We start from the raw sequence: 57,542 nt of genomic DNA, 5'->3' as shown, positions 1-57,542 counted from the left end.
GACTCCAGCAGGGGCCGCAGCGCCTCCCCGCTCACGGACGGCGCGAGCGAGTACAGGTCGAGGCCGGCCAGCGGCACGTACCGCTCCTCCAGCCTGAGCGCGGCCCACACCTCCTGCCAGAAGGCGACGGCGGCGTCCGTGTCGGCGAAGCGTTCCGGTTCCGACTCGGCCAGCGCCGCCGGGCCCAGCCTGAGCAGCTCCCGCACCAGCGCGGGCAGCTCTCCCGCCGTGGCCCCGGCCGTCCCCGCCAGCTCCGCGGCGACGGTCCCGTCGAGGTAGGCGCGGGTCTGCACCTGGTAGGTCCGGCCGCCGAGCTGGGCGACCTCGTCGGTCGGCAGGTTGTCGTAGACGTTGGAGACGTAGACGAGGAAGGCCTTGTAGGTGAGGAGGCCGAGCGCGTCGCACGGCCTCGTGGCGTCGAGCGCGGACAGGCCGACCCGCGCCCGGTGCTCCCCTACGGCCTCGCGGGCCAGGTCGAGCACGTGCTGCGAGTAGTCGCACATCGTGTAGCGCAGGCGCCGGTAGTAGCCCCGCCCGTGCGCGCCGTCCAGCGCGAGGAACTCGTCCAGGAAGACCTTCGCCTGGCCGCCGTTGCCCACCCCGAGTTCGACGACGTGGAGCTCGTCCGGCAGCGAGTCGCTGTCGGACAGCGCGTCCCAGACCCGGAACAGGTCGCCGATCAGGTGGCGTGCGGCGTCGCGGTTGCGCGCGTCGCTCTCCCCGCCGGGCAGCGCCTGCTCGTAGCCCCGGCCGGTGGCCTTCTCCCAGAGGTCGAGGTCCTTCCAGTAGCGGGCGTTGAAGTCCCAGACGCAGCTGCGGCTGCCCGGGCCCCAGTCCTCCAGCGGGACGCGGCCGCCCGCGCGCTGCCGCCGCAACGCCGCGGCGACCTCCTCGGGGGACGTGACCGCGCTGCGGCGCACGTCGACGGCGATCTCCACGGTGTCGTCGCGGACGCCGAGCGGCACGACGGCGGGGCCGGGCCCGTGGCTGGGCAGGATCGGCCGTACGTCGACCACCTCGCGGAAGTTCGCCTTGTACTGGATCCAGTCGCACACGAGCCGGACCTTGCCGAGGTCGGTGGAGACCTCGCGCAACGCCCCGACGACGGGGGCGAGCGAGGTCGTGAGGTCCAGCGGGGTGGGGTCGTTGAGCTTGGAATGGGGCCGGAAGTCAACGAGCATGACCGGAGTCCTCCCTGAGGTCGTGGCGGGGGTGGTCGGAGGGCGCTGTCGCGGCCGGCGGTCTCGGGCCGACGCCGGCCCGCCGCAGAATGTCGGGAACGCCGTGTTCGTAGCCGAGCGCCATGAGATGGACGCCCGCGACGCCGGGAGTCTCGGCGAGCCGTTGGACGGCCTCGACGCACAGCCGGACCCCCTCCTCCGCGACCCGGTCGGCGGGCACGCCCCGCAGCCTCCGCTCGACGTCGCCGGGGATGTGGACGCCGGGGACGGCTGTGCGCAGATGGTCCAGCGCGCGCAACGACCGGATGGGTCCGACTCCCGCGATCACCTTGCAACGCTCCAGCACGCCGAGCTCGCGGACGCCGCCCAGCCAGCGTTCGAAGACGTCGAAGTCGTAGACGTACTGGGTCTGGACGAACTCCGCGCCCGCGGCGGCCTTCTTGGCCAGACGGCGGGCCCGGAACCCCAGCGGCGGCGCGAACGGGTTCTCGACGGTGCCGATCAGCCAGTCGGGCCGGGCCGACAGCGCGGCGCCGGACATGAGCTCCCCGTCGTCGCGCAGGGTGCGCGCGGTCTCGACGAGCTGCACGCCGTCGAGGTCGAAGACCGGCTTGGCCCCCGGGTGGTCGCCGAAGCGGGGGTGGTCGCCGGTCAGCAGCAGCACGTTCGGGATCCCGAGCGCGCCCGCGGCCAGGAGGTCCGACTGCAGGGCGAGGCGGTTGCGGTCGCGGCAGGTGAGCTGCATGACCGGCTCGACGCCCGCGCGCCGGGCGAGCAGGCTGCCCGCGATGCTGGACATCCGGACGTTGGCGCCCTGGTTGTCGGTGACGTTCGCGGCGTCGACCCAGCCCCGCAGGAACTCCGCCTTGCGGACGAGCGCCTCGGGGTCGGCCCCCCTGGGGGGTCCTATCTCGGCGGTGACCGCGAACCTGCCGGCGGCGAGCGCGGCCCGCAGGCCGCCCTCCCCCGGTGCGGCGTCGCCGCTCATCGCGGCCTCAGCCCCAGCTCGCGGCGGTGCGGCGGGCGGGCGCCGATCGGCACCGCCAGCTCGTCGTCACGGCCCTGCCAGTAGTTCACCCATGAGCTGCGGCCCTGTTCCCTGTGGTCGACAGGGCGCTGCAGCAGGTCGAGGTCGGCGGCGTGCCCCGCGTTCCCCGCCCGCTCGATCGCGGTGACCCAGACGCAGGTCATGGCGGGATGGACCTCGCAGCGGCCGGTGGCCGACACACCGCCGCAGGGGCCGTTGCGCAGCTGTTTGGGGCAGGTCATCGGGCAGGCGTAGCCGGTGGTGGGCAATGCGCACTGGCCGCACATCCGGCATCCGTACAGGTGCTCCTTCACCGCCCGCTCCGTCCGGGTGAACCAGCGGTAGGCCCGCGGCCGTCCTTCGATCCAGGCCGCGACCCTCCGGTACGCCGGGTTGGCGGCGAGGACACGGTGGAGCCCGTAGCTGAGCCGGGCGCCGACGCGGGGGACCACGGGACGAGGCCGGTCCTGTTCTTCGAGGCCCACGATCAACTCCTTGCGCGGCGGGGATGAGATCGAGGCTGCCAGACCCGCCTTCGCGTGTCGTAGGCCCGCGCACCAACAGTGGGGAGCCGCAAGTTGTGACGGCCCACAACGGCCGCCTGTGCCGGAGCGGGCGGCCGGTACACCTTTTGGCGCTGCCCGAAACCCCCCTATAGCGGGAATTCCGCCGGGTTATCCTCACCACGACGTCCGGTAGTGCCGTGCCGGGCGCCGGGACGACACGGCCGGGGCCGGGCCTCCGGTATCCCTCGGCATTCGGGAGCGACATGAGGTTCCAGGTGCTCGGCGAGGTGGGGATCGTCGCCGACGGGCAGGTGGTCTCGCTGCCGTCACGACGCCAGGTGCAGTTGCTGGCCCTGCTCATCCGCGCCCACGGCCGCCCGGTGCCGGCCGAGACGCTCGCCGACGCCCTGTGGGGCGGGCGGCCGGGCCCGCAGTCCGGCAAGAACCTGCAGGTGATCGTGCACCGGCTGCGCAGGACGCTGGACGATCCCGGACGGATCCAGCACGGCCGCTCGGATTATGCCCTGATCGCGCGGCCCTCGGAGGTGGACTCCTGGGAGTTCGCCGACCTGGTCGGGCGGGCCGGGCGGGCGCTGCGCCGGCAGGACCCCGAGGAGGCCGCCGTGCTGCTGGAGCGGGCGCTCGCGCTGTGGCGTGGCCGCGCCTTCACCGGCCTGGACGACCTGGCCCCGCTGGCCGAGGAGGCCGAACGGCTGGAGCAGCAGCGCCGATGGGCGCTGACCGAGCGCATCGACGCCGACATGGCCCTGGGCAGGCACGCCCGGGTCGTCCACGAACTGGTCGCGATGGTGGACGAGAACCCGCTGGCGGAGCCGACCGTGGCCCGGCTGATGGCGGCGCTGCATCACACGGGGCAGCGCACGGACGCGCTGGAGCTCTACCGGCGGACCCGTGCCGCCCTGGTCGGGGAGCTGGGGCTCGAACCCGGGCCGCAGCTGCGTGCGCTCCATGAGGCGATCCTGCGCGGAGACGGGGAGATCAGCCCGGCCGTCCCCGGCCGGCAGACGGCGCACGCGCCGCACGCGCCGCCGGGGGCCGCGCCGTGTCTGCTCCCGCCGCAGCTCGGCGACCTGACCGGGCGTGACGAGGAGCTGCGCCTGCTCACCGGCATCCTGCGCGAACGCTCGCCCGCAGGACCGGTGAAGTGCGCGATCTCCGGCATGCCGGGCACCGGCAAGACCGCCCTTGCCGTGCAGACCGCGTACGAGGCCAGAGAGCACTTCCCGGACGGCCAGCTGTACGTGAACCTGCACGGCGGGAGCGCACGACCGGTCGATCCGTCGCAGGCGCTCGCCCGCTTCCTGCGCGCCCTCGGCGTGCCGCCGTCCGCGATCCCCGACGGCCTCGACGAGCGGGCGGAGGCGTTCCGCGTCCGCCTGTCCGGCCTCCGGGTCCTGGTGGTGCTGGACGACGCGGCCGACGAGGCGCAGGTGGAACCGCTCCTCCCGGCCTCGGGCGCGTGCGCGGTGCTCGTGACGAGCCGCACCGCGCTGACCGCGCTGCCGGGCGCCCGCAGGGTCGCGCTCGGCGTCCTGCGTGGCGACGCCGCAGTCGAACTGCTCAACGTCGTCAGCGGCCGGGCCGGTGACGACGTCGACCCCGCCGCCGTCGAACGGCTGGCCACGCTGTGCGGGCGGCTCCCGCTGGCGCTCAGGATCGCCGGAGCACGCCTGGCCGCGCGTCCGCACTGGAGCGTCGAACGACTGGTCGCCCGGCTCGCCGACGAGCGCGACCGCCTCGACGAGCTCACCCACGGGCCGCTGTCGGTCCGGGCCAGCCTCGCCCTCGGCTACTCGGGACTGACCGGCCAGGGCCGTGTCCTCCTCCGCCGCCTCGGGCTGCTGGACACCCAGGACTTCGCCGGCTGGGTGGCCGCGGCGCTCCTGGACGCCGACCCGCGCCACGCCGAGGACGTGCTGGAAGGGCTGGTGGAGGCGCGGCTCGCCGAGTACGCGGGGCCGGACTCCATCGGCGAGCCCCGCTACCGCCTCCACGACCTGGTGCGGCTGTACGCCAGGGAGCTCGGCGCCGCCGAGGACCCGCCGGAGGTCGCCGGCTCGGCGCTGTCCCGGGTCGTCGGGTGCTACCTCGCGCTCGCCGAGCGGGCGCACCGGCTGCAGTACGGCGGCGACTACACGGTGCTGCACGGAAACGGCACGCGGTGGGACTGCGGTCCAGCGGCGGTCCGGCGGCTGCTCGCCGACCCGGCCGGCTGGCTGCGCAGCGAGCGCGCCGGGCTGGTGGCGGCGGTGCGGCACGCGGCCCGCCTCGGGCTGAGCGAGACATGCTGGGACCTGGCGATGACGGCGGTCACCCTGTTCGAGGCGCAGGGCCTGTTCGACGACTGGCGGAGCACCTCCGAGATCGCGCTGGCCGCGGCCAGGGAGGCGGGCGACACGCGGGGCGAGGCGGCGATGCGTTACTCCCTGGGAACGCTCGCGGTGTTCCGGCAGCGCTACGCCGACGCCCGCCCGCACGTCGACGCCGCGCTGCGGCTCTTCGAGCAGATGGGCGACCGGCACGGCCAGGCCCTGACGATCCGCAACGCCGCGCTGATCGAGCGGGTGGAGGGGCGGGGAGAGGACGCGCTCGCCAGCTACGAGCGGGCGCTGTCGATGCTGCGCGAGGTCGGCGACCGGCACGCCGAGGCACATGTGCTCGGCAGCATCGCGCAGATCCACATCGAGCACGACCGGACCGGGGAGGCGGGCCCGCTCCTGGAGACCGCGCTGGCCGTCTACCGCGAGCTGGGCGACCTGCGGGGAACCGCCCAGATCCTCAACCGGATGGGCGCCCTGCTGCTGCGGGAGGAACGGGCGGCCGCGGCCGAGGCGACCTACCGGCAGGTGAGAGCGGCCTCCCGGGCCGCCGGGGACCGCATCGGCGAGGCCCACGCGCTGCTCGGCGGCGGAGAGGCCCGGCTGCTGGCGAGGGACCTCGACGGCGCGGGCGAACTGCTGGAGGCGGCGCTCCGGCTCGCCACCGAGCTCGGCGAGCCGTTCGTGGCCGCCCGCGCGCGGCTGACCACCGGGCGGATCGCCGCCCTGCGGGGCGACCGGCGCCTCGCGGTGTCGCTGCTGGGCGAGGCGGCCGCGGCGTTCGAGGAGATCGGGCTGGTGCTCTGGCACGAACGGGCGACGCACGCGCTGCGCGCCCTCGACGGCACCGAGGACCCCGCGCAGGCGGGTTGAGCCCTCCGGCGCGGGGCCCGGCACGCCCGCATGGACGGGCGCGCCGGGCCGGGCGTGATCAGCGGCCGCCGGGCTCGCCTTGATCCATCCAGTGGCTGTCGCAGCCGTACGCCCCAATCGTGCAGGGGTTCTCGTCCGCCGCGGCCGGGGCCGCGAAGCCGCCGAACAGCGCCGCCGTCGCGACGGCCGCCAGCACCGCCTTGCGTATCCTGTTCGTGTCTCTCCTCGGTTGGACCACACGATCAACGACTGAACGATCAACGACTGCGCGATCAACGACCGCGATCAACACTGCCACGCCCACCAGGCGTCGCAGACGGTGTCCCGCAACTGGCCGGGCAGCGGGTCACCCGGCCCCTTGACTCCGGCCCGGCCCTTGGAGATGTCCCAGGTCACCACGTTGTACTCCGCGGCGGGCTCGATCTCGCCCTCGGCGATGCCGATGCCCTTGGCGTCCTGGAGGCCGATCCAGTTGCCTTGCTCGTCGACCTTGGGGCCGACGCTGTAGCAGGGGCCGATCGGGATGACGAACGCGCCGCACACCGAGGCGCCGACCGGGCCCTGTTCGTCGGGCGACGCCGACGCCCACTGCACGGCCCCGCCGAACCCCGCCGCTCCGGGGCCGGCGCTGAGCTGAAGCACCCCGCGCTGGTAACTGAGGGACACGCAGAGGCCCGCGCAGTATCCGACCTGGATCTTCAGATGTTCGTGTACGGCTCGTCCGAACGCGCGCTGCCTCTCCAGGCACCTGTCCGGGTCGGGGAAGCTCGAACAGCTGAACGGTTTGCCGAGGCCGCTCCGGTTCAGCGCGGGCCGGACGTCGCAGCCGGCGAACAGCAGACGGCAGGCACGCGCTGTCTGCTTCCGCACCACCCGCTGGGCCCGCTCCCTGGCCTCCTGGGCCTTCCTCCGTGCCTCCTCGGCCTTCCTGCGCGCCTCCGCCGCGCGCCTGCGCGCCTCCTCGGCCAGTTGCCGCGCCCGCTCGCGGGCCCGCTCGGCCAGCCTTCGCTGGTAGTCGACGAAGCGGTGCCACGCGTCCCGGACAGCCTTCATGGTCCCCATGACCGCCCTGGTGATCGCGGTCACCGCCCTGATCAGGAGACCGCAGAGGATGCAGCCCCAGTCATTGCCGTCCGGGTCGCTCTCGGTGACCGGGTTGTTGCCGGCGTACGTGTACCCGTTGAGCTTCTGCGGCTCGTTGGAGTCGAAGACCGGGTCCACCGACAGGAACCGGCCTTCGCTCGGCAGGTACTCGCGGGCGCCGAGGTGGACGAGTCCGGTGGAGGGGTCGGCGGTGCCGCCGACGAATGCCCTCTGTGATGGCCAGGAACCGGGCTTTTCACCCCGGGGGTTGCCGAACGGGTCGAACCTCCGCCGGGTGACCTCCAGGGAGGCGGCGTCGATCGCCAGCTCGGCCGTGCCGTGATGGTCGGAGACGAGCCAGGTGAGCCGCTGGTCGTTGCCCCTGACCGCGACCGTCCGGTCTCCGTGGGTGTAGTAGCGCGTGGCGCTCGGAGCGGTGGAGCCCGCGTCGACCCGCACCTCCATCACGCCGAGGTAGAGCACCGTCCCCGAAGGGTCGCGCCGGATGAGCCGGTTGCCCTCGGCGTCGTACAGGAACGAGGTGGTCCTGCCCGCCTCTGTCACCTTCGTGAGGTGGCCCTCGGCGTCCCACTCCAGCGCCTGTTCGGCGGAGCCGACCCGGCGCGTGGTGGTGTTGCCGGTTTTGTCGTAGGAGTAGGCGTCGATCCGGTTGACGCCCGGCCCGGTCGTGCTCACCTGCTTCGGGGCGTGTGCCTGAGGCTGCCCGGTGGCGGGATAGGTGAAGGTGCTGACGGTGTCGCCGGTGGCTCCGTTCACGGCGTGCCGGGTCTCGGTCTGCCGGGCGCCCGTCAGGTCGTAGGTGTAGGAGTTCCAGTACGGCGTGGCGCCGCCGACCCCGCTCGGTGTGACGCCGCCGTTCGCGTCCGGGGTGGTGGCGCACGCTCCGGTGGTGGTCCAGGCGTGCGACACCCGCCGCAGCTGGTCGTACCGGAAGCACTGGATGTCGGAGGCGGCGTTGGCCGCCGGAGGCGTGTCGGCGATCCGGGTGAGGTTGCCCGACTCGTCGTAGGTGTAGTTCAGGTCGCCCTGCCGCACCTTCGAGTCGGTCTGCCGGTCGGTGATCCGGCGCGACAGCCGCCGGGTGCCCTCCTCGTAGGTGTAGTCGTTCAGGACCTGGCGGCCGTCCTCACCCCAGCGTTCCTGCAGCGCCTCGCCGCCCTTGCTGTAGAGCGTGTCGTTGACGTACGTCCCGAGGCCGCTGCGGGTCTGCAGCGGCATCGCCTGGTCGGTGTAGGTGGTGCGCACCGTCTCGGCGGGCAGGTTGCCGGCCACCGGATACGTGACCGACTGGACCGTGCCGTCGGGGTTGTAGCGGGTCTTGAAGGTGTACGTCCCCGCGAGCCCGCCCTCCGACGCCGGGATGACGTAGCTGTTCGAGATCGCCCGGTAGGCGGAGTCGTAGGCGTCGACCCGCGTGACGTAGGCGTTCGTCCCGCTCCAGCGGGTCGCGGAGACGGGCATGCCCTTGACGGAGGTGCCGTCGGGGAGCGTGTCGTACGTCCACGAGGCGATCGTCGGGGCCTGCGCCGTCTTCCCGGCGTGGACGGCGGTGCGCCGGCCCAGCACGTCGTACTCGAACGCCAGCGTGCGGTTCTCGGCGTCGGTGCTGGTCGCCATCCGGTCCAGGTCGTCGTAGGTGTAGGTGGTCGTGCCCCGGTCGGGGTCCTCGGTCCTGGTCACCCGGCCGCGCAGGTCGCGGGTGGTCCGCCACACGTTGCCCGCGGGATCGGTGACCGTGTCCTGCTCCCCGCCGCGGCTGTACCCGTACCTGGTGGTGTCGTACGCGCCGACCGGCGACGGGCCCTTGTACTGGCGCAGTTCGACCGTCCGGCCCCGGGCGTCGGCGATCACGGTCGTCGGGGTCGAACCCTCCGGGGGATCGACGTCCGTCCGTTCACCGTTGTAGGTGGTCGTGGTCCGCCACTTCTCGTCGCCCATCACCTTGAGGATCTCGGCGGTGGTGCGGCCCAGCCCGTCGTAGGCGTAGACCGTCTGCGCCGGGACCGCGCTGTCGGCCACGCCGAGGATCTGCGGACCGGGGGCGTCGGCGTTGGCGTACACGTCGTTGACCTTGGCGACCTGCCCGAGGGTGTTGTAGACGGTGTCACTGAGCAGGCGCCCGCCGCCGTGCGCCGGCTGCTGGTTCTGCCGCGAGCGCAGCAGGCCGTCGTAGATCTCGTAGGAGACGTCGTAGCCGCCGTCGTTGTTCAGGGTCTTCGTGGCCACGGCCACCGGAGCGCTCTGCTCGATCGTGTAGGTGAACTCCTGGCTCGGGCTCTGCCCGGTGGGCCGGTCCGGCAGCCACACCTTGGCCAGCCGCCCCAGCGGGTCGTAGGCCAGCTCCGTGTGCCGGCCGTTCGCGTCGTCCTGGGCGGCGGTCACGCTCCACTCGGGACGCAGGACGGTGGTCTCGGTGTGGCCGAGCGGGTTGGTGACGACCGTCCTGACCGGCACCGCGTCGGCGACCGGGGTGTACGACGTGGTGGTCTTGGCGTCGGCCGCGTCGTAGCTCTCGGTCTTCCGCCCGTACGCGTCGTACACGGCACGCGCCGCCTGCTGGTAGACCGGCTGGCCGTTCGCGTAGCCACGCAGGTCCTCGGTCCTGGTCACGTCGCCCTTGGTGGGCGCGGCGCCGTAGGCCCCGCCGTCGTAGTACGTCCGGACGTCTTCGAGGACGTCGTCCGGCCGTTTGGGGGTGGTGCCGCAGGCGACCGCGACCTTCTCGCTCCTGACCACCGCGTTGAGGATCCACGCGCCGGTGTTGCGGGCGTAGGTGTTGCGCAGGCACTGGTCGTCGCTGGTGGTCCCGGTGTCGCCCAGGTCGTCGACCGAGGTCAGCGAGCCGTACGTGTCGAAGGAGTTGCGGGTCTCGGTCCGGCGGACCGCGCCGGTGCTGAGCTTGCTGCGGCCGCGCACCTTGGCCACCGAGAGACGGTAGGCCTGGTCGGCGCCCTCCGACGCGTTCGGCCCCTGCAGCCAGGGGTCGTTGACGCTCGCGGCCACCTCGGCGCCGTCCGGCCCGTCGAGTTGCCGGGTCTCGCGCTCGAAGCCCTGCAACCTCCAGTGGTCGGTGACCTTGACGCCCTCGGAGTCGGTCACCTGGACGCTCCGGGTGCCGGTCGGCTGCTTGTCGCCGTCCAGGCCGCGGAAGAAGAGGTGCTCGACGGCCGTCTTGCGGTCGGGCGCCTCTCCCTTGACGACCTGCACCTTCTCGTAGCCGCGCCACGCGGACCAGGTGCGGCGGGAGGCCGGGGCGAGCTCCAGGTCGTCGTACGCCCACGCCGGGTCGCCCTTGTAGACGTAGTCGGTGCGGACCATCGGCGAGCCGCCGGTGAGGTCGACCTCCTGCGTCTGCACGGTGACGTACTTGTGGAACCAGTCGATGCCGGGGGCGGACGCGCCCTCCGGGGCCCAGAACACCGGGTAGCAGCGCCTGCCGTTGGCGTGCGGCTGGGGCAGCGCGGCGCGGGTGCACTGGGGATCGGAGTAGACGACCGTGAGCCGGCCGCCGGTCTCGTTGTTCACGCTGCGGATGCGCCACTTCATCATCGGCGCGACGCCTTCGAGCGCGTCGACCCGGTTGGGCATCTCCACGCCGTCGAAGTCGACCGGCGGCGTGCTGAGGGTGCCGCCCACCTTGCCGGTGTGCTGGATCCGCGCCAGCCAGAGCGCGGCGCTCATGTTGTCACCGGGCTTGGGGAAGGACTGGGTCAGCGTCCAGGTGTCGACGTCGGTCAGCGCGCCGTCCTTGAGCACCTGGGTGGTGACCGAGGTCAGCCGTTTGCGGCTGAAGAACACCGGCGCGTGGTTGGCGCAGTCGGCGCCGGAGGCGCACAGCAGGTCGGCCGGCACGTCGGGCCAGTAGGCGGCGTTGGCCTTGGTCAGCTTGGCGGGCGCGCAGTCGAACGTGGAGGTGCGGACGCACCGCTCGTCCACCGAGAACAGCACCTTCCCGACCGGGAGCTTGGAGTACACCTGCCCCGCGCGCTGGCCGTACTCGATGCGGTTCAGGTAGCCGCCCGCCGTGTACGGCGTCTCGTCGGCGGCCTTCATGTTGCGCCCGTAGTAGTTGGTCTCCTTCGTGTAGAAGTAGCTCATCGTGTTGCCGTGGGTGTCGATGACGTGGTCGAGGTTCCAGCGGTAGGCCTGCTGGCACCACGAGTCGGCGTAGGTCGTCTTGCGGCAGGGCTCGCCCGAGTCGTCGCCGTACACGGGCACGGTCCAGGTGGACCCCGTCTCCTGCTTGCCGGAGGCCCAGCCGGGCAACCGGTTCAGCCCGAAGAAGAACTGGGTGCCGTCGGACTGCGTGATCTTCCAGTGCTCGCCCTTGGCGCCGTCTCCGTCGCCGTCGTCCCCGTTGACGGCGCCGGTGAGCTTCTCCACCCGGGACCCGTCGTCGTTCTTCAGCCGCCATGCGCCGGTGGCCGCGTCGTGGACGAGCTCGTTGGCCCCGCCGCCGAGCACCACGACGGCGTTGTCGCCGCCCCAGCACAGCTCGCCGTTCTTGGGGGTGACGCCGTCGTCCACGCAGGACTTGTACTTGCGCTCGATGAAGCCGCCGGGGCTGAGGTCGAAGCCCTCGCCCACCCAGCTCGGCTGGTTGTTCGTCGACGCGGTGCGCCCGTCGACGCCGCCGGACGAGTAGGCCAGGGCGAGCTCCGGCGCAGGGCCGCCCAGCGACGGCGGCACCCGCATCGGGTAGGACCAGGAGAAGTCGCCCGACTGCGGGCTCACCTCCCAGTCCGCGCTGGGTGAGAGGGGGGTGGCGGTGTAGTCGCCGGTACCGCCCGAAGGGGCGGCCGCCAGCGCGTAGAGCCCGCTGCCCGCGCTCCCCTCCGCCGTCGCGCCTGCCGCCGCCGCTGGGGAGGTGGCGGGCGCGGCGCCGACCTCGGCGGTGAGCAGTCCCCGCGCGACGTCGTTCGTCCCAGGAACCGGCCGGGGCGCGGGACAGTCGCCGGTCCCGGCGGGAACAGAGGCCGGGGTGGCGGTAGCGGCGCAGCCGGGCAGTTCCACCAGGCGCAGCCGGGCCGCCCAGTCGCCGCCGTAGGCGCCGCGGAACCCCGAATAGTCCAGCTCGAGTGTGACCGGCGCGGCCTGCTCTGCGCCGTCGGCGCGGGTCACCCGCAGCCACACCCCGGTGTCACCGGGCAGGGACGAGACGGCCGGGTTCAGCAGGTCCACCCGGACCTTCCCCGGCGCCGCCGCGGACGGCTGAGCGGGGGACGGCTGAGCGGGGGATGACTGAGCCGAGGACGGCTGAGCGGGGGATGACTGAGCCGAGGACGGCTGAGCGGAGGACGTCTGGGTGGCCGCACTCGCCCGCGCGGCCTCGGCGACGCCCGTTCCCGGGCCGATCCGCACCGGCAGGCCGGACAGCCCGACGAGGGCCGGCCGCGCGTCCGGAGCCCCCGCGTCCCGGACGGCGGCGGGATCCTGTGCGGCCGGATTCTGTGCGGCCGGCTTTCCGGCGAGCGCGGAGAGGTCGGCCGTCGCGCTGCCCGGCTTCGGCCACACCACCTTCGGCGGGGCCTTCAGCGCGCTGAGCTCGGCGGGGTCGGCCTCCTTGCCCTTCACAGGAACCCGCGTCCCCTCGACCAGATGGTCCTGCTGCGGGTCGGGGGGATCCCAGCGGTCGCCGGCGGCCGCCACCGGCTGGGCGTACAGGAAGCAGGCCGCGAGGGCGGCGATGACGCCGACGGCGGTCAGCCGCCGGAAGCGGTGAGATCGTGACTGGGGGAAATCCATGCTGGTTACCTCCGGCTGCCGGCGAAGGGCGCGGACACGCCCTTCGCCGGCCAAGGGGGAAGGACTTACTGCAGGGAGAGCTCGTAGATCTCGTCGTCGGAGAGCACACCGGTGTAGGCGCGCACGTCGTCGATCTCACCGACCCACTTGTTCCAGCCGTTGATCGCCTGTCCGATGGTCAGCGCGTCCTTCGTCTGCCAGGGCGTGGTGAACGACGTGGTGCCTTCGAGGTTGCCGTCGACGTACAGCCTGAGCTGGTTGTTCGCCCGGTCGTAGACGCCCGCGAGGTGCGTCCACACCCCGGTCTCGGCGGGGTCGATCGAGAAGGGGCCTGTGTAGACGGCGGAGGTGGAGTCGGCCGTCGGCATGTTGAACCGCCAGCGGTCCTGCGCCTTGTCGTACTGCAGGTAGAAGCCGCTGCGGTTGACGCCGTCCATGCTCACCGCGGTGCGGTAGTCGGCCTTGTCGGTCAGCCGCACATAGGCGGCGACGGTGAAGGAGCCGTCGGTGCGCAGCACCGGTCCCGCGCCGGATCGCAGCGGCGCCTTGGTGCGGATCAGGCACCCGGCCGCGCCGAAGCCGGCCGCGCCGCCCACCCATCCGCCGGTCCAGGTGCAGGCGCCGGTGGCGTCCGCGTCCCTGACCAGGTCGCTCGGCTTGCCCGAGGAGTCGCGGGCGACCGGCCCCGAGGTCTCGTCGAGCTTCCAATGGCCCTCCAGGCTCACGGGACGGTTGGCGAGGTCGCCGACCTCCTTGTCGTAGACCACCCGGTCCCAGACCCGCACGTCGTCGACGTCGCCGGCCCACTGTTCCGACCCGCCCAGGGCCCGGCCGATCACGAACCTGCCCGCGGCGTTCCACGGGGTGGGCTGCACGGCCGTCGTGCTCTGCGGCCTGCCGTCGACGAAGAGAAGTAGCCGCCCGGTCGCCGCGTCGAAGGACGCCGCGAGGTGCGTCCACCGTCCGGTCACCGGCGCCGCGTCGGACTTGGCGTGGTAGTACGTCGGCGAGCCGACGCTGTCCGCGGAGCCCATCGCCATCGCCCACCGGTCGCTGCCGACGTGGTATTGCAGCGAGAAGCCCGCGCGGTTGACGCCGTCCTGGCTGAGCACGGTGCGGTAGGTGCCCTTGTCGGTGAGCCGCACCCAGGCCGCCACGCTGAAGTTCTGGTCGGTGCGGATGATCCCGTCCGGTTTCGACGCGGTGACCGTGCCCCCGGCACCGTCGAGCCGTACGGCGCCGGAGACGCGGCCGGGGGTGCGGGTGGCGCCGGTGCTCAGCGTGGCCTGATAGCCGTTGCCGGAGGAGTCGCCGGCCACGGTGCCGGAGGTCTCGTCGAGCGTCCAGATCGCCACCGGCGAGGTCGCCCGCCGCACGCTGAACTCGTACCGCTTGTACGGGCCGATGTTGCCCGCCTTGTCGCGGATCCACACGTACAGCACGTTGAGCAGGTCGCGGGGCGGGGTCACCTTGATCGTCGCGGTGCCGTCCGCCGCCGCGTTCACCGCCGTCGCCGTCCCCGGGTCGTCGCTGTTCAACGCGTAGAGGTAACCCCAGGCGTCCGTCACCGTCCCGGGGCTGAGCCGGAAGACGCCCATCCGGCCGACGCCGCCGGCGGGGACCGGATCGCCTCCTGCGGGTGTCTCGGGATAGTCCGTGGAGGCCACGCCGGGCGCCGCGGACGGCCGGGTCCGGTCGACGATCACGTCGCACCATCCCCCCCAGCCGCTGGTGCCGCTGGTGGCGACGCCGTCCTGTGCCCGCACCCGCCAGCTGATCCTGGCGCCGTCGGTGACCGAGAGCGGCGCGGTGACGGGCGTGCCTGAGGCGACGTAGGACGTGTAGTGCTCACCCACCTTCGCCCCGCCGATCACGTACCACTCGAAGTGGGCGCGCACGGTCTGGCCCTTCGCGCCGTCGGCGTCGGTCACCGTCGCCCGCAGCGTCGGTGTGAGCGTCGTGACGTGCGGCGCGGCCGTCCCGGTCGCGCAGGGCACGTACGCGCTGGCGCCGACCTGGGTGGAGAGCTGGTCGGGGACATTGGGGGTGGTGTTGTAGGTGATCTCGATGGAGGGGTTGTTGCGGAACTTCTTCCAGCCGTACTTGTCGCTCTCGCTCGCCGCGCGCAGGCCGAGGGTGAGGTTCGCCCAGTTATTCGACGCCGCCTCCGTCACGGCCGACGTGGCGTCGAAGTCGACGCCTCCGGCGCCGCAACTCGAGCTGTAGCCCTTCGCGACGCTGGCGGATGCGATCTTGCGCTTCCAGGCGGGCTGGGCGTTCCAGGTGGTGCCGGTGCCGATCGAGCCGGTCAGCCAGAGTTGCACCTCGCGGGCCGAGCACGACCACGAGTACGTCTCGTAGGCGCGGAAGGTGGCCTTGACGATGTGCTTGCCGTTCACCGCCGAGGTGTTCATCCGGAAGAACGACCGGTAGGTGTCGGTCGTGGGCCCGGACGGCACGTACGGGTCGTTGTAGTAGCCGACCTTGGCCACGTCGCTGGTGCCGTAGTACTTCGTCGAGGCGAAGTGCTTGGAGACGTAGGCGAAGGCGAGCCGCCCCGCGCCGTACATCGGCGGGTCGACGTAGACGGGGTAGGTCAGGCCGGGCGTCCGCAGGAAGTCCTGGTCGGGGGTGAGCACCAGCGTGCCGCCGTCGAGCCGGGCGGCGACCGTGCCGATCGCGTCCCCGGTCAGCGGGCCGGTGACACGGCCCTTCGCGTCCTCCTCGGCGCCTGAGGAGTCCCACATCTGCGGGGCGTTGCCGTGCAGGACGACCTTGCCGCCCGGGTCGCGCACGGTGACGTTGCCGGTCGCGTCCATGCCGAGCGTTCCCCCGCTGACCTGGATCCCGATCGGGATCTCGGCCAGCCGCGGGTCGCGCGCCGCCTCCGGGGTCTTCACGACCAGCACCTGCGAGAAACCGTCGAGACCCGCCGTCAGCTTGAGGTCGACTCCCGGGAACACCTCCTCGTACGTGGCGGTCTCGTACAGCGGGGAGGGCTTCGGCAGCGGCGCGGGCCAGGTGTAGGTGAGCGTGACGCCGTCCTTGACGATCCGGACCAGCGGCCCGTCGCCGCCGCCGGAGAACGTCATGTCGACAGGGGCGGCGTAGGGCCCGAGCGTGCCGTCCCCCCGCCACATCAGGCCCAGGTCGACCCCGGCCCAGGTGTCCCCCTTCTTCACCCAGCGCGGCCACAGGCTCACGACCATGCGCTGGTTGCCGTCGGGATCGGCGAACACCTGGGTGGTCTCCGTGCGCTCCGACGCGATCTCGACCGGCTCCCCGGTCGCCTTCGCCTGCCGGATCTCGTCGTTCCCCGTGGTGAGGCCGCCCGTGGTGAGGCTGCCCGTGGTGAGGCTCCCCGTGGTTTGGCCGCCGGCGAGAGCGGCCCGGGCGGGAGCGGAGACCGGGCCTGCCGCGGCGGGGAGGGTGAGAGCAGGAAGGAACGTGACGAGCAGGGCGGGAACGGCCAGCAGGGCGGCGAGCCGTCTGCGGCGTCGTCGCCTGCCACCGTCGTGTCTGAGTCCTGAGGGGACGGTCACCTTCACCTCACGGGCGACTTGGAAGCCGCCCGCGGGCGGCATCAATGCTGATCAAGGTCGTCGATGCTGATCAAGGTCAAGGTAGGGAAAACCGCTTTCACCGTGGTTTCACGTGATATCGGGGCATGTCGCGGCACTGTCCGCCCAGGTGGCGGCCGGGCGAGCCCCCGTCACATACGTCCCAGTACCAAACACTCACTTGCCCAGATCACGGACTTCTCCTACTATTCCTACAGAGTTACTAGGAAACATGCCGATATGGCGTGGAAAGGGGCGGAGCATGCCCGCGACGGCCGAGTCCGTGGACACGATCTGGTTCACCCGCTGTCCGGTGCCGACGGCCGGCGGGCTCGCCTACGCGCTCGGCCGGCTGGCCACCCGGTACGCGGACCTGGGCGTCGAGGTCGGCATCCTCCAGGACGCGCCACTGGAGATCGCCCGGCACCACTACGACCACGACCTCGTCGGCCTGATCCGCGAAGGGGGCAACGTGCCCGCCATCGCGGCGCGGGCCGAGGGCGCGAGGACCCGCCTGGTCGGGCTCACCTGGATCGACGAGGGGCAGTCCATCGTGGTCCGCCCGGACTCGGCGATCAGCTCGCCGGCCGACCTGCGCGGCGCGCGGATCGCCGTCCCCGGCTGGGCCGCGACGAGGGACACCAGCCACGCCCGCGCCATGGCGCTCCACGGCTTCAAGGGCGCGCTCGGGCTCGCCGGCCTGACGCTCGACGACGTGGAGTTCGCCGAGGTGCCGATCGACCCGGTCATCCCCCCTGGCCGCGTCCGCGAGGAACGCGCCGCGCCGCGGTTCCGCGAGCTGGACGAGCTGGCCGCCGGACGCGTCGACGCGGTCTACGTCAAGGGAGCCGCGGCGCTGGAGGCCGCGCGCGCCCGCGGCGCGGTGGTCGGCGTCGACCTCGACGCCGTGCCCTGGCGGCGGGCCAGGGTCAACAACGGAACCCCGCGGCCCATCACGGTGCACGAGGACCTGCTGCGATCGCGCCCCGAGCTGGTGGTCGAGTTCCTGGTCGAGACGCTGCGCGCGGCCGACTGGGCGGCCGGCGACCCGGACGGCCTGCGCGAGGTGCTGGCGGCCGAGACCGGGTCGGGCGCGGAGGGCGTGCTCCTGGCCTACCGGGAGGGCTTCCACCGCACTCTCCACCCCACGCTGGACGACGAGCGGGTGGACCTGCTGCGCGTCCAGAAGGCGTTCCTGCTGCGCCACGGCTTCCTGAGCGCCGACTTCGACCTCGACTCCTGGATCGACCCCCAGCCCATGCGTCTCGCGTACGAGCGGCTGTCATCAGAAAGGCCATGACGTGACCAGCACTTCCCCCTCCGGTGACCACGGCTCCCCGGCCGGGCCCACCGGTGGCGCACGCCTCCGCCGCCCGCTGCTCCCCGCGGCGGCCGCCGCCGTCGCCGTGCTGCTGACCGCCTGCGGCACGTCGGCGGCGTCCTCGGAGACCGGGGCCGACGGGCAGCCCGTGGACACCGTCCGCGTGGGCGTCATCGCGGGCTCGCCCCCCGGGGTCTACTCCGCGATCGAGAACGGGTTCTTCGACAAGGAGCGCATCAAGGTCGAGCTGGTGACGCTCGGCGGCGGCCCCGCGCTCGTCGCGGCCACCGAGGGCGGCTCCATCGACATCGCGTGGGCCGACATGTTCGCCTGGGCGTCCGCGATCGAGCAGGGCTTCAAACTGACGATCATCAACCCCGCCAACGCGTTGAAGCCCGGGAAGCCGGTCAACGTCATCGTGACGAAGCCGGGCAGCGGCATCACCTCGGCGAAGGACCTCGCGGGCAAGAAGCTCGGGGTGCCGGCGCAGGCGCTCACCACCGTGCAGATCAAGAAGTGGCTCGCGGACCAGGGCCTCGACCCGAACGGCCCGAAGTACACCACCGTGCAGGACCGCACCACCTCGGGCGGCCTGGTCGCCCAGGGCACCATCGACGCCGCGGCCACCAGCGGCGCGTACGTCACCGCGTGGGAGGCGCAGTACGGCCTCACGGTGGCCGGCACCTTCGACTCCGGCGTGCCCGAGGGCGCCGCGACGTCCGGCTACGGCGCGCTGCGCTCCTACGCCGAGGCCCACCCCGACCTCGTCAAGCGCTTCGTGCGGGCCGTACGGAAGGGCGTGGCGGCGTTCCAGTCGGCCACCCCGCGCGACCAGAACGCCCTGCTGGTCAAGCACGGCGGGGCGGACGTCGCCACGCTGGAGGACAAGTATCCCGGCGCGCTGGACAAGGCGTCCGCGGCGACCAGCGGAGAGCTCGCCGGCCCGTTCGACGTCGCCGCCCAGAACAAGTGGATCGAGACGGGCGCGCGGTTCGGCGCGCTGAAGAAGCCCTTCGACCTCACGCCCCACCTGTGGCCCACCGCCACGGACGCCAACCCCTGACCATCCCCACCAACGCCGGGAGCCTCGATGGCGACATCAGCCGCACTCTCGGCCGTACGCGGCCCGACCGGAAGCACCGGGAGCCTGCTGACGGCCGACGACGTCGCGAAGACGTACCGCACCCGCCGGCGGGAGGTGACCGCCCTGCGCGGGCTGTCCCTGGACATCGCCGCCGGGGAGTTCGTCGCCCTCGTCGGGCGGTCGGGATGCGGGAAGTCCACGCTGCTCCGGCTGCTCAGCGGTCTGCTCCCGGCCACGGCGGGAGAGATCCGGGTGGCCGGGCAGCCGATCGACGGGCCGCCCCGGCAGGCGCGCTGCGTCTTCCAGGACTACGCCCAGTCGCTGCTGCCGTGGAAGACGGTCGCGGGCAACGTCCGGTTCGGGCTGCGGCACGCGTACGAGCCGGCCGAGGGCGGTCACGACGAACTGGTGGCCCACTACCTCGGCCTGGTGGGCCTCGCCCACGCGGCCGACCGGTACCCGTGGGAGCTCTCCGGCGGCATGCAGCAGCGGGCGGCCATCGCCCGCGCGCTCGCCGCGCGGCCCCAGTTGCTGTTCATGGACGAGGCGTTCAGCGGCGTGGACGCCCTGAGCCGCGCCAAGCTGCAGGACGTCCTCCTGCACGCCTGGGCGGAGGAGGGCCTGACCGTGGTGTTCGTGACCCACGACATCGACGAGGCGGTCTACCTCGCCGACCGGGTCGTGGTGCTGCACCCGGAAGGACGCGGCGTGCTGGCGGACGTACGGACGGACCTGCCCCGCCCGCGCGGCCAGGTGACCACGCGGGAGCTGCCGGAGTTCCTGCACCACCGGCGCGAACTGCTGCAGCTGGTCCTGGACTGAGAGGACTCCGGCCGATGACCACAAACCCCACAGTGACGAGGGCCGCCGCCGTACCACTCCCGGCGGCCCCCGACGCCGCCACGCCGGCGAGACCGAAGCGCCGCCCCTGGTTCCTGCGCGCGCTGCGCAGCAGGCTCTTCGGCTGGCTCGTGTTCGCCGCGGCCCTGATCGCCTGGCAGCGCTACGCCACGGCGAACCCGTCGCCCAGATACGCCACCGTCACCGACGTCGCCGCCCAGTGGTGGAGCCAGATACTCGGCGGGCCGCTGCTGACGGCGACCCTGCAGACGCTGCGCACGATGCTGATCGGCTATGGCGTCGCCGCCGTGCTGGCCGTGGTGATCGGGGTGCTCATGGCCCGCGTGCGGTTCGTCTACGTGCTGCTGGAACCACCGCTGGAGCTGCTGCGGCCGATGCCGATCTCGGCGGTGATCCCCCTGCTGATCCTCTACCTGGGCATCGACGACGCGATGAAGATCAGCGTGGTCGCCCTGGCGGCGTTCTTCCACATCCTGCTCAACGCCTACTCGGGCGCGGGCTCCACGCACCGCACCATGATGGACACCGCGCGCACGTTCGGGCTGACCTGGCGGCAGACGATGGCCGAGATCGTGATCCCGGCCGCCGCGCCCGCCATCTTCGTGGGGCTCCGCTCGGCGCTCGCCGCCTCACTGGTGATCTCGGTCGTCGTCGGCATGATCGCCGGCAACGACGGCCTCGGACACCTCCTGATGATCCAGCAGCAGAGCTTCCAGGTGACCGACCTGATCGTCGGCGCGGCCACCATCGCGATGCTCGGCTACGCGCTCAACTCCGCGTTCCTGTTCGTCGAGCGCCGGGTCCTGCACTGGCACTTCGGCGCGACCCGCACCCACGACTGACTCCCCGCCCGACCCGCGACACGAAGGAAGACCCGATGACCTCGACCCTGACCGGCCCCGTACGCGAGGGCGAGTGGCTGAAGGCCGGTGAGCTCGCGCTGACCCCGGCCGACGCGGCCGTGCGCGCCGAGCTCGTCCGGGCGGTGCGCGTGCTGCACCAGCTGGGCGCGCTGCGCAACCCGTACTCGGCGAACGCGAGCGTCCGGCTGCCCGACTCCCCCGGCCACCTGCTGATCAACGCGAAGGGGCTGCCCGCCGACATCGGCGAGCAGGACTTCGGGGTGATCACGCTGGACGGCGACCTGGTCGCGGGCAGGCTCGGCCCCGGCGTACGGCAGGTGCTCCAGATGCACACCCTCGCCTACACCCGTCCGGGGGTGAACGCCGTCATCCACACGCACTCGACGTACGCCACCGCGTTCGCCCTGGCCCACCGGCCGATTCCGCCGCACTACGAGCCGCTCGTCAACCGCGGGCAGACCGTCGACATCCCCTGCGCGCCGTACCGCACCCGCAACACCGGCGAGCTCGGCGCGTCCATCGCCGGGCTGCTCGCCGAGCACCCCGCCACCAAGGCCGTCCTGCTCGCCAACCACGGGCTGCTCGCCTTCGACGACGGCCCGATGAGCACCGCCCGCCTCGTCGCCACCATCGAGGAGGCGGCCACCCTGGAGATCCACGCCGCGGCCCTGGGCGGATCGAAGCCGATCGTCCCATGAGCGCCGACACGAGCATGACCACGAGCACGAGCACGAGCACGACCGACGGAGCGCAGCGATGACCGAGACCGACCTGCTCCCGCCGCTCCCCGAGCGCCGGCTGGAGATCCTCTGGTACCTGGTCGCCGGCGACGGCAGATACCCGTGGGATCCCAAGTGGAAGCGGCCCGTCGACTTCGAGTACGTCCAGGCGTGGGCGAAGTCGATCGACGTCAACGGCTTCTACGGCGCGCTCCTGGCCACCCAGCCGACCGCCGGCATGGACCCCTGGATCACGGCGGCCTCGCTGGTGCCGACCACCCGCAGGATGAAGTTCGTGATCGCGGTGCACCCCTCGACGTACACGCCGACGTCGCTGGTGAAGCTCGCGACGACGCTCGACCAGAACTCCGGCGGCCGGGTCATCCTCAACGTCGTCAGCGGGCACACCGGGCTCGAAGCCGCCGGGGTGCACCTCAAGCACGAGGAGCGGTACGAGCACACCGACGAGTTCCTCACCGTCTACCGGGCGCTCATGCGCGGGGAACGCGTCGACTTCGACGGCAAGCACCTCAAGATTCGGGGAGCGGAGGCGGCGTTCCTGTCCCGGCAGGATCCGTACCCGCCGCTGTGGTTCGGCGGCGCCTCGCCGATCGCCCGCGACGTCGCGGCCAAGCACATCGACAACTACCTCACCTGGGGCGAGCCGCCCGCCGAGACCGCGGAGCTGATCGCGGACGTGCGCGCCAGGGCCGCGAGGCACGGCCGCTCGATCCGTTTCGGGATCCGGCTGAACCTGATCGTCAGGGACACCGACGAACAGGCCTGGGCGGCGGCGCAGGAGATGCTCGACCACGTGGACGACGGCGTCGTCGCGCGGGTGCAGGCCGAGTCGGCGAAGCAGGAGTCCGTAGGGCAGGCGCGGCAGCTCGCCTTCCACAACGGCGTCAAGCCGCGCTTCGCGCAGGAGCTCGAGGTCTATCCCAACGTGTGGTCGGGCTTCGGCCTGATCAGGGGCGGGCCCGGCATCGCGCTGGTCGGCAGCCCCGAGTCGGTCGCCGCGCGCATCCGCGAGTATCACGCCATCGGGATCGACTCGTTCATCGTCTCCGGCAATCCGCTGCTGGAGGAGACGTACCGGTTCGGCGAGCAGGTGATGCCGTTGCTGCCGGTGACGCACGACGACCCCGGCCCGCTGCGGCCCGCGGGCTACACCCGGCCGCGGACCGCCGAGCCGGCACCGGCCGGCGCCTCCTCGCTCGTCGCCGCGGGCTGACCCGGCTCAGGGGCCGGGATCCGCGGCGCGACCGGCTCGCGGACCGGCTTCCCGGCACTTCGTGTCGCTTCCTGGCGCTTCGTGTCGCTTCCCGGCGCTTTATGCCGCGCCTACGGCGTGCCGGGGAGCCGCACCGTGACGAGGAGACCGCCGCCGGGGCGCGCGACGAGGTCGAGGGTCCCGTCGTGGGCGCGGACGATGCTGCGCACGATGGCCAGCCCGAGACCGACGCCCGCGTGTTCTCCGGCGCGTACGCGGTCCGTGCCGCGCCGGAAGGGTTCTGTGAGGGTCGGCAGCAGTTCCGGTGGCAGCCTGGGGCCGGTGTTCTCGACCCGCAGCACGCTCGTCCCGTCCCGCGTCTCGGTGTGGACCGTCACCGCGCCGCCGGCGGGGAGGTTGTGAACGATGGCGTTCTGGACGAGGTTCGTCGCCATCCGCAGCAGAAGCTCGGCGGAGCCGCTGGTCCTGGCCGCCCCGCCGGTGACGTCCAGCGTGATCCGGCGCTGCTCCGCGAGGGGAAGCAGGGTCTCGGCCGCCTCCTCCGCGACGAGGGAGAGGTCGACGCTCTCGCGGGTGAGGTTTCCCCGGTCGCCGCGGCTGAGCAGCAGCAGTGCCTCGGTGAGGTCGATCGCCCGCTGGTTGACGGTGTGCAGGCGTTCGACGAGGTCGTCCCCGCCCCGGGTGGGATCCTCACGGGCGACGTCGAGGAGCGCCCGCGAGATCGCCAGCGGGGTGCGCAGTTCGTGTGAGGCGTTCGCGGCGAACCTCCGCTGCTCCGCGACGTGGGACTCGACGCGTTCGAGCATGGTGTCGAACGCGTCGGACAGCTCACGGAACTCGTCCTGGCGGCCACTCATGCGGATCCGGTGGGACAGCGACCCGTTCGCGGTTCTCCGGGTGGCGTCCATGATCTGGGTGAGCGGCGCGAGCATCCGGCCGGCGAGGATCCATCCGCCCAGCAGGCCGAACGCCAGCAGAACGGACAGCGCCTGGGCCGCGCGGGGGACGAAGGCGCGCTGCAGGTCGGTGCGGTTGGGCGCCATCCGCGGGGGCGGCGTCCAGGGCCCGTCGCCTCTGGGCGCGGTGGTCATGACCGCGCCCTCGGGCACGTAGCGCAGCAGGAACACCCAGACCACGGCCAGCAGCAGAACGCCGGCGAGCATGAGGAATCCGGCGTAGCTGAGGGTGAGTTTCAGCCGGACACTGAGCCCGACGCGCCTGTTCATGGGCGGGCGGTGTCCCTGCCGGTGTCGACCCGGTAGCCGACGCCGGGCACCGTGGCGATGAGCCACGGCTCGCCGAGCCGCTTGCGCAGTGCGGAGACGGTGATCCGTACGGCGTTGGTGAAGGGGTCGGCGTTCCCGTCCCAGGCCCGCTCCAGCAGTTCCTCGGCGCTGACGACACCACCGGCGGCGGTCATGAGCACTTCGAGCACGGCGAACTGCTTGCGGGTGAGCGCGACGTAGCGCCCGTCCCGGAAGACCTCGCGGCGGAAGGGGTCCAGCCTGAGGCCCGCGATCTCGACGACCGGGGGCCGGGCGTGCCCGCGTCTGCGGTCCAGCGCCCGCAGACGCATGACGAGTTCGCGCAGGTCGAACGGCTTGGTGAGGTAGTCGTCCGCGCCGAGTTCGAACCCGGAGACCTTGTCGTCGATCCGGTCGGCCGCGGTGAGCATGAGGATCGGGATGCCGCTTCCGGAGGCGACGATGTGCCGGGCGACCTCGTCCCCGGAAGGGCCGGGGATGTCGCGGTCGAGGATCGCGAGGTCGTAGGAGTTGACGCCGAGCAGTTCCAGTGCGGCGTCGCCGTCGCCCGCGATGTCGGCGGCGATCGCCTCCAGCCGCAGACCGTCACGGACGGCCTCGGCCAGGTAGGGCTCGTCCTCCACGATGAGTACGCGCATGTCCGCAGCCTAAGCAGCACCGCATATCGCCGGGGTATGCGAACACCCGTCGCAGGGGTATGCGGACACGCGTCGCCGGGGTATGCGGACACGCGCGCACCACCGCTCAGCCGCCCGACCCCCCGCCGGGCGAAGCCCCGGTGACGGCCTGCGTCTCCCGCTCGATCACGTACTGCAGCGACACGCCCTCGGAGTCGCTGTTGCCGAGGATGACGCCGACCCAGCCGGTGTCCGGGTAGATGCTCCAGTTGGCGACGACACCCGGATTGCCACCGGCACGCTGGAACATCCACTGACCTTCGACGATGCTGATCGGGATCCCGTACGAGCCGAACGACCTCGGTCCGTGGGGGATCTTGGCCGCGGTGAGCACGTCGGCCCAGGGCCGGTCCAGCAGCGTGCCGTCACCCAGCGCCCGCGCGAACCTGACCAGATCCGGAGCGGTGGCGAAGCCGCCGTCCCCCGGGGCGTCGATGAAGGCGCGGCCCGGATTCTTGCCGAGTACCCACGGGTCCGGGCTGCTTTTGTCCAGGTTGCGGACGGCGTCCACCTGGCTGCCGTCGTCCAGCGTCATGTACGGATGCGCGATGCGCCTGTCGGTGAGCCACTGCGGCCTGGTGTAGAACGCCGAGCCGGTCATGCCGCAGCGCCTGAAGATCTTCTCCTCGACGTAGTCCCAGTACGTCGTGCCGGTCACGACCTCCACGATCAGCCCGGGAATGACGGCCTCGGCCTCCTGGTGGGTGGTGGTGGGAACGCCGGGGACACCCACCAGCTTCGCCTGCCGGGCCCGCCGCAGGTAGTGGTCGCTCACCTCCGCCCGGCTCTGGAAGACGCGTTGCACGTCCTCGGCCGGACTGTCCAGCCCGGAGGTGCCGGACAGCAGGTGGTGGATGGTCACCCGCCTGGCGACCTCCGGGTCGAGACCCGTCAGGTGCTCGCCCAGCGGGTCGGACAGCCGCACCCTGCCGCGCTGCGCCAGTTGCAGAATCGCCACCGCGTGGAACGGCTTTCCGGCCGAGCTGAGGCTGAACGCGGTGCCCTCGTGATTGCGAATCCCCTTCTCCCTGTCCGCCATGCCATAGCTGCGGGACAGCACCGTACGGCCCTGGTGCGACAGCATCACCACACCCGAGAACCCGCGCTCGGCGGCCAGGCGTGCCACGTACCGGTCGTAGGCGCCGCCGGGCAGGGTGTCCCGCGGGATCCGGTCGCGGCGGGGCGAGCCGGTGGGAGTCGGGGCGGCGTGGCCGGCCCCGGCGCTCGCCAGCGGCCCGCCGGCCGCCACGAGCCCGGCGGCCGCCAGCCCGCCCCACTTGACCAGCCGCCGCCGGTCCACGCCACCTCTCGAACTCAGGTCCATGTCAGAGCCTTCCTCGGTCGACGAATCCGGCGCCGGCGGTGGTGCGCGCCGGTTCACGCCCTCATCGAAGACGCGGGGCTGTCGCGGTGGCGTATGCGGTTTTCGATACGTCCGGGATATGCCGAATCCCCGTGCCGCGTGGGTGCGTCGTTCTTGCGGCCATGACAACCGCCCCCCAGGCGACGACATGGACGACCGCCGCCCGGCGCCATCGTTTCGCCGCCTTCCTTATCGACAATCTGGTCCTGCACGACGTCCTCGCCGGGATCGTCGTGGTGGACGTGTCCTCGAAGGCGCCGACGGCGTAGCCGCCGTTCACCGCCCGTCGCCGAGGCCGCCGTACCCGGATGCCCGGAACAGGAAGGAGGCCCAGGAGCGGTAGGGCCGCCACGCCTCGGCCACCTTCCGGTACGCGGCGGGCGGAGCGTCCTGCGGCAGGCCGTACGCCTCGCGCAGGATCGCGAACAGGCGGGGCTCGTCGCCCGGAAACGCGTCCGGCGCGCCCGCGCCGCGGATGAGGATCAGACCGGCAGAGAACGGCCCCACGCCGGGCAGCGCGCGAAGCTCGGCCAGCGCCTCCAGGGGGTCGAGCGCCCGCAGGTGCTCGGTGGTGAGCACGCCGTCGAGCGCCGCGCGGGCCAGCCCACGCAGCCACTCCTCCTTCTGCGCGGGCAGGCCGAGCCCGTCCGCCTCCAGCAGGGTCACGGGCGGGGGGAAGGCGGCGTACGGCTCCCCGTCCACGAGCACCCGCGCGCCGTACCGCTCCGCGATGCGCTGTTTGATCCGGGCGGCGACGAGCATCGACGAGCGCTGCACGATGACCGCCCAGCAGGCCGCCTCCCAGGGGCTCCAGAAGCACAGCGGGCGCAGCCCGGGGCTCTTCCGCCACAGGTCGCCGAGCACCGGGTCGGCCTCGCCGATCTCGGCGAAGCCGGAGCCGTCCACGTCGAGGGAGAGGATGCGCGCCACCTCCTCGCGGATCGCCGGGCCGGCGGCCCTGGTCGTGGCGACGGCGACCCCGTCGGGCGCGGCGGTCACGGTCACGCCGATCGGCAGCCAGTCGGACTCCGCGCAGTAGGCGAAGCGCAGCGCCCGCCCGTCGGCGGGCAGCCCGCCGGTGACCGGCCAGCCCTCGGTGAAGCGCAAGGTGGCGCCGAAGTCGAAAGGACCGCGTGCCGTGAGGGTGAAACCGTGCCTGGTCATGGGCCTCATCGTATGAGCGGAGACCGACAGACGATCTTCCGGCGGGGTGGCCCGGCCCGCCGTCCCGCCTCGCCGACGCGCCGCGAGCCGGGACCCTGTCAGCCGAAAGCTTTCGGTGAACGACTTTCGGTTTTCACTGTCGCCATACCACCGTTGTTGCCTATTCTTCGGGAGTATGGGATTTTCCCCGTGACCATAAACCGGACTAACTGGCATTTCTGTGCCGATCGCGGAGCAGGCCGTCGTGACGAAACTTTTCGGTTACTCAAGGCGAGGATGGCGCGTGGAGGCGGGATCACCCCGCCCGGCCACCGTCGGCTTGCGTGCTCCTGACGACCGGCGGACCACGAGTTCGGAGGGCACGGGTTCGGAGGGCACGGGACCGGAGCCTCGCGACCACGCCGAGACGGTCGCGACCGGCCTGCCGCCCCGCGGTCGTCCCGGGACGCGGTCGTACGAGAGGAGGGTGTGGCGTGACGGCTGAGGAGTACACACGCCGGCTGGCCCAGTTGATCTCAGAGGTGTCGGACGGCGAGATCACCGTCGAGGAGGTGCTCGCCGCCGGCCACACGCTGTCGGCGCTCGGCCTCACCTCGCCGGCCCGAATCCGGCTCATCGACGCGATCGAGGACGACTTCGGCGTCGAGATGGACCTGAGCGACGAGCCGGCCTCCTTCGAGGACGTCGGCACCCTGTCCGCCCTGGTGGCCCGGGCCCAGGCCGTCCGAGAGACGACACGCGCATGGTGACGGTGACGTTCAGCGGAGCACGGGACGGAGAGGCGCCGCTGACCTGGGGACAGCGGCTGATGTGGCGGGCGATCCACCTGATGGGCGACAGCCAGACCTTCCTGAGCTGCCCGTGGGTGCTCCCGGTGTACGGCAGGCGCGACCTCGGCAGCGTCCTGGACGCGCTGCGCGTGCTGCTCGAACGCCACGAGAGCCTGCGTACGACCTTCGCCTCGACCCCGGACGGGCCGGTGCAGCGGGTCGCCCGCGACGGCGAGCTGACCGTGGACATGGTGGAGTCGGGACAGGACCGGGCGCTGCGGGTCGCCGAACGGGTCGCGGACGAGCTGGGCCGGACGGCCTTCGTCCACGACAAGGACCTGCCGCTGCGCTGCGCCGTCGTACTGAAGAACGGCCGCCCGACGGCGCTGGCACTGGCTTTCTCCCACCTCGCGGTGGACTTCCAGGCGCTGAACACTCTCTCGGAGGACTGGAAGATCCTGATGCGCGGCGAGAAACCGCCGCCCGTCGAGTGGCAGCCGATGGACCAGGCCGCCGCGGAGCGCGAGGAGCCGTACCCCGCCCGCTCGGCCAAGTCGGTCCGATACTGGCACTCAGTGCTGGCGGACGGGCCGCTCGACGTGTTCGACCATCCGCCGCGCGAGGCCGACGACCCCCGGTTCATCGAGGTCGGCATGGAGTCGACGGCGCTCGCCGTCGCGGCGCAGCGACTGGCGGAGCGCTGGACGATGAGCACCACCAGCGTGCTGCTCGCGGCCTGCGCCACCGTGCTGGCCACGGTGAGCGGCCGCCCGCGCGCGGTCATGCAACTCGTGCACAGCAACCGCCGCGACCCGCGCACCCGCGCGATGGTCGGCACCGTGGAACAGGACGGCCTGTTCGTGCTCGACCTGCCGGGCACGGACTTCGCCGCCGCCTGCCGCGCCGCGCAGCGAGGGGCGCTCAGGGCGTACCGCAACGCGCACTACGACCCGTTCGAGATGCAGGCCATGCGGGAGGAGATCGGCCGCCGCCGCGGCCGCGAGCCGGACCTCGACGCGTTCTTCAACGACAGGCGGACCACCGGCACCTGGCCGGGCCTGCCCCCCGTCGGCTCTGACGAGGACGTGGCCCGCCTTGTCGGGCAGACCCGGACGTACGTCACGAACGCCTGGCCGGGTGTCCGTTTCAAGGCGTTCTTCACGGTCGTCTCGGCCCCCGACACCGGGAAGCTCACCCTCATCGTGGACACCGCGTACCTGCCCAGGGATGTCGCCGAGGCGATGCTGCGCGGCGTCGAGGCCCTGCTGGTCCGCTCGCTCACCGAGGACGTCCCGATGGCCGCCATCCCCAAGGTGTGCGGGATCGGCCCGTACGCCGGGAGCCCGACCTAGAGCTCCCAGGGTGATGGCTGGGGCTGAGGCCCCTCGATTCGAGGTGGGAGGTCAGGGCTGCTGGACCGCCAGGCGCAGGCCGAAGCCGATGACGACGAGGCCGGTGAGCCGGTCCAGGGCGCGCTTGACCACGGGCCTGCGCAGCCAGCCGCGCACCATGCCGGTGAACCCGATGAGCACGGCGCTCCACACGAGCCCCTGGCACCCGTGGACGCCCGCCAGGAGCACGCCCATCACCGCGTGCGGCACGCCCTCGGGCATGAACTGGGGCAGCACCGCGACGTAGAAGGCGCCCACCTTCGGGTTGAGCAGGTTGGTCAGCAGGCCCCGCCGAAACGCCGCTCCCCACCCGGCGTCCGCCGGGCCGGGCTGCGCCGCGTCGTCCGCCCGGCTGTCGCGGCTGTGCCAGAGCATCCTGCCGCCCATCCAGATCAGGTACGCGACGCCCGCCCACCGCAGCACCTCGTACGCCACCTGGGAGGCGGTGAGGAGCGCGGACAGGCCGGTGGCCGTGACCAGGCCCCACAGCAGGGTGCCCGCCTGGATGCCGAGCGCCACGGCCCAGGCCGGCCTCCGGCCGGCGAGCAGCGACGTACGCAGGATCAGGGCGGTGTCCAGACCCGGCGTGAGCGTGAGGAATGCCACGATGACGGCGAACGATGCGATCGCCCCGTAAATGTCCACGATCGGTCACCGTAGCCCACGCCCGCATCCCGCACATCGGGGATTCCGGTCACCGGGGATTCTCTCGGCAGGCCGCCAAAATGAACCGCGGTTTAGCATCAAAACATGGACGAACCACTGCCGGTAAGGCTGGCGGACGGCCGCAACCTGAAATGCGACACGTGCGAGAACGAGCTGTTCGAGCGGCACCGCTGGAAGCTGCAGACCACGGGCATGACGTTTATGAATCTCGACTGGGCCAACCGCGACGCCACGTGCTTCGTATGCACCGGTTGCCGTCGCATCCACTGGTTCCACTGGTGAGCGGACGGTGAGCGGAGCTCATAGGTAGCGCCAGGCGGCCGCGATCTCTCGCAGGGCCTCTGGCACGTCCTCGGGAACGGGCAGCGGGCGGCCAGGCTGGACCCGCCCGCTCCGGATCTTGTCGCGCCAGTCGCCGATGCCCTTCACGAAGTCGCCGTGGTCCTTGTCGCCGTACCGGACCATCTCCGGCTCGTACTCGACCCCCAGCCAGGCGCAGATCCGCCGCAGCTCGCCCTCCGTGTCGTCGACGAGCCGCTCGTACCTGACGTCGATCCCTTCGTGCCGGCGCCTGGCCTCCTCCAGGTGGCGCATGTACTGCAGCGTGTGCCGTACGGCCTCGTCCATGGGCCGCGCCTTCGGGTCGGCCTCGTGCCAGGACCTGGCGATCGACGCGGGATGGCGCAGCAGGAAGACGAACCGGGCATCCGGCCAGCACGTCATGATGCGGCGGTAGGCGAACACGTTGCTGGGCGTCTTGTCCACGATGACGTCCTTGCCGCTCCTGACCAGTTCCCGGTGCAGCAGGCGGTCCCACAGGATGTGCTCGATGTCGCTCGGGCGGTGGCCGGCCGCCTCCATGGCCTGCCGTACGGGATCGGTGGTGAGGGTCACGGCGACCCGCCGGACGTGCAGTTCGTGCGGCGCGTGGATCCTGCTGTGGCTGTTCAGCAGCACGCGCAGGAGCGTGGAGCCGGACCTGACCGGTGAGAGCACGAAGACGGGCGCGCGCAGCAGGCGGTCGGCGGCGGGATCGGCGGGCGGGCGCGGCGCGTCTCTCGGTTCCGCGGCGGGTACGGCCCGCGGCCGGGCTCGCGTGATGACGTAACCGGTCATCCCTTCGACGGCGGCGTTGACCCTGCTCTTCCATGCCATGGCCGCGACCGTAGGGAGGCGTGGTGGCCTCGCGGTTAACGGAGGCTGGGGATTTCCGAAGTCGAGACAGCCGAGCCGGGCGCGCCGGTCGCGGTCACGCCGGCGACAGGACCAGAACGGCGTGGTCGGGCGACACGCTCGTGAGCCGGAGGCCGATGTCGCCGATCCTGCCGGGCCGTCCCAGGGCCAGCGTCAGCGCGCCGTCGGTGTGACAGCGGCCGTTGACGCACTCCTGGCTGACTCCGGCGTTGTCGCCCTCGACGCGGTAGGCCCCTCCGCCCGCCTCGAAACGCAGCCGCACCCCACCCGGGCCGAGCGCGACGACCTCGATCTCGTCGAGGCCCTTCCGGTCGAGCCGCAGCCGGTCCCCCGGGCGGACCGCCACCTCGCAGTCGGCGTCCAGGCACGCCCGCGGGTCGGCCGCGGCCGTGACGACCGACGGAGCAGGCGAGGGCGTCACGGCGACCGTGGCCGGCGCGGCGGCATCCGTGGCGGCGGGTTCCCGCCGCACCTGCGGCTGCGGCGTCCCGCACGCCGCGAGCAGCAAGGCCATCGGCATGACGACGAGGCAGGCCCGGCCGATCAGGCGGGACGCGTACGGCCCTGGACGCATGACTCTCCCCCGCGACGGCTGTGCCGTTCCGTGGCACCGGCGGCCGGGCGTCTCCGCCGTGGCGGCGTCGGCGCGGGCCCCGATGCGTGACCTGGTCGAGCCTTCCCCGGACGCGCCGGCCCCAATCGGAAGATCGGGAGTCACAGGCTGAGCGCGCCGGTGATCTGCCGGGCGGTCCTGCGCACGGCCGCGCCCAGGCGCGGCAGCGCCGCCGCTTCCGCCGGGGCCGCGACCGCGACGGCCATGCACACCCCGCCGTCCGGGCCGAAGACGGGCGCCGCGGCGCAGCACACGCCCTCGGCGAACTCGTCCCGCGCGTAGCCCACCCCCTCGCCGCGGATGGCGGCGAGTTCGCGGTCGAGCGCGGCCGGGCCGGTCACCTTACGGCCCGTCACCGTGCGGCCGGTCACCCGCCGCAGAGCCGGCGCGGCGAGGAACGCCGTACGCAGGCCCGCGTCGTGGGCCAGCAGCACCTTGCCCGCGGCCGTGCAGTGCAGCGGCGCCCGGTCCAGGCCGTCGGACGGCGATTTCACCCGGTTGTGCCCGTACAACCGCTCGACGTACGCCACCTCGAACCCGTCCGGCACGGCAAGGTTGACCGTCTGCCGGGTGGCCTCGTACAGCTGGAGCAGGTGCGGCAGGACCACTCTGCGGGAGCCGGGCAGGTGGCGGCCCTGGATCACCCAGCCGCGCCGGGCCACGAGGTCGGCGACGCGTCCGCCGACCGTGTAGTCGCCGCCCGTGCGCGTGACCAGCCCTCGCCGCTGCAGGGTCGCGAGCAGGCGGTGGGTGGTGGTCTTGGAGAACCCGGTGGACTGGTGCACCTGGGTGAGGTTCATCGGCCGCGTGCCGGCGGCCAGGCACAGGAGAATCTCGATCCCGCGCTCCAGGCTGCCGAGGGCGGAGGCCGCCTCGGGCCCACGGACGCGATCCGACGCTACGAACAAGATCCCCCCGCGACGCTCGCCAACCAGATCTTGACCGGCCAGCGGTCACCTTAGCCGCGTCGCGCCGCCTGTGCGGGAAGAACGCGGTTACTCAGCGTGAGCCGCCAGCCCCACCTGGCCGCCGACTCCGTCGCACTCGGCCGCGGCCAGCACGGCGACGAGCAGGCCGGGAAACCTGGTCTCCAGGTCGTCGCGGCGCAGCACGACGAAACAGCGGGTGCCCTCCTGACGGGTGCGCGTGATCCCGGCGTCGCGCAGGACCCGCAGGTGGTGACTGAGCGTCGACTTGGCGACCGGTGCCCGCAACTCCCCCCAGCCATGCTCCCGCCCGTCGGCCAGCAGCCGGACCAGCCCCACCCTGATCGGATCGCTCAGCGCCGCCATGACCGCGGTGAGGGAGATCTCGTCCAGTTCGGGGTGGTGCGCCTGCTTCATGGGCCAATGGTAACTTGTTCGTAGTTTGACGAACATCGAACAACTGGAGTCGCGTTGACCGGACCAGCAGGCGGCATCTTCACCGGCCGAGTCGTCGTCGTCACCGGGGCGGGCTCGGGCATCGGACGCGCCGCCGCCCTCGCCTTCGCCCGCGCGGGAGCACAGGTCCTCGGAGTCGGCCGCCGCGCCCACGCCCTTGAGGAGACCGCCCGGCAGCACCCGGGCGTCGCCGTGCTCGCCGCCGACCTGCGCGCCGCCGACGCGCCCGAGACGATCGTGCGCACGGCCGCCGACCGCTGGGGCCGGGTGGACGTGCTGGTCAACAACGCGGGCGCGACCACGATCATGCCGTTGGCCGAGACGACGGCGGCGCGCGTCACCGACCTGTTCGACCTCAACGTCACCGCACCCAGCCTGCTCGCCCGGGCGGCGCTGCCGCACCTGCGCGAGACGCGCGGGTCGATCGTCAACATCTCGAGCACGTACGGTCACCGGCCGCTGCCCGGCGGGGCCCACTACGCCGCGTCGAAGGCCGCGATCGAACAGCTCACTCGAAGCTGGGCGCTGGAACTGGCCGGGGACGGGATCCGGGTCAACGCTCTGGCGCCCGGCCCGACCGAGAGCGAAGCCCTCGTCGCCGCCGGCCTCCCCGAGTCCGTCGTCGAGCAGATCAAGCGGGACGAGGCCCGCCGCATCCCCATCGGCAGGCGTGGTGAGCCCCGGGAGGTGGCCGAGTGGATCCTCCGACTCGCCGACCCCGCCGCGACCTGGCTCACCGGCCAGGTCCTCACCGTGGACGGCGGTCTGGAGCTCACCTGACCCGGGCGGACGCCTCCGGCCGGGGCGCTCGGCGAGCGTCCCCGGCCGGAGGCGGCGCGCCTCAGTCCACCTCGACGCTCTCCAGCAGGCCGAGGGCGTCGGGGACCAGGACGGCCGCCGAATAGTAGGTGGTCACCAAGTAGGTGATGATCGCCTTGTCGTCGACACCCATGAAGCGCACCGACAGGCCGGGCTCGTACTCGTCCGCCAGCCCGGTGCGGCGCAGGCCGACCACGCCCTGCTTCTCCGCGCCGGTGCGCATCACCATGATGGTGCTGAGCCCGTCCTCGCTGACCGGGATCTTGTCGCAGGGCAGGATCGGCACCCCCCGCCACGACATGACCGTCGCCCCGTTCACCTCGGTGACGTCCGGATACACCCCGCGCCTGGTGCACTGCCGCCCGAAGGCGGCGATGGCGCGGGGATGGGCGAGGAAATAGTGCGAGCTGCGCCGCCGGGCGAGCAGCTCGTCGAGGTCGTCGGGGGTGGGCGGGCCCGAGCGGGTGTGCACGCGCTGCTTGAGATCGGCGTTGTGCAACAACCCGAAGTCGCGGTTGTTGACCAGCTCGTGCTCCTGACGCTCCCGCAACGCCTCGATCGTCAGCCGCAACTGCTGCTCGGTCTGATTCATCGGCTCGTTGTACAGATCCGCCACCCGCGAATGCACCCGCAGGATCGTCTGCGCCACACTCAGCTCGTACTCACGCGGCCCCGGCTCGTAGTCCACGAACGTCCCCGGCAGCGTCGCCTCACCCACATGCCCCGCCGCCAGCGCGATCTCCGCCTCGCCGTGCCGGTTCACCGGTCGCGCCGACACGGGACGGCCGAGGTGCTCGCGCAGGCCCTCGGACAACGCGGTCAGGTTGTCCAGTGCCGGCCGTTCGAGGACGAGGACGATGCACGAGGTGAGTGCCTTGGCGGGCGCGGCCCCCGGACCCGCGAGGTCGCCCAGGTGGTCTCCGTCGGCCAGGACCTGGAGCAGGGCCTCGCCGCCGTACGCGCCGGCGCCGACACGTGCGATCTTGCCGTGGGCGACGAGCACGACCTGTCCCCGCGGCACCGGCTCCTCCGGGCGCAGGTCGTGCTGGACGAACCGGTCGGCCAGCGCTCCGAGGACGTCGAGATCGCCGAAATCACGCAGGGACGGCAGCTCGCACAGCTCGGCCGGGACGACCCGCACCCGGGCACCGGTGGACACGAAGCTCACCCGTCCGTCCCCCACCGTGCAGGTGAGCCTGCGGTTGACCCGGTAGACGCCGCCCTGGACCTCGGTCCACGGCAGCACGCGCAGCAGGTGCCGCGGAGTGATCTCCCGCATCTGCGGCGGCGTCTTGGTGGTGGTCGCCAGGTTCCGCGCGGCGGCCGTGCTCAGGGTCAGGCGCGAAGCGCCCGGAAGGTCGCGCGGCTCGGTCATGGCGCCCCCACCGGCAGCGGAAGACCATCAGCGGCGAGGCCGGCCGGCCCGGAGGGCGGCGTGAGCGCCGGCGGCGCGATGGACAGGATGCGCGCGCCGGCCGTGCCGAGGCCCGTCGGGCCCTGCGACCACCGGGCCGTGGGACCCCTGCGCAGCTCCTCCTCGAAGTAGCGCCGGGACCGCTCGTGCCAGCGCAGGATCGCCGCCATCCAGTTGCGCAGGTCGGACACGTATCCGTCGACCGACTCCCGCACCTCCTCCCGCGCCTCCATGCGGTCGAGCAGGGCGGGCAGGTCGACGGTGGTGATGTGCTCGAACTGCCGCATCCGGCTGGTCATGAGCGCGTCCACCGCGGTCACCGCCTCGTCGGGGGCGCAGTCGAAGAAGGTGCCGAGCACCACGACGGCGTTGTGCAGCTCCCCTTCGAACTGGACCTCCTTCTGGTAGGAGAACAGGTCGTTCAGCAGACACGCGTAGTCCTGGGCCGCGTCGGTCATGCCGAGGAACTCGCGGGTGCGGTGGATCTCCGTGGGGATGACCCGGCCGGGCGCCAGCCTGGCCAGGCTCATCGTCATCTGCGAGCCGAACGTCGCGCGCCGCATCTCGATGTAGTCGATCGGGTCGGGCACGCGGTGCCTGGCCTGGTTGTCCAGCTCCCACACCCAGCTGTCGATCATGTCCTCGACGGCGGCGCGGAAGTCCCGGCGGGATTCCTCCGGCAGCGGCCCCGCGGTGCGCGGCCACAGGTCGGCCAGCCCGCGTTCGAGCCCTGTCATCGGGGTCAGCCTCGGCACGAGGTCCAGCGGCATGAACTCCTTGAGCCGCCGGTTGCCGAGCTTCGCCCCGACCAGGTCCCGCGCCGGCCCGTAGACCCGGGGGTAGTAGTCGTCGCCGTACGTCCCCCAGGCCAGCCAGTTGGTGGCCAGGATCAGCTCTTCGGCTGTGGCGTCCGGGTTGATGCCGGACGCGCACAGGGCGAGGTCGAAGCCGACGAGTTGCGGTTCGTTCCACACGGCCGTCGCCGGGATGCCGGGGACCCCGTCGAAGAAGCCCATGGCCGCGCACCACTCGACGTCCGCCGCCCGTGCCGCGTCCAGGTGCGGGTTGTCGCGCACCTCGAACGGCATGTACGGCTTCGGCAGCCGCACCGAGACCCGCTGGTACGGCGTGTGCGTGTGGTTGCGCAGGCCGCCCGCGCCGGTGAGGTGGGCGAGGGAGACGTTCATGCCGAGCGGCCCGGGGAGGCCTCCCGATTTGGTGTAGCGACTGGAGGCGGTGTGCCAGGCGTGTCCGCCCGCCTGCCAGTCCTGGAGCCCTTTCACGTAGCTCAGCACCAGCGCCTGCTCGGGCGGCAGGACCCCTTCGTCGGCGAAGAGGGCCGGCAACTCGGTCAGCGCGGTGTGCTCGAACTGGTGCAGCCGGGAGGTGAGCAGGTCGTTGGTGATCTCCACGGCCAGATCGGTATCGCAGCCGAAGAAACGCTCACAGACCAGCACACAGTTGGACAGCTCACCCTCCCGCAGCACCTCCCGTTCGTAGGAGAACAGGTCGTTGCGCAGGTGCACGGCGTCGGCGAACGACTCCGTCAGCACCCGGATCGGGCGGGAGCCCGCCAGCCTCGCGGGCAGTTCCGCACCGGCCGCGTGCTCCACCAGGGCGGCCGACCACGGCGCGCCGCCGACCTTCCTGCGCTCCTCGATGTACTCGATCGGGTTGGAGACGGCATCCCGCTCGATGTGGAACAGCTCCCACATCGACTCCTGCAGCAGATCCCGGGTGACCAGGACGAACCTGTGCCGCCACGCCTCGGACATGGCGGGCACGGTCCTGGGCCACAGGTCGGCCAGGCCCCGCTCCACGGGGTTCGACGGCTCGGGCGGGTCGTCCGACATGAACGCGTCGAGCCGGTCCAGGTAGTCCTGGGCGCCGTCCAGGTCCCTGCCGCGTTTGAACGTCTCCAGGAAGTGGTCGTCGAAGTAGAAGACCCACACGTACCAGTCCGTGATCAGGTCGAGTTCCGGGGCGGAGCAGTCGGGATGGGTGTAGGCGCACATCAGGCCGTAGTCCATCGCCTCCAGCGACTCCGCGGTCCAGATGTCGGGGTCGTCGAGCATGCCCATGTCCGCCGCCCATCCCCGGGTGTGCGCCCGGGCCGTCTCCACGTGCGGGTTCAGCCGTGGCGGATAAGGGAGGTAGAAGTCCGGCAGCCGGTAGGACATCAGAGGACCTCGACGCTCTCCAGGATGGCGAGGGCGTCGGGGACCAGGACGGCCGCCGAATAGTAGGTGGTCACCAGGTAGGAGATGATCGCCTTGTCGTCGATGCCCATGAAGCGCACCGACAGGCCGGGCTCGTACTCGTCCGCCAGCCCGGTGCGGCGCAGGCCGACCACGCCCTGGTCCTTCTCCCCCAGGCGCATGACCATGATCGAGCTGATGCCCTTGTCGTTGACCGGGATCTTGTTGCACGGCAGCATCGGCACCCCGCGCCAGGCCGGCGCCTTCTGACCGTTGATCTCCACGGTCTGCGGGTAGATGCCCCTGCTGTTGCACTGGCGGGCGAAGGCCGCGATCGCCTTGGGGTGGGCGAACATGACGCTCGGGTTCTTCCACACCATCGCGAGCAGCTCGTCGAGGTCGTCGGGGGTGGGCGGGCCCGAGCGGGTGTGCACGCGCTGCTTGAGATCGGCGTTGTGCAACAACCCGAAGTCGCGGTTGTTGACCAGCTCGTGCTCCTGACGCTCTCGCAACGCCTCGATCGTCAGCCGCAACTGCTGCTCGGTCTGGTTCATCGGCTCGTTGTACAGATCCGCCACCCGCGAATGCACCCGCAGGATCGTCTGCGCCACACTCAGCTCGTACTCACGCGGCCCCAGCTCGTAGTCCACGAACGTCCCCGGCAGCGTCGCCTCACCCACATGCCCCGCCGCCAACGCGATCTCCGCCTCGCCGTACCGGTTCACCGGCCGGTCCGGGTCCTCGTGGTAGGCCTGCACGTGCTCGCGCAGCCCGTCCGACAGGGTGAGCAGCCGTTCGAACTCCTCCCTGCGGAGGGCGAGCACGGTGCACGGCGTCACGGCCTTAACCGTCCACTCCCACCGCGCGTCCGCGTTCACCAGCATCTGCTCGCCGACGTACTCGCCGTCGGCCAGGACACCGAGCAGCGTCTCGTTGCCGTACGCCCCCTGGCCGAGCTTGTCCACCTTGCCGTGGGCCAGGAGCACGACCTCGTCCATGGGAGCGCCTGCCTCGGCGATGAGCTGACCGGACTCGTACTCCCTCTGGGTGAACAGGTCCGCCATCGCGGCGAGCACGTCGGCGTCGCCGAAGCCGCGCAGGGCGGGAAGCTCGCACAGCTCGGCGGAGATGACCCGCACGTCCGCTCCCGTCGAGACGAACGTCACCCGCCCGTCGGCCATCTGGTAGGTCAGCCGCCGGTTGACCCGGTAGGCGCCGCCCACCGCCTCGATCCACGGCAGCACGCGCAGCAGATGACGGGAGGTGATCTCCTGCATCTGCGGCGGGGTCTTGGTCGTCGTGGCCAGGTTGCGCGCGGCCCTGGTGCTCAGGCTGAGCCGGTTGTCGTTCGGCATCGTGGTTTCGGTCACAGCGCTTCACCCCATCTGTTGTCGGCACGGCGGCCGGTGTTTCGGTGACTGGTCACGCTCGTCGCGGACCGGCGGAGGGGAGGAGAGAAAGGTCAGGGACGCGCGGACCGGGAGGGCCCCGGCCCGCGCCTGCCGGTCGCACGCGTCACCGGACGCGGCGGGTGAGCCGCTCGGTGAGCACGGCGAGCGCGCGCGCCGCCTCCGGGACGATCGCGGGGTCGCCCAGCGCCTCGATCGCCTGCGCGGCCCGCAGGGCGATGAGCTCCTCGACCTCGTCGAGCGCGCCGGTGTCGACGATGACCTGCCGGAGCTCGGCCGCCCGCCGCTCGTCCAGGCCCGGGTCGCCGTGCCAGGTCAGCAGCAGATCGCGCTCGGGTCCCCGTGCCCGCGCGTACGCGTTCGCCATGAGCACGGTCCGTTTGCCCTCGCGCAGGTCGTCGAGGACCGGCTTGCCGGTCACGGCGGGGTCGCCGAAGACGCCGAGGACGTCGTCGCGCAGCTGGAACGCCTCCCCCAGCGGCAGTCCGAACCGGGAGTACGCGTCGAGCAGGGCGGGCGGCGCCCCGGCGAGCGCCCCGCCGATCTGCATCGGGCGCTCCACCGTGTAGCGGGCGGTCTTGTAGCGGATCACCGTCAGGGCCTGCTCGACGTCAGAGTCGGCGCGCGTGTGGGCCAGGATGTCGAGGTACTGCCCGGTGATGACCTCGGTGCGCATCCGGTTGAACAACTGACGGGCCGCCCGTCCCCGCACGTCGGCGGCGGTGGCGTCCGCGAACAGTTCGTCCGCCCATGCCTGCGCGAGCACCCCGAGGAGGATGGCGGCGGACCGGCCGAAGGTCTCGGCCGCCGCCCGTCGCGGGACCCCGGCGAGCCCCGTGTGGATGGTCGGCCGTCCACGGCGCAGCTCGCTGCCGTCCATGACGTCGTCGTGGATCAGCAGGCCGGCGTGGTAGAGCTCCAGCGCCGCGCCGGTGGCGACGGCTCGGTCGTCGTGCGCCGCCTCGCCGCCCGCGCCCCGCCAGCCCCAGTAGCACAGCAGCGGCCGGATGCGCTTGCCGCCCTCGACGACGAACTCGCGCAGCAGCCGGTAGCCCTCCGCGACGTCCTGGTCGCCGACCGGCGGACGCCGCGCGTCGAGGAAACCGGCCAGCAGCTCGTCGACCCGTCTCCGCACCCGGCCGGTCATGCCGGTGATGGACGTGTCCACGATTCCCGCCGTCATGGTCGGTCTCCTCGCTCGACGAGCCGGTTTCCCCTCGCGGAAAGTTACTTAATGAACACGCAAAGTAGAACCACCAGTTCCGATAGTCGGAACTTCTCGCCGGTGCGCACAGTTCAAGGCGCACGGTTCAGCGGGGTCGAGCCCGCCATGGCGGGCGCTCCCGCCGCACGACCGCGGGAGGCAGGGCGATCAACAGGGCGATCAGCAGGGCGATCGCGACGAGAAGCCCGCTCAGCCACAGTGGGCCGAGGTCTCCCGCGGCGGTGCCGAGGGTGGCCGCGGCCATGAGCGGCCCGGCGGCCGCGCCGACGTTGAGCGCCGCGGTCGCGTACGAGCCCGCCATGGCGGGCGCTCCCGCCGCCTCGTAGAGGACCCGCGTGATCAACGTGCTGCCCAGGGCGAACGACAGCGCGCCCTGGACGAACACCAGGGTGAGCAGGAGGGCCGGCTCTCCGGCCAGGACGGCCAGCGCCGGCCAGCCGATGAGCAGAAGCGGGCCGCCTGCTGCGATGACCAGCCCGGAGTGCTGGTCGGACAGCCGTCCCGCGACGGTGACACCCACGAACGAGCCCGCGCCGAAGAGCACCAGGACGACGGGGATCCACAGCGGATCCATCCCAGCGGCGCCGGTCACCACGGGGGCGAGGAAGGTGAAGCTCGCGAAGGTCGCCGCGTTCACCAACGCGCCGAGCAGCATGGCCAGGATCAGGCGCGGGCTCCTGAGCTGCGCGAGTTCCCGCGCGAGTCCCGGTCGCGGCACCCGCCCGCCGGCCTCGCCCGCCCGCCCGGAACGCGCCGGGATGCCCCAGAGGATGCCGGCGGCCGCGGGCACGCAGAGGACGGCGACCGCCCAGAACGTGACCCGCCACCCGAACATCGCGCCGAGCACCGCCCCTCCCGGGACCCCCGCGACGGTCGCCACCGTCGTTCCCGACAGCAGCACGGCCAGAGCCCGGCCCTTACGGTTCGCGGGGACGACGGCGGCGGCCGTCGTCACGGCCACGGCGAGGAACCCCGCGTTCGCGAGCGCGGCGACGATCCGGCTCGCGAACAGGACAGGGAAGTTCGAGGTGGCGGCGCCCACGACGTGGGCCGCCACGAAGACGAGGACGAAAGCGAGGAGGCCGGACCGGGGAGGCCGGTCGCGGACGAGCCCGGCCATGAGCGGGGCTCCGGCGATCATTCCGATCGCGAAGGCCGAGGTCAGCGTGCCCGCCGTCGCGACGGTCACGCCGAGGTCCGCGGCGATGTCCGGCAGGAGGCCGGCGAGCATGAACTCCGAGGTGCCCATGGCGAAGACCGCCACGGCGAGCGAATAGAGCGAAAGAGGCATCGAGTGGCTCCGAGGCGATGAGAAGCACGAGAAGGAGGCGTCTCGTCACCGCGGTCAGCACCCGCGAGCGCACGCGCCCGGCCGCGGACGCGCGGCGGGACGACGGATTGGCGAACTCAGTGGTGCAGGGGGCTGACGGCGTGACCGAAAGCCCCCACCCTGGATGCCTCGGGGCTCGACATGGCCCACACGATATCCACCCGACGCCCGTCGGCGTCCACCCGTTTTCCCGCACACCGGGCCGTGCCGCCGACGCTCAGTCGGCCCTGCCGAACTGGGCGACGGCGGTGACGAGCAGGGCGAGCCCGAGAGCCGCGAGCACCGCCACCTCGACCGGGATGGGGACATGCCAGCCGCCCCACGTCATCCCCGGCGCGAGCCGGTCCCGTACGGCGGGAGCCAGGTCCAGATGGGCGAAGACCAGCCGCCTGATGGGGTCAACGGCGTAGGACAACGGGTCGATCCGGTTGAGCACGGCCAGCCACGCGGGGAGGTTCGACGCGGGGAACATCGCGCCCGACATGAAGTAGAGCGGCATGATCAGCAGTTGGTTGAGCGCCATGAACGACTGCATCTGCCGCACCCGCACGGACATCGCGACCCCGAAGGCCGTGATGGTGAAGGCCAGCAGGATCTGGATGCCGAACACCCCGAGCATCAGGCCCGGCGCGTACGGAACGCCCGCCGCCCCGGCGATGCAGATGACGACGAGACCTTGGACGGCCGCGACCGTGGCCCCGCCCAGGCACTTGCCGACGACGATCGACGCGCGGGACACCGGCGCGACCAGCATCTCCCGCAGGAAGCCGAACTCGCGGTCCCAGACGATGGAGGCCGCCGATGACATGGCGGTGAACAGCACGGCCATGGCGAGGATGCCCGGGTAGAGGAAGGTCCGCAGGCCGAGCCCGCCGGTGCCGCCCGAGGTGAGCTGCGACAGGCCGGTGCCGAGGACGAAGAGGAACAGGAACGGCTGGACGAGAGAGGTGAGGATCCGCAGCGGGCCGTTGAAGAACCGGATGAGCTCGCGCTGCCAGACCACCTTGATCGCGCGCAGTTCGCTCGCCACGCCGCGCCCCGGCACCCGCACCCTCGTGATCGGCAATGTCATCGCATGCCTCCCCGCGCCGCCGCGAGCGCGCCGAGGCCGCGTGCGCCGTTCACCTGGGCGTCGCGGATCGACCGGCCGGTGTAGGACATGAACACGTCGTCGAGGCTGGGCCTTGCCACGCTGACCGAGCGGATCGGCAGCCCCAGCCGGGAGAACAGCTCGGGCACGAACCGCTCACCCTCGTCCACGTGGAAGACGACCACGTCGCCGGACGCGACCGCCCGGATGCCGAACCGCTCGTCCAGGGCGGCGACCGCCGCCGCGCCGTCGTCGGCCTGTATCTGGACGCGGTCCTTGCCGACGCCGGCCTTCAGCGCGTCCGGGGTGTCGAGCGCGATGACCCGGCCGCCGTCCATGATGGCGATGCGGTCGCAGTGCTCGGCCTCGTCCATGTAGTGGGTGGTCAGGAAGACCGTGATGTCCTCGGCCTCCTTCAGCTCCCTGATGTAGGCCCAGATCGAGCTCCTGGTCTGCGGGTCGAGGCCCACCGTGGGCTCGTCGAGGAACAGCACCCGCGGCGAGTGCAGCAGGCCGCGGGCGATCTCCAGTCGTCGTCGCATGCCGCCCGAGAACGTCGCGACCTTCGCCCCGCGCCGGTCCCACAGCCCCACCATCTCGAGCACGCCCCGAAGCCGCGGACCGACGTCCGCGCGCGGCACGCCGTACAGCTCGGCGTGGAAGCGCAGGTTGCGCTCGGCCGTGAGGTAGCCGTCCAGCGTCGGGTCCTGGAAGACGAGCCCGATCGAGCGCCGGACGTCGTCACGTTCGCGCACCACGTCGTATCCGGCCACGCGCGCCTGTCCGGCCGTGGGCGTGGTCAGCGTGCAGAGCATGCTGATCGTCGTGGACTTGCCGGCGCCGTTCGGGCCGAGGAAACCAAAAATCTCCCCTCTCCGCACGGTCAGATCGAGACCGCGTACGGCCTCGACGTCGTCGTAGTGCTTGGTCAGACCGGTGGCGACCACCGCCGGATACGTCATCGCGCCCCCTTTGGTTACACTTGGTGTAACAGTACACTAGATGTAAGAAAGGGGACGATACGCTGTGCCCATGAGTGCGGGCGGGCTGCGGGAGCTGAAGAAGAGCCGGACCCGCCAGCTCATCGCCGACACCGCCAACGCGCTCTTCCGGTCCCGGGGCTTCGACGAGGTCACCGTGGATGAGATCGCGGCTGCCGCGCAGGTGTCGAAGAAGACGGTGTTCAACCACTTCCCGACCAAGGAGGACCTGGTCTTCTACCGGGCGGAGGACCGGGAGGCCATGTCCCTGGCGGCGGTCACCGACCGTCCTGCCGGGGTCTCGATCCTCGACTCCTTCCGCGCGCTGTGCCTCGCGCAGACCAGGCTCGTCCCCGGCATGCGGCGCGACCTCGACCATCCGCGCGGCTTCTTCGAGCTGGTCAGCGGCAACCCCTCGCTGCAGCGCAAGATGCACGAGGTCAACGAGCGGATCGTCCGGGTGCTCGCCGACGCGCTGGCGGCCGAGGCGGGCGCGGAGCCCGGCGACCCGCTGCCCGGCATCGTCGCCTCGACGCTGGTCGGGGCGCAGCGGACGCTGTACCGGCGGCTGCGTCAGCGGGTCGCGGCGGGCGGGCCCGACGAGGAGATCGAGCGCGCCCACCGCGCGGACGTCGAACGGGTCTTCGGCCTGCTCGGCGCGGGCCTGGGCGGCTACCCGCCGGCCTGACTGCTGTTCGGCCTGACCGCTACTCGGCCAGACTGTTATTCGGCCTGACTGTTATTCGGCCTGACTGTTATTCGGCCTGACTGTTATTCGGCCTGACTGTTATTCGGCCTGACTGTTATTCGGCCACCGCGACCCTGGCCTCCGAGCCGTCCACGGTCTCGGCGCGCTCGCGCCGCCAGGGGCCGTGGAACAGGAAGACGGCGGGCCCGAACAGCGCCAGGCACACCAGGGAGACCACCAGCCAGGTCTGCCAGCTCGTGGCCTCGACCACGTGCGGGATGACCAGCAGGCCGACCACGGCGATCGCCTTGGTGAGGAAGCCGAACAGCCCCCAGGCCGTGCCCTGCAGCCGGGGGTCGACGTCCTCGGCGTCCTCGGAGTAGTTCGCCATCCACGGCCCGTACGCCACACCGAGCGAGCCGCCGAGCAGCGCTCCGACGATCATCAGCATGCCGCTGGAGACGTCCTGGCCGCCGAGGAGTGACGCCAGGTAGGCGGTGACGAGCACGGCCGCCACGGTGCCGCCCAGGGTGAACGGCTTGCGCAACTGGGTGCGGTCGGACAGACGCCCGGCGACGATCAGGGTGATCAGGTTGAGGCTCCAGAAGCACGCCATGATCGTGGACGCCTCCGCGGCCGTGATGCCGAGCGCCCCGACCAGCATGGTCTGCCCGAAGAGCGTGAGCGTGACGTAGAGCACCAGCCACAGCGAGATGCCGATCACGTGCGCCCAGATGTTGCGCCGGACGAACAGCGAGGTGACCCTGGCCGGCCTGGTCAGGTCGACGACGTCAATGGACCGGCGCTCGGTGTGCTGGATCTGCGCGCGCAACTCGGGCGACAGGTCGGCGATGTTGAGCGCGATGACGATCGAGATGACCAGCGAGAAGCAGCCCATGATGACGAACTGCGACCGCCAGGAGTCGTCGAAGATCGGGAGCGTCCAGCCCGCGACGGCGGCGGCGAGGAAGTTGGCCCCCACAGGACCCCAGGTCCAGAAGCCGAACGCCTGGGCCCGGCCGAGGCGCGGCGAGAAGTCGCGGACCAGCGGCGCGGTGCTCGCCATCGCCACCCCGTCGACGAAGGCCAGCACGATCCTGGCGATCAGCAGGTCACCCGGGTCGTGGACGAGCGTCATGCCGAAGCAGCACACGGCGGTCAGCAGCATGAGCGGGACCAGCAGGCGCACCCTGCCGAGCCGGTCGGTGAGCCTGCCGCCGACCGCCGACGCGACGGCCCCCGCGACCGCCGCCGCCCCGGACACCGCGCCGTACGTCGCGAGGGACATGTCGAGGTCCTTGAGGAGCAGGGGGACCACCGGAGCGATCTGCGCCTCATAGGAGCCGATGAGAACGGCCAGCACGGCCATCGTGAGGATCTTCATGCGACGGCCCCCGGTGGGGTACTCGTCGAGCTCGCGTACGTAGGACAGGCCCATAGACACGCCTTTCTCGTCATCCCCCCGTCCTGGAATGAGTTCTAGAAGCAAGCTCTAGAATTCATTTCCATGAATGTTCCGCCTCCTCACCGCCGGAGTCAAGGGGCAGTGAGGAGCCGTTCCGGACCCGCGCGACGACGGAGCCCTCAGCCCGCGGCAGAGGGCTCTCGCCAAACTTAGATCCAGGTTCTAGAATCCAGCTCTAAGACTTCCCTCCGCCTCAGAGGAGAACGATGACCGCATCGCCCAAACCCGTCCCGAAGCCGACGCCGGAGACCCAGCCGTTCTGGGACGGCACGGCGGAGGGAGTCCTGCGGATCCAGCGCTGCCGTGCCTGCGCGCGGCACTACTTCTATCCACGGCCCGCCTGCCCCCGCTGCGGCTCCGACGACGTCGCCTGGGTGACGGCCAGCGGCAGGGCCACCCTCTACTCGTACGTGATCAACCATCGCCCGGCTCCCGGCTTCGAGCAGGACGGGCCGTACGCGATCGCGGTCGTGGAGCTGGAGGAGGGCGTGCGGATGATGACGAACATCGTCGGCGTCGAGATCACCCCGGAGAACCTGCCCCTCGACATGGAGCTGCGCGTGGTGTTCGAACAGCGCGGCGACGTGCGCGTCCCCCTCTTCGAGCCCGCTGGAGGTCCCACCAGATGAACATCGTCATCGCGGGCGCGGCCGAGACCGACGAGCTCGGCAAGCTGCCCCACATGTCCACCGCGCAGCTCCACCTCCAGGCCGCGCGCAACGCGCTCGCCGACGCCGGGATGACCAAGGACGACATCGACGGCGTCGCCACCGTCGGCGTGCCAGGCCCGATCCAGATCGCCCACGCGCTCGGAATCGCCCCGGCCTGGCTCGACGGCACCGGCGTGGGCGGCTCGTCCTTCCTCTTCCACGTACGGCACGCCGCCGCGGCCATCAGGGCCGGGCTGTGCACGACCGTGCTCATCACCCACGGCGAGTCGGGCCGGTCGCGGGTCGGCGCACCCCGGCCGGCCCTCGGCCCCGACTCGCTGATCGGCCAGTTCGAGATGCCGTACGGCGTGCTCGGCCCGCCCACCATGTTCACGCTGACGGCGCTGCGCTACATGAAGGAGACCGGGCTCACGCACGAGCAGCTCGCGGAGGTCGCGGTCGCGCAGCGCCGGTGGGCGCACCGCAACCCCCGGGCCATGTTCCAGGACCTGATCACCGTCGAGGACGTGCTCGCCTCCCGGATGGTCGCCTACCCCTTCCACCTGCTGGAATGCTGCCTGGTCACCGACGGCGGCGGCGCGCTGATCGTGACGTCCGAGGAGCGCGCCCGCAGGTCGCCGGTCCACCTGCTCGGCTCCGGCGAGTCCGCCGAGTCGCCGATCATCTCCCAGATGGAGGACTTCACCACCTCCGCCGCCTTCCGCCGCTCCGGCGAGGCCGCCTTCGCCGAGGCGGGCATCGCGCACGACGACGTGGACCACCTCATGATCTACGACGCCTTCGCGCACGTCCCGATATACGGCCTGGAGGACCTCGGCTTCGTCAAGCGCGGCGAGGCCGGGCCGTTCATCGCCGAGGGCCACACCTCCCCCGGCGGCCGTCTCCCGCTCAACACCAACGGCGGCGGCCTCTCCTACACCCACACCGGCATGTACGGGATGTTCGCCATCCAGGAGTCCGTACGGCAACTGCGCGGCGAGGCCGCCGCCCAGGTGCCCGATGTAGAGATCAGCGTGGTCCTCGGCAACGGCGGCATGTTCGCCTCCGCCGCAACCCTCGTCCTGTCCAACCACCGCCCCTGACCACCGCACCGGACAAGAAAAAGGCCCGGCTGGAGGCCGGGCCCTTTCCTTGGTCCAGTCAGAGCGTCAGAGGGGTGCTCAGACGATCTTGCCGGAAGCGAACTTCGCGGCGTACTGGTAGACGGCCAGGGTCTCACCGTCGAAGTACGGGGAGACGCTGGTGTCGATGCGCTTGTTGCCGTCGGTGTCGGAGACCGCGATGGTCACACCGTTGAGGTAACCGAGACGCTTGGTGTTGCTGTAGCGGTACAGCCAGGACGAACCGATGGAGCCCTCGCCGGTGAAGGAGGACTTCACGCCGACGAGCTCCTCGGCCTTGAGAGCCGGGGCAGCGGCCTTGAAGGTCTTGCCGTAGGCCCACTTGAGGGTCTTGCCGGAGAAGGCGTAGTTGCCGTCCGGGTGCGACCCGCTCGGGTAACCGAAGACGAAGACCGCGGTCCCGACCTTCTGGTTGTAGGCCAGGCCCTGACCACCGACGTTGCCACCCAGGGTGCCGACGTCCTTCAGAGCGATGTCGACAAGGTGACCCTTCAGCTTGAAGTCCACGTCGAAGAGAACCCAAATGCTGGCCTTGTAGAAGCCGTTGTTCTTCTGGAAGTAGAAGAACATCTCGTCTTCCGACCAGTGATCCGCGTCGCCGGGACCGAACTCCGCCCTGCTGACACGGGTGATGGTGATGCCCGACGTCTTGTACTCACTCACCCATTCGGAGGTCGCGCCACGAGCCAGGGCCTCGGCCTCTTCCTTGCTGCGGATCCCCAGGGCCTCCTTCGCCTGGTTTGCCACGATAGGCGTGTACCGCCTCTCGACCTCCTTGTCACCCGCCTTCGCGAGCTTGCTGGTGTGCACCGGAACGATCTCTCCGGTCCAGCCGGTGGTCTTGAGCTCGAGGTCCTTCTTGGCCTTCTCCGCCTCCGCGCGCGTGTCGAACGTGCGGTTCTTGACCCAGTTCTTGACCTTGTCGGCCGACACGTCGGTGACCTGGACGCCGTTGTAGACCGTCACGAACGCGTAGTCGCGGTCGCCGTCCTCGTAGACGTCGTAGTCGTAGTGGGTGTACGCGGTCTTACCCACGTAGATGCCCCACGGGGTCTTGCCCTGGTAGTAACCCGGGATGAACACCCACTTGTCGAGGGTGGCCTTGTTGCTCACCGTGTCGTAGACACAGTGACCCGCGGTCGCGACCAGATTCTTGTACTGGCTCTGGACCGAGGTGGCCGAGCACCAGTGCGGCTTGTTGTCCGCGCCGATGAAGAACACCTTGCCGGTCGTCTTCGGCAGGTTGACGTTCTTCAGGTTGCTCGTGGCGGCCTTCTGGTCACCACTGGAGCCGACCACACCGGCCTTGCTGTCGGCCGAAGCGCCACCGGTCGAGACGTGCCGCGAAGGCACGGTCGTCTCGACGTTGTACGGCGTCGCGTTGATCAGGTTCGCCTTGGCCTGGCCGTACCAGAACGCCGCCACCTGCTGAGCGGCGAAGTTCGTGTTGGCCAGGTTCACGGGCGGGGCGACGTCCGTGTCGGCCTGAGCCGGCGCGGCGACGGCGGCGGCGGCCAGCAGGCCCGCCGCGACCCCGCCGAGGGCGAGAATGCGCTTCATGGATTTCTCCCTGGTCTGTCGTGGGACGTCACTTGCGCCCCATGCGTCAGTGAAGGAACGGGAGAAAGGTAATACGAGGGGTAGTTGGTAGATAGGGGGATTATGAATGCTGTGCCCGTAACCGTAACCCTGGCCCAACCGCCCCATAAGCGCGTTCTCGCTGATCATTGACAGTGTTCTGCAACTTCCCCGACGGAATCGTTCAAGCCGAGATGTGAGTGAGATCACACCGGCCGGTGCGACCACGAGGTACTCCCCCGCGTCAAAGCCGGCCGACTCTGCCGGGTAACGGAAACAGGGTGTCGTTCCAGCGGTGCCGATCCCGATGACGGCTCGAGGGTCACCCGGCGCTTCGGCCCCGCTGACCGTAGGCTTTGCTCGTCCAGTGGACAGTGACGAGGAGACGCCGGATTGGCCGCTCTGCCGGATGACAGTTGGCTTCTCAGCATCCGCCCTCAGCCGACCCGCGTCACCGCGGAGGAGTACGACGCGCTCCCCGAGGAGATCGCCAAAGCCATCGAGATCGTCGACGGCTACGTGGCCCACTGTGCTGCTCCCACGCCTGATCAGCGGATCGCCGGCAGGCGACTGGCCAACCTGCTGGAGCGGCACGCACGCGCCGCGATGAGCAAGGGGCATGAGTGCCTCACCGTGAACAATGACGTGGATCTGCGCCTGAGGGACCTGCCGTTGCTCAACCGCAGACCCGACGTCGCGCTCTACCGGTGCCTCAACCGCGAGCAGGGTGAGCGTCTTCGTGCCGAGCACGCGCTGCTCGTGGTGGAGATCGTGTCTCCGGGATCGGAGACCCAGGACACGACGGACAAGCTCGGTGAGTACGCCAAGGCCGGCATCCCGCACTACTGGATCGTCCGGCTGGACCGCACCGGCGTGTCGGCCATCGAGCGCTACCGGCTGGACCGGGCGTCGATGCTCTACAAGCACATCGGCACCCTCATGAAGGACGAGCCCGGCGAGGCTCCCGTCGTGAGCAACCCGATCCCCATCACCGTCGACTGGGCCGAACTGCAGTTCTGAACTCAACCGGCCATTCGGCGGTAGCTCGTCGACGCCGTGTCCGGGCCAAGCGCTCCTCGCCGTCGGGGGACCGCCGTAGCGTCGCGTCGGCTCCATGAAGCGGACTGGCCGTCCGCCATGGGCATGGAACGCACTGCCGTCATCAAGGCCCGTAGGTCACCGCACAGGGGACCCCGTTGAGCGTGAAGCCGGTGGGGTGTTCGTCGGCCCCGTTGGCGGTGAAGCCGATCTGGAAGCTCGTGCCGGGATCGATGCTCGCGTGCCAGACCGGATTGGTGGCCTGGACGCTCGGCGGAGTCGCGGACCACGTCCCGCTCCAGCCGACGCTGAGGGTCTGACTGCCGGGGAAGACGAACTGCAGGATCCAGGGGCTGAACACCTGGGTGCCGGTGTTGTCGATCGTCACGATGGCATAGAAACCGGTGGTCCACCCGACGCTGGTGTAGGTCACCGCGCAGTCGTAACCGGCCGGCACGTCGGCGGGCGCCGCCTGGGCGGGCCCCGTGAACAACGCGGCCAGGAGAATCGCGGCGACACCGATCCCCGACGAAGCCCGCAGAAAACGCATCGATCCCCCTCAGGGCGGCATTCCGTGAAACGGATTTCAATAAGATCGTGAACCACTAGAAATGCGCTGTCAAACAATTCCCTGCGCATATTTCGCGACTCCCGGACCCTGTCACGCGTACGTTCGCCGCTTCAGCGAGCCGAGCTGGGAGTTTCACCGTCGGCCACATAGCGGTCACTTTATGGAGGTCGGCGGAAATGCCCTACTCGACGTCGCGAATCGCACTTTTCAGACGCGCCGGAATGGTGGTCTTGCGACCGGCGCGATAGCGGTCCAGGGTCGTTCCGATGATGCCGGGTGAACGCTGCCCGCTACATCGATTCCGGGGACATCTCGCCGCGTCGCCCCGATCATTGGGCGATGCGACCGGAAATCTGCGCGATCGGACGGCTCGCCGTGATCGGGGCGCTGGGCGCTGCTGCGATCGGATGCTCGGGCGGCGGCGTGGACGTACGCGACTCCCCCGCCTCCACGGCGGGCACACCAGCGGCGGTCACCCGGCCTGAGGGGGTTCCGTCTCTGTCCGGCGGAACCTGGACGGAGATCAGAACGGCCGGAACCGGCGCCGTGATGGAGAGCATCGCCGCGACCGGGGACGACGAGGCCTGGGCGGTGGGCAGCCCTGGCGAGGACAGACAGAGCGGCCCGGTTCTGCACTGGGACGGCCGCGCCTGGCAGTCCGTGGCACTGCCGCCGGGCCTGCGCTACCCCCAAGTGGTGTCCGGGGCTTCCCCTGGCAACGTATGGATCTTCGACAATGACGCGAACGCGTGGCAGTGGGACGGCCGACGGTGGTCGGCCCGGGGACGACCACCCTGGAAACCTCCGGTCTACGTGAAGGACGCCGTGGTCACCGGGCCCGAGGAGGTGTGGGTCGCCGGAGGTCAGGACGAGGGCGCCGCCGGAGATCCGCGCTGGCGGCCGCGGCTCGCCCGCTGGTCCCCCTCCGGCTGGTCCGACACATCGGACCCTCGATCCACCTGGCCGGGCATCCGTCACTTAGAGGCCGGTGCCTCCGGGGGCCTCTGGGCGCTGACCGGTGACGGGGACAGCGGATCCACCGTTGAGCGCTGGGACGGACGCCACTGGACGGTCGTGCCCGCACCTCCCTGGCCCATAGGCTCAAAGGTCGATCTCAAGAAGCTGGCGGTGGTGTCGGAACGGGAGGTATGGGTCGCCGGGTCGATCCTGCCGCCCGGCCCCCGCCAGACCGCACTGCAACCCGTGGCGCTCCAGCATCCTGTTGGTCGCCGGTGACAAGGCCGGGCGATGGAAAAGCTGGTACGAGGAGGCCATTCCGCTGGCCGAGCACCGGTATGAGGTCTACCTGAAGGAGCGCGCTCAGCAGGAGGAGGGAAAGTGAGCGGGTACGTTCGTTGGAAGGATATCCGGGCCGAGCATGTCGAGCGGGCCGGCGGGGAGGAAGCGGTCGAAGCCGGTAAGCGGGAGCTTCTGGCCGAGGTTCAGGGGCATCGGCTGGCGGAGATCCGCCGCAGCCGTGGCCTGACCCAGCAGCAGGTGGCCGAGCGCATGGGGGTCACCAAGGGGCGCGTCTCCCAGATCGAGCAAGGAAAGATCTCCGGCCAGGACATCCTGGCCCGCTACGCGGCCGCTCTCGGAGGGCGACTCCACCAGTCGATCTACTTCGATGACGGTGATATCGCCGCGATCGCATGACCAACTCGATCAGAACGTCATGCTGGGCGCGGCACTGTGGCGACCGCCCCGCTCGGGGTTCGTGAGCAACCCGGCGATGGTCAAGCGATCCCTGTGCTCGCTGGTTGCTCGCCTGACGGGAGCCGACCGAGCAGACCGCCCCGGCACTCGCGAGACGCTCGGTATAGCGAATCGCCAGATTAATGGCAATGTGATCGTGAGCCACTCGGCATGCGCTGTCGAACAATTCCCGAGGCATACTTCACAGTTTCTCGGCCCGATCGCGCGTCCATGCGGCAATACTTTTCAGTCGCGCCGGAATTCGCCGGACGCTTCTGCCGTCCGTCCGCGCTCGGCGGTGGTGCGCCGGGCGCGGATGGACGACCGGCTTCACCCCCGCCAGGTGACGAGGGCGTCGAGGGCTTCCACGTGGGAGCCGCGGACGAGCAGGGGGTTGATCTCCAGCGACTCCAGGTCGTCGCCGAGGCTCTCGGCGAGGGCGGCCACGCGGGCCACGACCTCGGCGACGGCGTCGAGATCGGCGGGCTCGGTGCCGCGCGCGCCCCGCAGCAACGCGGTGCCGCGCAGCTCGTCCAGCGCCCGCCGCACCTCGGCCGCGTCCACCGGCAGGACGCGCAGCGCCGTGTCGCGCAGCGCCTCCACCCAGATCCCGCCCAGGCCGACGGCCAGGGTGAGCCCCCACGACGGGTCGCGTACGACGCCTGCCAGCAGTTCGACGCCGCCGCCGCGCTGCGGCTGGACGAGCGCGCCCACCCGGTCCAGGCCGGCCGCCGCCGCGGCGGCCACGACCTCGCGGTAGGCCCGCTCGACGTCCCGCGCGCCGGACAGGCCGAGCCGGACCCCGCCGATGTCGCTCTTGTGGCCGAGCCCTTCCGCGGCGGCCTTGAGGACGACCGGGTAGCCGAACCCGACCGCCGCCGCCACCGCCGACTCCTCGTCGTACACCAGCTCGCCCGGCACGACCGGGATCCCGGCGGACGACAGCAGGGCGGCGGCGCGGTGCTCGGCCCACACGCCGGTCCTCGTCTCGGCCGCCGGGGCGCTCGCCACGGCACCCGCCGGGACCCGCGCGCCCGCCGCCTCGACGGCGGCGCGGTACGCCTGCCCCCATCGGACGGCCGCGCCGATGGCGTGCACGCCGTGCTCGATGCCGCCCGCGACGTACGGGAACCCGGTCTTCCGCTGGACGTCGCGGCCGAACTCGGTGACGTCGGTCAGCGTGTTGCTCACGACGACGACCGGCATCGGGGCGTCGGCCACGCGCTTGGCGCTCGCCGAGAAGGTGGCGTACACGGGCTCGGGGTCGGGCGGGGCGACGCGCGGGAGGTCCGACAGCAGCATGACCGCGTCCACGCCGGGATCGGCGGTGACGGCCTCCAGCGCGCGGCCGAGCAGCGTGCGGTCGATGAGCACATAGCCGGTGACGTCGAGAGGGTTCTGCACGGTCCCGAAGGCGGGCACGATCTCCCGCAGCCGTGCGACGGTCTCCGGGGCGAACGCCGGCAGCTCCAGCCCTTCGTCCTCGGCCCGGTCGGCGATGATCTCCGACGCGCCGCCCGACGGCGTGACGACGCCGATCCGTGGGCCCGGCAGCGGGCCGACCTCGGCGAGCAGGCCCGCGGTGATGACGAGGTCCTCCAGCGACCGCACCCGCACCACCCCGAGCTGCCGGAACGCCGCGTCGATGACGTTGTCGTCGCCGACGAGCGCGCCGGTGTGGGCCTGGGCGGTGCGCGAGGCGAGCCTGCTGCGCCCGATCTTCAGCGCGACGATCGGCTTGCCCGCGAGCAGCGCCCTGCGCGCCGCCCGGGAGAACACGGCCGGGTCGCGGACCGACTCGAGGAACAGCGCGATGGCCTTGGTCGCCGGGTCGTCCACCAGATAGTCGATGACGTCGGTGACGGTGACGAGCGACTCGTTGCCCATCGAGGTGAGCAGGCTGATCCCGACGTTGCGCGCCTGGGCGAAGCCGAGCACCGAGCTGGCCAGCGCGCCGCTCTGCAGCACCACGCCGACCGGTCCCCGCAGCAGCGGAGCCGGGATGGGCAGGCCGTACGGCGTGATGCCGGCGGCGGCGTTGACGAAGCCGTTGCCGTTGGGGCCGAGCACGGTGAGGTCGTTCTCGCGGGCGAAGCCGACGATCTCGGCCTCCAGCGCGGCGCCCCCGGGACCGGTCTCGCCGAAGCCCGCGGTGAGGATCACGTAGTGACGGATGCCGAGCTTGGCCCCCTCGCGCAGCACGGGCAGCACGGCCGTGGTGGGCACCATCACGTACGCGAGGTCGACCTGGCCGGGGATGTCCGACAGGCTGCGATGGGCCTGCTCGCCGTGCACCACGCCGCCGCGCGGGTTGACCAGGTGGACGGGCCCGCGGAAGCCGTGCGTACGGAGGTTGGTCAGCGTGCTGATCGACCAGCCGGACTTGTCCGTCGCCCCGACCAGGGCGATCGACCGGGGGTTGAACAGCTCTCCTACCGGCATCCTCATTCCCCGATCGTGCCGAGGCGGGCGTGGCCCCTGAGCAGGTTGCGGGCGATGGTGCGGCGCTGTATCTCGTCGGTGCCCTCGAAGATCCGCAACAAGCGCAGCTCGCGATACCACCGCTCGATGGGCAGTTCCTTCGTGTAGCCCATGCCTCCGTGGATCTGCAGCACGCGGTCGACAACCTGGTTGGCCATGACCGCGCCGTTCAGCTTGGCGATCGAGGAGGCGTGCCGGGCGTCCATGCCCTGCTGCACCCGCCAGGCGGCGTGGAGGGTGAGCCACTTGGCGGCCTCGATCTCCACCTGCGAGTCGGCGATCATCCACTGGATCGCCTGGTATTCGGCGATCGGCTTGCCCATGGAGACCCGGATCTTGGCGTAGTCGATCGCCATCTGGAGCATGCGCTCGGCCGAGCCGACAGCCCGCGCCGGGATCATGTAGCGGCCCTGGCCGATCCACTGCATCGCCAGTTCGAAGCCCTTGCCTACCTCGCCGAGGATGTTCTCCTCCGGCACCCTGACGTCCTCGAACACCAGCGAGGCCGGGCCCCACTGGCCCATCGTCGGGATCGGCTCGGACTTCCAGCCCATGTCGCGGTCGGCGAGGAAGCAGGTGACGCCGCCGTTCGCGCCCTTCTCGGGGTCGGTCACGGCGAACACCATCACGAAGTCGGCCTCGTTGCCGCCGGTGATGAAGGTCTTCTCGCCGTTGACGACCCAGTCTCCGCCGTCCTTGACGGCTCGCGTGCGGATGTTGCGGGCGTCGGAGCCCGCGCCGGGCTCCGTGATGGCGAAGCACGAACGGCGCTCGCCCTCGATGGTGGGGATCAGGTAACGCCGCTTCTGCTCCTCGGTGCCGGCGTAGAGGATGTTGTCGGCCGTCCCGCCGAAGCTGAACGGGACGAACGTCCGCCCCATCTCCATGGCGATGATCGCGGACATGACCGGGCCCAGCGCGGCCCCGCCGTACTCCTCGGGGGTGTTGATGCCCCAGAAGCCCATCTTCTTCGCCTTGGCCCGCAGGTCTCTCACGACCTCGGGGTCGAGCCCCGGGCCACCGGCGCGCTCGTTGCGCAGCACCTCGGGTTCGAGCGGCATGACCTCGCGTTCCACGAAGGCGCGGATGGTGTCACGGATCTGCAGTTCTTCTGGGCTCAGGGAGAAGTCCATCGACGCGACTCTTTTCTAGAATTGCTCTCTAGGATTCGCCTCAAGCCTCGTCCGCCGCCGAGAGGGTGTCAAGAGGTCTGGAATCAGTTTCTAGAATTCGAGCGGATAGAATGGCGTCGTCCCCGACGCAAGGAGCCCAGATGGCACGCAAACCCGCCGGCCGGGGCGGTTCGTGGGAGTGGAGCCGCACCGCCGAGACCCGCAGGAGCATGCTCAAGGCGGCCCGCGAGGTCTTCTCCGAGCACGGCTTCGCCGACGCCAACGTCGCGGACGTGGTCGAGCGCGCGGGCTCCAGCGTCGGCAGCCTCTATCACCACTTCGGCGGCAAGACCGAGTTGTTCCTCGCGCTGTGGGAGGAGCACCACGCCGCCCACGAGGAGGCCGCCGCGTCCAGCGTGGCGGCGGCGAAGAAGGCGGGCGTGAAGGATCCCGTCGAGCTGTTCATCGCCGGGGCACGGGCGTTCCTCGAAGGGTCCTGGCAGCGGCGCGACCTCGCGCGGCTGTTCATGGACGGCAACGGCCCGCCGGGGTTCGAGCTGATGCGGCGGACCCGCAGCCGCGAATGGGTCCGGCAGAACGCCGTGCTGCTGGGCGCGGCGAACACGGCGACCGACCGCCTCACGGCCTCCGTCCTCACGAGCGTCATCGGCGAGGCCGGGCGCGAGGTCGCGGCCAGCGAGACCGAGGAGGAGGCGGGAGAGGTCGTCGACGCGGCGATCGCGCTCATCCGCCGCTTCGGCGACCCTCTCGCCGTCCACGACGACGCCACCGACGGGACCAGCACCACAGACACGGCCGAGGCCACAGACACCGCCGACGCGACGGGCGCGGCCCCCGACGCCGGGGCCGCCGGAGGCTGACCCCGGCGACCCCGCCGGGCACCGCGCCGGCGCCTCACGCCGGGCGGAAGGCGGCCCTGCCCCGGTCGATGACGACCGTGCCGTCCTCCTTCGCCGTACGGAACAGGGCGGTCGCGCCGCCGTCGCCGGTCCAGATGGACACGGTGAGCGTCTCGCCGGGGAACACCGGCGCGCTGAACCGTCCCGACATGGCCGCGAACCTGGCCGGGTCGGACCCCGCCACCGCGTGCAGCAGCGCCCGCCCGGTGATCCCGTACGTGCACAGCCCGTGCAGGATCGGCCGAGGGAAACCGGCGCGGGCGGCGAAGGCCGGGTCGGAGTGCAGCGGGTTGCGGTCCCCGGACAGGCGGTACAGCAGGGCCTGGTCGGGGTGGGTCTCGTAGGTCACCGTGTGGTCAGGCGGCCTGCCGGGGTCGGCCCACTCGTCGCGGGGCCCCCGCTCACCGCCGAAGCCGCCCTCGCCGCGGATGAACACCGAACTGCGGCTCGTGATCAGCGGCTCGCCGCTTTCCGCGTCCACCGCCCTCGCCTCGCTCGTCACCAGCGCACCCGAGCCCTTGTCGTAGACGCCGGTCACGGTCGAGGTCGTCCGTACGCGACCGGCGGGCGGCAGTTCGCGGTGCAGCTCGAACGCCTGCTCGGCGTGCACGAGCATGGCCGGGTCGAAGTCGCCGAGCCTCCGCCCGGTGGGAGCCTGGGCGGCCAGGACGGCGAAGGTCGGCAGCACCCGCTGCCTGATCCCCGCCGAGTTCTCCGTGGTGAAGGCGAGCTCGCCGGTGCCCGCCCCGACGCCGAGCGCGTAGAGCAGCGTGTCGGCGGACGTCCACGACCGCTCGTACGGAGCGCTCTCCACCCCGATCAGACCGTGGTCGAG

47 protein-coding genes (2 of these 47 running past the window's edge) are annotated in these 57,542 nt (G+C 71.5%); 19 read left to right on the top strand and 28 right to left on the bottom strand.

Annotated features, from left to right (window positions below):
- The 3 genes in view from HHX31_RS12050 to HHX31_RS35080 are tightly spaced (each overlapping or abutting the next) and all read right to left on the bottom strand, a layout consistent with a single transcriptional unit that may run on beyond the window.
- Positions 1-1,181: the 5' portion of a hypothetical protein gene (locus HHX31_RS12050; RefSeq protein ID WP_169948174.1), read on the bottom strand. 298 nt of this gene lie to the left of the window's left edge; the window shows 1,181 of its 1,479 coding nt (coding positions 1-1,181); it begins with the start codon at positions 1,179-1,181; its stop codon lies off the left edge, out of view.
- Positions 1,171-2,169, bottom strand: coding sequence for a methylenetetrahydrofolate reductase (locus HHX31_RS12045; protein ID WP_169948173.1), 999 nt, complete (start codon positions 2,167-2,169; stop codon positions 1,171-1,173). Before HHX31_RS12045 ends, HHX31_RS12050 begins: the two co-directional genes overlap by 11 nt.
- The gene (locus tag HHX31_RS35080) at positions 2,166-2,693 is read right to left on the bottom strand and encodes a methylenetetrahydrofolate reductase C-terminal domain-containing protein (RefSeq protein ID WP_311931742.1); all 528 of its coding nucleotides are present in this window, start codon (positions 2,691-2,693) and stop codon (positions 2,166-2,168) included. Before HHX31_RS35080 ends, HHX31_RS12045 begins: the two co-directional genes overlap by 4 nt.
- 284 nt (positions 2,694-2,977) lie before the next feature.
- Between HHX31_RS35080 and HHX31_RS12035 the strand changes: the two genes are divergently transcribed.
- Positions 2,978-5,926, top strand: a complete 2,949-nt coding sequence (locus HHX31_RS12035; RefSeq protein WP_169948171.1) for an AfsR/SARP family transcriptional regulator — start codon at positions 2,978-2,980, stop codon at positions 5,924-5,926.
- 58 nt (positions 5,927-5,984) lie between these two features.
- Here the strand turns inward: HHX31_RS12035 and HHX31_RS12030 are convergent, their stop codons facing one another.
- From HHX31_RS12030 to HHX31_RS12020, 3 genes are all read right to left on the bottom strand, one after another.
- Complete coding sequence (locus tag HHX31_RS12030; protein WP_169948169.1) at positions 5,985-6,224, bottom strand: hypothetical protein; 240 nt, start codon at positions 6,222-6,224, stop codon at positions 5,985-5,987.
- Positions 6,212-12,775, bottom strand: coding sequence for an RHS repeat domain-containing protein (locus HHX31_RS12025; RefSeq protein ID WP_169948167.1), 6,564 nt, complete (start codon positions 12,773-12,775; stop codon positions 6,212-6,214). The genes HHX31_RS12030 and HHX31_RS12025 overlap by 13 nt, the downstream gene beginning before the upstream one ends.
- Before the next feature lie 65 nt (positions 12,776-12,840).
- A complete protein-coding gene (locus HHX31_RS12020; protein ID WP_169948165.1) occupies positions 12,841-16,317 on the bottom strand; it encodes a LamG-like jellyroll fold domain-containing protein in 3,477 nt (1,158 codons plus the stop codon).
- A 280-nt stretch (positions 16,318-16,597) separates the two neighbouring features.
- Here HHX31_RS12020 and HHX31_RS12015 point away from each other — a divergent pair, with 280 nt between their 5' ends.
- The 6 genes from HHX31_RS12015 to HHX31_RS11990 are packed head-to-tail and all read left to right on the top strand — an operon-like array spanning position 16,598 to position 22,417.
- Positions 16,598-17,635, top strand: a complete 1,038-nt coding sequence (locus tag HHX31_RS12015; RefSeq protein WP_169948163.1) for an ABC transporter substrate-binding protein — start codon at positions 16,598-16,600, stop codon at positions 17,633-17,635.
- 1 nt (position 17,636) lies between these two features.
- Positions 17,637-18,719 carry an ABC transporter substrate-binding protein gene (locus HHX31_RS12010; protein ID WP_169948161.1) on the top strand — a complete coding sequence of 361 codons (1,083 nt, stop codon included), beginning with the start codon at positions 17,637-17,639 and terminating at the stop codon, positions 18,717-18,719.
- Positions 18,720-18,746: 27 nt separating this feature from the next.
- Complete coding sequence (locus HHX31_RS12005; protein ID WP_169948159.1) at positions 18,747-19,562, top strand: ABC transporter ATP-binding protein; 816 nt, start codon at positions 18,747-18,749, stop codon at positions 19,560-19,562.
- Between the two features lie 14 nt (positions 19,563-19,576).
- Positions 19,577-20,443, top strand: coding sequence for an ABC transporter permease (locus tag HHX31_RS12000; RefSeq protein ID WP_169948157.1), 867 nt, complete (start codon positions 19,577-19,579; stop codon positions 20,441-20,443).
- A gap of 35 nt (positions 20,444-20,478) precedes the next feature.
- Positions 20,479-21,162, top strand: a complete 684-nt coding sequence (locus tag HHX31_RS11995) for a class II aldolase/adducin family protein (protein ID WP_169948155.1) — start codon at positions 20,479-20,481, stop codon at positions 21,160-21,162.
- A 58-nt stretch (positions 21,163-21,220) separates the two neighbouring features.
- Entirely contained in the window at positions 21,221-22,417 is a 1,197-nt protein-coding gene (locus HHX31_RS11990; RefSeq protein WP_169948153.1) for an LLM class flavin-dependent oxidoreductase, read from the top strand.
- 110 nt (positions 22,418-22,527) lie between these two features.
- Here the strand turns inward: HHX31_RS11990 and HHX31_RS11985 are convergent, their stop codons facing one another.
- From HHX31_RS11985 to HHX31_RS11975, 3 genes are all read right to left on the bottom strand, one after another.
- Positions 22,528-23,643, bottom strand: coding sequence for a HAMP domain-containing sensor histidine kinase (locus HHX31_RS11985; RefSeq protein WP_169948151.1), 1,116 nt, complete (start codon positions 23,641-23,643; stop codon positions 22,528-22,530).
- A complete protein-coding gene (locus HHX31_RS11980) occupies positions 23,640-24,320 on the bottom strand; it encodes a response regulator transcription factor (RefSeq protein ID WP_169948149.1) in 681 nt (226 codons plus the stop codon). The genes HHX31_RS11985 and HHX31_RS11980 overlap by 4 nt, the downstream gene beginning before the upstream one ends.
- A 106-nt stretch (positions 24,321-24,426) precedes the next feature.
- Complete coding sequence (locus tag HHX31_RS11975) at positions 24,427-25,683, bottom strand: serine hydrolase (RefSeq protein ID WP_169948147.1); 1,257 nt, start codon at positions 25,681-25,683, stop codon at positions 24,427-24,429.
- A 161-nt stretch (positions 25,684-25,844) separates the two neighbouring features.
- Here HHX31_RS11975 and HHX31_RS11970 point away from each other — a divergent pair, with 161 nt between their 5' ends.
- Complete coding sequence (locus HHX31_RS11970; RefSeq protein WP_169948145.1) at positions 25,845-25,991, top strand: hypothetical protein; 147 nt, start codon at positions 25,845-25,847, stop codon at positions 25,989-25,991.
- A 7-nt stretch (positions 25,992-25,998) separates the two neighbouring features.
- Here HHX31_RS11970 and HHX31_RS11965 read toward each other — a convergent pair whose 3' ends face one another.
- Positions 25,999-26,886: a DNA-3-methyladenine glycosylase gene (locus HHX31_RS11965; RefSeq protein WP_169948142.1), complete on the bottom strand. Its 888-nt coding sequence runs from the start codon at positions 26,884-26,886 to the stop codon at positions 25,999-26,001.
- A 473-nt stretch (positions 26,887-27,359) separates the two neighbouring features.
- Here HHX31_RS11965 and HHX31_RS11960 point away from each other — a divergent pair, with 473 nt between their 5' ends.
- Positions 27,360-27,635, top strand: a complete 276-nt coding sequence (locus HHX31_RS11960) for an acyl carrier protein (RefSeq protein ID WP_169948140.1) — start codon at positions 27,360-27,362, stop codon at positions 27,633-27,635.
- Positions 27,629-29,008, top strand: a complete 1,380-nt coding sequence (locus tag HHX31_RS11955) for a condensation domain-containing protein (RefSeq protein ID WP_169948138.1) — start codon at positions 27,629-27,631, stop codon at positions 29,006-29,008. Before HHX31_RS11960 ends, HHX31_RS11955 begins: the two co-directional genes overlap by 7 nt.
- 51 nt (positions 29,009-29,059) lie before the next feature.
- Here the strand turns inward: HHX31_RS11955 and HHX31_RS11950 are convergent, their stop codons facing one another.
- Positions 29,060-29,692 (bottom strand): LysE family translocator, encoded by a 633-nt coding sequence (locus tag HHX31_RS11950; RefSeq protein WP_169948136.1) that lies wholly within the window; start codon positions 29,690-29,692, stop codon positions 29,060-29,062.
- A 105-nt stretch (positions 29,693-29,797) separates the two neighbouring features.
- On the opposite strand from HHX31_RS11950, the gene HHX31_RS11945 reads away from it, so the two are divergent.
- A complete protein-coding gene (locus HHX31_RS11945; protein ID WP_169948134.1) occupies positions 29,798-29,995 on the top strand; it encodes a hypothetical protein in 198 nt (65 codons plus the stop codon).
- Positions 29,996-30,013: 18 nt separating this feature from the next.
- Here HHX31_RS11945 and HHX31_RS11940 read toward each other — a convergent pair whose 3' ends face one another.
- From HHX31_RS11940 to HHX31_RS11925, 4 genes are all read right to left on the bottom strand, one after another.
- The gene (locus tag HHX31_RS11940; protein WP_169948132.1) at positions 30,014-30,868 is read right to left on the bottom strand and encodes a sulfotransferase; all 855 of its coding nucleotides are present in this window, start codon (positions 30,866-30,868) and stop codon (positions 30,014-30,016) included.
- A gap of 94 nt (positions 30,869-30,962) precedes the next feature.
- Positions 30,963-31,481 (bottom strand): hypothetical protein, encoded by a 519-nt coding sequence (locus tag HHX31_RS11935; RefSeq protein ID WP_169948130.1) that lies wholly within the window; start codon positions 31,479-31,481, stop codon positions 30,963-30,965.
- A gap of 140 nt (positions 31,482-31,621) precedes the next feature.
- The gene (locus tag HHX31_RS11930; RefSeq protein WP_169948128.1) at positions 31,622-32,428 is read right to left on the bottom strand and encodes an IclR family transcriptional regulator; all 807 of its coding nucleotides are present in this window, start codon (positions 32,426-32,428) and stop codon (positions 31,622-31,624) included.
- 87 nt (positions 32,429-32,515) lie between these two features.
- On the bottom strand, positions 32,516-32,863 hold the full coding sequence (locus HHX31_RS11925) for a helix-turn-helix transcriptional regulator (RefSeq protein ID WP_169948126.1): 348 nt from the start codon (positions 32,861-32,863) through the stop codon (positions 32,516-32,518).
- Between the two features lie 54 nt (positions 32,864-32,917).
- Between HHX31_RS11925 and HHX31_RS11920 the strand changes: the two genes are divergently transcribed.
- Positions 32,918-33,682, top strand: coding sequence for an SDR family NAD(P)-dependent oxidoreductase (locus HHX31_RS11920; protein WP_169948124.1), 765 nt, complete (start codon positions 32,918-32,920; stop codon positions 33,680-33,682).
- Positions 33,683-33,743: 61 nt separating this feature from the next.
- On the opposite strand, the gene HHX31_RS11915 is transcribed toward HHX31_RS11920, so the two are convergent.
- The 7 genes from HHX31_RS11915 to HHX31_RS11885 form a co-directional block, all read right to left on the bottom strand.
- Positions 33,744-35,096, bottom strand: a complete 1,353-nt coding sequence (locus tag HHX31_RS11915) for a family 2B encapsulin nanocompartment shell protein (RefSeq protein WP_169948122.1) — start codon at positions 35,094-35,096, stop codon at positions 33,744-33,746.
- Positions 35,093-37,315 carry a terpene synthase family protein gene (locus HHX31_RS11910; RefSeq protein ID WP_249345872.1) on the bottom strand — a complete coding sequence of 741 codons (2,223 nt, stop codon included), beginning with the start codon at positions 37,313-37,315 and terminating at the stop codon, positions 35,093-35,095. The genes HHX31_RS11915 and HHX31_RS11910 overlap by 4 nt, the downstream gene beginning before the upstream one ends.
- On the bottom strand, positions 37,315-38,688 hold the full coding sequence (locus HHX31_RS11905) for a family 2B encapsulin nanocompartment shell protein (RefSeq protein WP_169948352.1): 1,374 nt from the start codon (positions 38,686-38,688) through the stop codon (positions 37,315-37,317). The genes HHX31_RS11910 and HHX31_RS11905 overlap by 1 nt, the downstream gene beginning before the upstream one ends.
- Before the next feature lie 160 nt (positions 38,689-38,848).
- Positions 38,849-39,925, bottom strand: coding sequence for a polyprenyl synthetase family protein (locus HHX31_RS11900; protein WP_169948120.1), 1,077 nt, complete (start codon positions 39,923-39,925; stop codon positions 38,849-38,851).
- A gap of 127 nt (positions 39,926-40,052) precedes the next feature.
- Positions 40,053-41,258, bottom strand: coding sequence for a Cmx/CmrA family chloramphenicol efflux MFS transporter (locus tag HHX31_RS11895; protein ID WP_169948117.1), 1,206 nt, complete (start codon positions 41,256-41,258; stop codon positions 40,053-40,055).
- A 256-nt stretch (positions 41,259-41,514) separates the two neighbouring features.
- Positions 41,515-42,369, bottom strand: coding sequence for an ABC transporter permease (locus HHX31_RS11890; protein WP_169948116.1), 855 nt, complete (start codon positions 42,367-42,369; stop codon positions 41,515-41,517).
- The gene (locus tag HHX31_RS11885; RefSeq protein WP_169948114.1) at positions 42,366-43,349 is read right to left on the bottom strand and encodes an ATP-binding cassette domain-containing protein; all 984 of its coding nucleotides are present in this window, start codon (positions 43,347-43,349) and stop codon (positions 42,366-42,368) included. Before HHX31_RS11885 ends, HHX31_RS11890 begins: the two co-directional genes overlap by 4 nt.
- 70 nt (positions 43,350-43,419) lie before the next feature.
- On the opposite strand from HHX31_RS11885, the gene HHX31_RS11880 reads away from it, so the two are divergent.
- Positions 43,420-44,055: a TetR/AcrR family transcriptional regulator gene (locus HHX31_RS11880; RefSeq protein ID WP_169948112.1), complete on the top strand. Its 636-nt coding sequence runs from the start codon at positions 43,420-43,422 to the stop codon at positions 44,053-44,055.
- A gap of 115 nt (positions 44,056-44,170) precedes the next feature.
- Here HHX31_RS11880 and HHX31_RS11875 read toward each other — a convergent pair whose 3' ends face one another.
- The gene (locus tag HHX31_RS11875; RefSeq protein WP_169948110.1) at positions 44,171-45,493 is read right to left on the bottom strand and encodes an MFS transporter; all 1,323 of its coding nucleotides are present in this window, start codon (positions 45,491-45,493) and stop codon (positions 44,171-44,173) included.
- 233 nt (positions 45,494-45,726) lie between these two features.
- Between HHX31_RS11875 and HHX31_RS11870 the strand changes: the two genes are divergently transcribed.
- Both HHX31_RS11870 and HHX31_RS11865 read left to right on the top strand, forming a co-directional pair.
- The gene (locus HHX31_RS11870; RefSeq protein ID WP_169948108.1) at positions 45,727-46,149 is read left to right on the top strand and encodes a Zn-ribbon domain-containing OB-fold protein; all 423 of its coding nucleotides are present in this window, start codon (positions 45,727-45,729) and stop codon (positions 46,147-46,149) included.
- Entirely contained in the window at positions 46,146-47,273 is a 1,128-nt protein-coding gene (locus HHX31_RS11865) for a thiolase C-terminal domain-containing protein (protein WP_169948106.1), read from the top strand. The genes HHX31_RS11870 and HHX31_RS11865 overlap by 4 nt, the downstream gene beginning before the upstream one ends.
- Before the next feature lie 78 nt (positions 47,274-47,351).
- On the opposite strand, the gene HHX31_RS33595 is transcribed toward HHX31_RS11865, so the two are convergent.
- Entirely contained in the window at positions 47,352-48,872 is a 1,521-nt protein-coding gene (locus HHX31_RS33595; RefSeq protein ID WP_211589575.1) for a serine protease, read from the bottom strand.
- Positions 48,873-49,283: 411 nt separating this feature from the next.
- Here HHX31_RS33595 and HHX31_RS11855 point away from each other — a divergent pair, with 411 nt between their 5' ends.
- Positions 49,284-49,910, top strand: a complete 627-nt coding sequence (locus tag HHX31_RS11855) for a Uma2 family endonuclease (protein WP_169948104.1) — start codon at positions 49,284-49,286, stop codon at positions 49,908-49,910.
- Between the two features lie 142 nt (positions 49,911-50,052).
- On the opposite strand, the gene HHX31_RS11850 is transcribed toward HHX31_RS11855, so the two are convergent.
- Complete coding sequence (locus tag HHX31_RS11850) at positions 50,053-50,478, bottom strand: cellulose binding domain-containing protein (protein ID WP_169948102.1); 426 nt, start codon at positions 50,476-50,478, stop codon at positions 50,053-50,055.
- A 360-nt stretch (positions 50,479-50,838) separates the two neighbouring features.
- Here HHX31_RS11850 and HHX31_RS11845 point away from each other — a divergent pair, with 360 nt between their 5' ends.
- Together HHX31_RS11845 and HHX31_RS11840 are read left to right on the top strand one after the other, a co-directional pair.
- On the top strand, positions 50,839-51,735 hold the full coding sequence (locus HHX31_RS11845) for a hypothetical protein (protein WP_169948100.1): 897 nt from the start codon (positions 50,839-50,841) through the stop codon (positions 51,733-51,735).
- A 102-nt stretch (positions 51,736-51,837) separates the two neighbouring features.
- Entirely contained in the window at positions 51,838-52,155 is a 318-nt protein-coding gene (locus HHX31_RS11840) for a helix-turn-helix domain-containing protein (protein WP_169948098.1), read from the top strand.
- A gap of 369 nt (positions 52,156-52,524) precedes the next feature.
- Here HHX31_RS11840 and HHX31_RS11835 read toward each other — a convergent pair whose 3' ends face one another.
- On the bottom strand, positions 52,525-54,642 hold the full coding sequence (locus tag HHX31_RS11835; protein ID WP_249345871.1) for an acetate--CoA ligase family protein: 2,118 nt from the start codon (positions 54,640-54,642) through the stop codon (positions 52,525-52,527).
- A complete protein-coding gene (locus HHX31_RS11830; RefSeq protein ID WP_169948096.1) occupies positions 54,639-55,808 on the bottom strand; it encodes an acyl-CoA dehydrogenase family protein in 1,170 nt (389 codons plus the stop codon). Before HHX31_RS11830 ends, HHX31_RS11835 begins: the two co-directional genes overlap by 4 nt.
- A 140-nt stretch (positions 55,809-55,948) precedes the next feature.
- Here HHX31_RS11830 and HHX31_RS11825 point away from each other — a divergent pair, with 140 nt between their 5' ends.
- Positions 55,949-56,668 (top strand): TetR/AcrR family transcriptional regulator, encoded by a 720-nt coding sequence (locus HHX31_RS11825; protein ID WP_169948094.1) that lies wholly within the window; start codon positions 55,949-55,951, stop codon positions 56,666-56,668.
- Between the two features lie 34 nt (positions 56,669-56,702).
- On the opposite strand, the gene HHX31_RS11820 is transcribed toward HHX31_RS11825, so the two are convergent.
- Positions 56,703-57,542 carry the 3' portion of a MaoC family dehydratase gene (locus tag HHX31_RS11820; protein WP_169948092.1) on the bottom strand. The gene runs 6 nt beyond the window's last position, so the window shows 840 of its 846 coding nt (coding positions 7-846); its start codon lies beyond the right edge, outside the window; its stop codon occupies positions 56,703-56,705.

This window comes from Microbispora sp. H11081, assembly GCF_012999535.1.
In the GTDB taxonomy this organism is placed as follows: domain Bacteria; phylum Actinomycetota; class Actinomycetes; order Streptosporangiales; family Streptosporangiaceae; genus Microbispora.
The sequence above is the reverse complement of the archived record's forward strand: the minus strand, read 5'-3'. Positions and strand labels throughout refer to the sequence as shown.

Coding starts and splice junctions, on each gene's coding strand:
- HHX31_RS12045 (WP_169948173.1), bottom strand. CDS start 2,169: ATGAGCGGCGACGCCGCACCGGGGGAGGGCGGCCTGCGGGCCGCGCTC.
- HHX31_RS12035 (WP_169948171.1), top strand. CDS start 2,978: ATGAGGTTCCAGGTGCTCGGCGAGGTGGGGATCGTCGCCGACGGGCAG.
- HHX31_RS12025 (WP_169948167.1), bottom strand. CDS start 12,775: ATGGATTTCCCCCAGTCACGATCTCACCGCTTCCGGCGGCTGACCGCC.
- HHX31_RS12015 (WP_169948163.1), top strand. CDS start 16,598: ATGCCCGCGACGGCCGAGTCCGTGGACACGATCTGGTTCACCCGCTGT.
- HHX31_RS12005 (WP_169948159.1), top strand. CDS start 18,747: ATGGCGACATCAGCCGCACTCTCGGCCGTACGCGGCCCGACCGGAAGC.
- HHX31_RS12000 (WP_169948157.1), top strand. CDS start 19,577: ATGACCACAAACCCCACAGTGACGAGGGCCGCCGCCGTACCACTCCCG.
- HHX31_RS11995 (WP_169948155.1), top strand. CDS start 20,479: ATGACCTCGACCCTGACCGGCCCCGTACGCGAGGGCGAGTGGCTGAAG.
- HHX31_RS11990 (WP_169948153.1), top strand. CDS start 21,221: ATGACCGAGACCGACCTGCTCCCGCCGCTCCCCGAGCGCCGGCTGGAG.
- HHX31_RS11985 (WP_169948151.1), bottom strand. CDS start 23,643: ATGAACAGGCGCGTCGGGCTCAGTGTCCGGCTGAAACTCACCCTCAGC.
- HHX31_RS11980 (WP_169948149.1), bottom strand. CDS start 24,320: ATGCGCGTACTCATCGTGGAGGACGAGCCCTACCTGGCCGAGGCCGTC.
- HHX31_RS11975 (WP_169948147.1), bottom strand. CDS start 25,683: ATGGACCTGAGTTCGAGAGGTGGCGTGGACCGGCGGCGGCTGGTCAAG.
- HHX31_RS11970 (WP_169948145.1), top strand. CDS start 25,845: ATGACAACCGCCCCCCAGGCGACGACATGGACGACCGCCGCCCGGCGC.
- HHX31_RS11965 (WP_169948142.1), bottom strand. CDS start 26,886: ATGACCAGGCACGGTTTCACCCTCACGGCACGCGGTCCTTTCGACTTC.
- HHX31_RS11955 (WP_169948138.1), top strand. CDS start 27,629: ATGGTGACGGTGACGTTCAGCGGAGCACGGGACGGAGAGGCGCCGCTG.
- HHX31_RS11945 (WP_169948134.1), top strand. CDS start 29,798: ATGGACGAACCACTGCCGGTAAGGCTGGCGGACGGCCGCAACCTGAAA.
- HHX31_RS11940 (WP_169948132.1), bottom strand. CDS start 30,868: ATGGCATGGAAGAGCAGGGTCAACGCCGCCGTCGAAGGGATGACCGGT.
- HHX31_RS11935 (WP_169948130.1), bottom strand. CDS start 31,481: ATGCGTCCAGGGCCGTACGCGTCCCGCCTGATCGGCCGGGCCTGCCTC.
- HHX31_RS11925 (WP_169948126.1), bottom strand. CDS start 32,863: ATGAAGCAGGCGCACCACCCCGAACTGGACGAGATCTCCCTCACCGCG.
- HHX31_RS11915 (WP_169948122.1), bottom strand. CDS start 35,096: ATGACCGAGCCGCGCGACCTTCCGGGCGCTTCGCGCCTGACCCTGAGC.
- HHX31_RS11910 (WP_249345872.1), bottom strand. CDS start 37,315: ATGTCCTACCGGCTGCCGGACTTCTACCTCCCTTATCCGCCACGGCTG.
- HHX31_RS11905 (WP_169948352.1), bottom strand. CDS start 38,688: ATGCCGAACGACAACCGGCTCAGCCTGAGCACCAGGGCCGCGCGCAAC.
- HHX31_RS11900 (WP_169948120.1), bottom strand. CDS start 39,925: ATGACGGCGGGAATCGTGGACACGTCCATCACCGGCATGACCGGCCGG.
- HHX31_RS11895 (WP_169948117.1), bottom strand. CDS start 41,258: ATGCCTCTTTCGCTCTATTCGCTCGCCGTGGCGGTCTTCGCCATGGGC.
- HHX31_RS11890 (WP_169948116.1), bottom strand. CDS start 42,369: ATGACATTGCCGATCACGAGGGTGCGGGTGCCGGGGCGCGGCGTGGCG.
- HHX31_RS11885 (WP_169948114.1), bottom strand. CDS start 43,349: ATGACGTATCCGGCGGTGGTCGCCACCGGTCTGACCAAGCACTACGAC.
- HHX31_RS11880 (WP_169948112.1), top strand. CDS start 43,420: ATGAGTGCGGGCGGGCTGCGGGAGCTGAAGAAGAGCCGGACCCGCCAG.
- HHX31_RS11875 (WP_169948110.1), bottom strand. CDS start 45,493: ATGGGCCTGTCCTACGTACGCGAGCTCGACGAGTACCCCACCGGGGGC.
- HHX31_RS11870 (WP_169948108.1), top strand. CDS start 45,727: ATGACCGCATCGCCCAAACCCGTCCCGAAGCCGACGCCGGAGACCCAG.
- HHX31_RS11865 (WP_169948106.1), top strand. CDS start 46,146: ATGAACATCGTCATCGCGGGCGCGGCCGAGACCGACGAGCTCGGCAAG.
- HHX31_RS33595 (WP_211589575.1), bottom strand. CDS start 48,872: ATGAAGCGCATTCTCGCCCTCGGCGGGGTCGCGGCGGGCCTGCTGGCC.
- HHX31_RS11850 (WP_169948102.1), bottom strand. CDS start 50,478: ATGCGTTTTCTGCGGGCTTCGTCGGGGATCGGTGTCGCCGCGATTCTC.
- HHX31_RS11845 (WP_169948100.1), top strand. CDS start 50,839: ATGCGACCGGAAATCTGCGCGATCGGACGGCTCGCCGTGATCGGGGCG.
- HHX31_RS11835 (WP_249345871.1), bottom strand. CDS start 54,642: ATGAGGATGCCGGTAGGAGAGCTGTTCAACCCCCGGTCGATCGCCCTG.
- HHX31_RS11830 (WP_169948096.1), bottom strand. CDS start 55,808: ATGGACTTCTCCCTGAGCCCAGAAGAACTGCAGATCCGTGACACCATC.
- HHX31_RS11825 (WP_169948094.1), top strand. CDS start 55,949: ATGGCACGCAAACCCGCCGGCCGGGGCGGTTCGTGGGAGTGGAGCCGC.